Source organism: Aeromonas rivuli (genome assembly GCF_000820045.1).
Taxonomy (GTDB): Bacteria; Pseudomonadota; Gammaproteobacteria; order Enterobacterales; family Aeromonadaceae; genus Aeromonas; species Aeromonas rivuli.
Window position 1 is genome coordinate 99,393 of the sequence record NZ_CDBJ01000053.1, and the last position, 57,671, is coordinate 157,063.

48 protein-coding genes, 1 tRNA gene, 2 pseudogenes and 1 riboswitch (1 of these 52 only partly in view) are annotated in these 57,671 nt (G+C 60.7%); of the genes and pseudogenes, 24 read left to right on the top strand and 27 right to left on the bottom strand.

The features are described 5' to 3' along the window. Positions 1-7: 7 nt before the first annotated feature. From BN1130_RS11545 to BN1130_RS21330, 5 genes and pseudogenes are all read left to right on the top strand, one after another. Positions 8-2,452 carry an ABC transporter permease gene (locus BN1130_RS11545; RefSeq protein ID WP_042042167.1) on the top strand — a complete coding sequence of 815 codons (2,445 nt, stop codon included), beginning with the start codon at positions 8-10 and terminating at the stop codon, positions 2,450-2,452. A 278-nt stretch (positions 2,453-2,730) separates the two neighbouring features. Then, positions 2,731-3,816 (top strand): lipocalin-like domain-containing protein, encoded by a 1,086-nt coding sequence (locus BN1130_RS11550; RefSeq protein WP_370736612.1) that lies wholly within the window; start codon positions 2,731-2,733, stop codon positions 3,814-3,816. Positions 3,817-3,930: 114 nt separating this feature from the next. Further along, complete coding sequence (locus BN1130_RS11555; protein WP_042042169.1) at positions 3,931-4,371, top strand: SRPBCC family protein; 441 nt, start codon at positions 3,931-3,933, stop codon at positions 4,369-4,371. A 42-nt stretch (positions 4,372-4,413) separates the two neighbouring features. After that, positions 4,414-4,731: pseudogene (locus BN1130_RS11560) on the top strand (lipocalin family protein); the annotation flags it as partial. 282 nt (positions 4,732-5,013) lie between these two features. Then, complete coding sequence (locus BN1130_RS21330; RefSeq protein WP_052448221.1) at positions 5,014-5,910, top strand: hypothetical protein; 897 nt, start codon at positions 5,014-5,016, stop codon at positions 5,908-5,910. A 183-nt stretch (positions 5,911-6,093) separates the two neighbouring features. Here BN1130_RS21330 and BN1130_RS11570 read toward each other — a convergent pair whose 3' ends face one another. Continuing rightward, positions 6,094-6,882: an alpha/beta fold hydrolase gene (locus BN1130_RS11570; protein ID WP_042042172.1), complete on the bottom strand. Its 789-nt coding sequence runs from the start codon at positions 6,880-6,882 to the stop codon at positions 6,094-6,096. A 108-nt stretch (positions 6,883-6,990) separates the two neighbouring features. Between BN1130_RS11570 and BN1130_RS11575 the strand changes: the two genes are divergently transcribed. The 3 genes from BN1130_RS11575 (at position 6,991) to BN1130_RS11585 (ending at position 8,252) form a co-directional block, all read left to right on the top strand. After that, positions 6,991-7,347: an MmcQ/YjbR family DNA-binding protein gene (locus tag BN1130_RS11575; RefSeq protein WP_042042173.1), complete on the top strand. Its 357-nt coding sequence runs from the start codon at positions 6,991-6,993 to the stop codon at positions 7,345-7,347. Beyond that, entirely contained in the window at positions 7,344-7,853 is a 510-nt protein-coding gene (locus tag BN1130_RS11580) for a GNAT family N-acetyltransferase (protein WP_042042175.1), read from the top strand. The genes BN1130_RS11575 and BN1130_RS11580 overlap by 4 nt, the downstream gene beginning before the upstream one ends. Before the next feature lie 63 nt (positions 7,854-7,916). Beyond that, the gene (locus tag BN1130_RS11585) at positions 7,917-8,252 is read left to right on the top strand and encodes a DUF3802 family protein (protein ID WP_042042176.1); all 336 of its coding nucleotides are present in this window, start codon (positions 7,917-7,919) and stop codon (positions 8,250-8,252) included. A 312-nt stretch (positions 8,253-8,564) separates the two neighbouring features. Here BN1130_RS11585 and msrA read toward each other — a convergent pair whose 3' ends face one another. Next, a complete protein-coding gene (gene msrA / locus BN1130_RS11590; RefSeq protein WP_042042177.1) occupies positions 8,565-9,197 on the bottom strand; it encodes a peptide-methionine (S)-S-oxide reductase MsrA in 633 nt (210 codons plus the stop codon). 286 nt (positions 9,198-9,483) lie between these two features. Here msrA and argA point away from each other — a divergent pair, with 286 nt between their 5' ends. Beyond that, positions 9,484-10,812: an amino-acid N-acetyltransferase gene (argA, locus tag BN1130_RS11595; RefSeq protein WP_042042178.1), complete on the top strand. Its 1,329-nt coding sequence runs from the start codon at positions 9,484-9,486 to the stop codon at positions 10,810-10,812. 109 nt (positions 10,813-10,921) lie between these two features. Then, a riboswitch (Lysine riboswitch) is annotated at positions 10,922-11,147 on the top strand. Between the two features lie 88 nt (positions 11,148-11,235). Next, entirely contained in the window at positions 11,236-12,588 is a 1,353-nt protein-coding gene (gene lysC, locus BN1130_RS11600) for a lysine-sensitive aspartokinase 3 (protein WP_042042180.1), read from the top strand. Positions 12,589-12,677: 89 nt separating this feature from the next. On the opposite strand, the gene BN1130_RS11605 is transcribed toward lysC, so the two are convergent. Continuing rightward, entirely contained in the window at positions 12,678-13,754 is a 1,077-nt protein-coding gene (locus tag BN1130_RS11605; protein ID WP_042042183.1) for a protein kinase family protein, read from the bottom strand. A 253-nt stretch (positions 13,755-14,007) separates the two neighbouring features. Here BN1130_RS11605 and BN1130_RS11610 point away from each other — a divergent pair, with 253 nt between their 5' ends. Continuing rightward, entirely contained in the window at positions 14,008-16,269 is a 2,262-nt protein-coding gene (locus BN1130_RS11610; RefSeq protein ID WP_042042185.1) for an LTA synthase family protein, read from the top strand. A 127-nt stretch (positions 16,270-16,396) separates the two neighbouring features. Here BN1130_RS11610 and BN1130_RS11615 read toward each other — a convergent pair whose 3' ends face one another. After that, a complete protein-coding gene (locus BN1130_RS11615; protein ID WP_042042186.1) occupies positions 16,397-17,407 on the bottom strand; it encodes a S66 family peptidase in 1,011 nt (336 codons plus the stop codon). Further along, entirely contained in the window at positions 17,407-17,724 is a 318-nt protein-coding gene (locus BN1130_RS11620; protein WP_042042187.1) for a heavy metal-binding domain-containing protein, read from the bottom strand. The genes BN1130_RS11615 and BN1130_RS11620 overlap by 1 nt, the downstream gene beginning before the upstream one ends. Positions 17,725-17,983: 259 nt before the next feature. On the opposite strand from BN1130_RS11620, the gene BN1130_RS23045 reads away from it, so the two are divergent. Next, the gene (locus BN1130_RS23045) at positions 17,984-18,112 is read left to right on the top strand and encodes a hypothetical protein (protein WP_269745811.1); all 129 of its coding nucleotides are present in this window, start codon (positions 17,984-17,986) and stop codon (positions 18,110-18,112) included. 1 nt (position 18,113) lies between these two features. On the opposite strand, the gene BN1130_RS11625 is transcribed toward BN1130_RS23045, so the two are convergent. Together BN1130_RS11625 and ycfP are read right to left on the bottom strand one after the other, a co-directional pair. Then, complete coding sequence (locus BN1130_RS11625; protein ID WP_042042188.1) at positions 18,114-19,406, bottom strand: NAD(P)/FAD-dependent oxidoreductase; 1,293 nt, start codon at positions 19,404-19,406, stop codon at positions 18,114-18,116. Positions 19,407-19,483: 77 nt separating this feature from the next. Next, positions 19,484-20,023: an alpha/beta hydrolase YcfP gene (gene ycfP / locus BN1130_RS11630; protein WP_042042189.1), complete on the bottom strand. Its 540-nt coding sequence runs from the start codon at positions 20,021-20,023 to the stop codon at positions 19,484-19,486. A gap of 177 nt (positions 20,024-20,200) precedes the next feature. On the opposite strand from ycfP, the gene BN1130_RS21335 reads away from it, so the two are divergent. Next, complete coding sequence (locus BN1130_RS21335) at positions 20,201-21,358, top strand: GGDEF domain-containing protein (RefSeq protein WP_052448222.1); 1,158 nt, start codon at positions 20,201-20,203, stop codon at positions 21,356-21,358. 16 nt (positions 21,359-21,374) lie between these two features. Here the strand turns inward: BN1130_RS21335 and BN1130_RS11640 are convergent, their stop codons facing one another. The 3 genes from BN1130_RS11640 to BN1130_RS11650 form a co-directional block, all read right to left on the bottom strand. Further along, the gene (locus tag BN1130_RS11640; protein WP_042042190.1) at positions 21,375-23,231 is read right to left on the bottom strand and encodes a M3 family oligoendopeptidase; all 1,857 of its coding nucleotides are present in this window, start codon (positions 23,229-23,231) and stop codon (positions 21,375-21,377) included. A gap of 122 nt (positions 23,232-23,353) precedes the next feature. Then, positions 23,354-25,132, bottom strand: coding sequence for a M3 family oligoendopeptidase (locus tag BN1130_RS11645; protein ID WP_042042191.1), 1,779 nt, complete (start codon positions 25,130-25,132; stop codon positions 23,354-23,356). Positions 25,133-25,389: 257 nt separating this feature from the next. Continuing rightward, complete coding sequence (locus tag BN1130_RS11650; RefSeq protein ID WP_042042192.1) at positions 25,390-26,322, bottom strand: DUF808 domain-containing protein; 933 nt, start codon at positions 26,320-26,322, stop codon at positions 25,390-25,392. Between the two features lie 241 nt (positions 26,323-26,563). On the opposite strand from BN1130_RS11650, the gene BN1130_RS11655 reads away from it, so the two are divergent. After that, the gene (locus BN1130_RS11655; RefSeq protein WP_042042193.1) at positions 26,564-27,154 is read left to right on the top strand and encodes a DUF924 family protein; all 591 of its coding nucleotides are present in this window, start codon (positions 26,564-26,566) and stop codon (positions 27,152-27,154) included. Between the two features lie 72 nt (positions 27,155-27,226). Here the strand turns inward: BN1130_RS11655 and secF are convergent, their stop codons facing one another. The 9 genes from secF to hinT form a co-directional block, all read right to left on the bottom strand. Then, positions 27,227-28,138 carry a protein translocase subunit SecF gene (gene secF / locus BN1130_RS11660; RefSeq protein WP_042042194.1) on the bottom strand — a complete coding sequence of 304 codons (912 nt, stop codon included), beginning with the start codon at positions 28,136-28,138 and terminating at the stop codon, positions 27,227-27,229. A 2-nt stretch (positions 28,139-28,140) separates the two neighbouring features. Beyond that, entirely contained in the window at positions 28,141-29,952 is a 1,812-nt protein-coding gene (secD, locus tag BN1130_RS11665; protein ID WP_198135267.1) for a protein translocase subunit SecD, read from the bottom strand. Positions 29,953-30,092: 140 nt separating this feature from the next. After that, positions 30,093-30,491 (bottom strand): hypothetical protein, encoded by a 399-nt coding sequence (locus BN1130_RS11670; protein WP_052448223.1) that lies wholly within the window; start codon positions 30,489-30,491, stop codon positions 30,093-30,095. 165 nt (positions 30,492-30,656) lie between these two features. After that, on the bottom strand, positions 30,657-31,514 hold the full coding sequence (locus BN1130_RS11675) for a DUF6279 family lipoprotein (protein ID WP_157013990.1): 858 nt from the start codon (positions 31,512-31,514) through the stop codon (positions 30,657-30,659). A gap of 9 nt (positions 31,515-31,523) precedes the next feature. Next, complete coding sequence (locus tag BN1130_RS11680) at positions 31,524-32,369, bottom strand: phosphotransferase (RefSeq protein WP_042042198.1); 846 nt, start codon at positions 32,367-32,369, stop codon at positions 31,524-31,526. Next, positions 32,359-32,955: a penicillin-binding protein activator LpoB gene (gene lpoB / locus BN1130_RS11685; protein WP_042042199.1), complete on the bottom strand. Its 597-nt coding sequence runs from the start codon at positions 32,953-32,955 to the stop codon at positions 32,359-32,361. The genes BN1130_RS11680 and lpoB overlap by 11 nt, the downstream gene beginning before the upstream one ends. A 93-nt stretch (positions 32,956-33,048) precedes the next feature. Then, a complete protein-coding gene (locus tag BN1130_RS11690; RefSeq protein WP_042042200.1) occupies positions 33,049-33,450 on the bottom strand; it encodes a YcfL family putative periplasmic lipoprotein in 402 nt (133 codons plus the stop codon). 51 nt (positions 33,451-33,501) lie between these two features. Then, entirely contained in the window at positions 33,502-34,899 is a 1,398-nt protein-coding gene (locus BN1130_RS11695) for a COG3014 family protein (RefSeq protein WP_042042201.1), read from the bottom strand. 2 nt (positions 34,900-34,901) lie between these two features. Continuing rightward, positions 34,902-35,252: a purine nucleoside phosphoramidase gene (gene hinT, locus BN1130_RS11700; RefSeq protein ID WP_042042202.1), complete on the bottom strand. Its 351-nt coding sequence runs from the start codon at positions 35,250-35,252 to the stop codon at positions 34,902-34,904. 261 nt (positions 35,253-35,513) lie between these two features. Here hinT and BN1130_RS11705 point away from each other — a divergent pair, with 261 nt between their 5' ends. Continuing rightward, positions 35,514-37,514: a methyl-accepting chemotaxis protein gene (locus BN1130_RS11705; protein ID WP_232301973.1), complete on the top strand. Its 2,001-nt coding sequence runs from the start codon at positions 35,514-35,516 to the stop codon at positions 37,512-37,514. A 68-nt stretch (positions 37,515-37,582) separates the two neighbouring features. On the opposite strand, the gene BN1130_RS11710 is transcribed toward BN1130_RS11705, so the two are convergent. Then, on the bottom strand, positions 37,583-38,458 hold the full coding sequence (locus BN1130_RS11710) for a 6-carboxytetrahydropterin synthase (RefSeq protein WP_042042204.1): 876 nt from the start codon (positions 38,456-38,458) through the stop codon (positions 37,583-37,585). Positions 38,459-38,536: 78 nt separating this feature from the next. Here BN1130_RS11710 and BN1130_RS11715 point away from each other — a divergent pair, with 78 nt between their 5' ends. From BN1130_RS11715 to alr, 5 genes are all read left to right on the top strand, one after another. Further along, positions 38,537-39,880, top strand: a complete 1,344-nt coding sequence (locus BN1130_RS11715; protein ID WP_042042205.1) for a dihydroorotase — start codon at positions 38,537-38,539, stop codon at positions 39,878-39,880. A 236-nt stretch (positions 39,881-40,116) separates the two neighbouring features. Then, positions 40,117-40,193, top strand: a tRNA-Pro gene (locus BN1130_RS11720). Positions 40,194-40,375: 182 nt separating this feature from the next. Beyond that, positions 40,376-40,849, top strand: coding sequence for a CC0125/CC1285 family lipoprotein (locus BN1130_RS11725; protein ID WP_042042206.1), 474 nt, complete (start codon positions 40,376-40,378; stop codon positions 40,847-40,849). Between the two features lie 187 nt (positions 40,850-41,036). Then, complete coding sequence (locus tag BN1130_RS11730) at positions 41,037-42,308, top strand: dicarboxylate/amino acid:cation symporter (protein ID WP_042042207.1); 1,272 nt, start codon at positions 41,037-41,039, stop codon at positions 42,306-42,308. 309 nt (positions 42,309-42,617) lie between these two features. Continuing rightward, positions 42,618-43,844: an alanine racemase gene (gene alr / locus BN1130_RS11735; protein WP_042042208.1), complete on the top strand. Its 1,227-nt coding sequence runs from the start codon at positions 42,618-42,620 to the stop codon at positions 43,842-43,844. A gap of 131 nt (positions 43,845-43,975) precedes the next feature. On the opposite strand, the gene BN1130_RS11740 is transcribed toward alr, so the two are convergent. From BN1130_RS11740 to BN1130_RS11770, 7 genes are all read right to left on the bottom strand, one after another. Beyond that, entirely contained in the window at positions 43,976-44,929 is a 954-nt protein-coding gene (locus BN1130_RS11740) for a TerC family protein (RefSeq protein WP_042042209.1), read from the bottom strand. Between the two features lie 344 nt (positions 44,930-45,273). After that, positions 45,274-46,269, bottom strand: coding sequence for a murein tripeptide/oligopeptide ABC transporter ATP binding protein OppF (gene oppF, locus BN1130_RS11745; RefSeq protein ID WP_042042210.1), 996 nt, complete (start codon positions 46,267-46,269; stop codon positions 45,274-45,276). Next, positions 46,270-47,250: an ABC transporter ATP-binding protein gene (locus tag BN1130_RS11750; protein ID WP_042042211.1), complete on the bottom strand. Its 981-nt coding sequence runs from the start codon at positions 47,248-47,250 to the stop codon at positions 46,270-46,272. It abuts the gene before it with no gap. A 92-nt stretch (positions 47,251-47,342) separates the two neighbouring features. Beyond that, on the bottom strand, positions 47,343-48,254 hold the full coding sequence (oppC, locus tag BN1130_RS11755) for an oligopeptide ABC transporter permease OppC (RefSeq protein ID WP_042042212.1): 912 nt from the start codon (positions 48,252-48,254) through the stop codon (positions 47,343-47,345). Between the two features lie 14 nt (positions 48,255-48,268). Continuing rightward, positions 48,269-49,189, bottom strand: coding sequence for an oligopeptide ABC transporter permease OppB (gene oppB / locus BN1130_RS11760; RefSeq protein WP_042042214.1), 921 nt, complete (start codon positions 49,187-49,189; stop codon positions 48,269-48,271). A gap of 99 nt (positions 49,190-49,288) precedes the next feature. Beyond that, positions 49,289-50,908 carry an ABC transporter substrate-binding protein gene (locus BN1130_RS11765; RefSeq protein ID WP_042042300.1) on the bottom strand — a complete coding sequence of 540 codons (1,620 nt, stop codon included), beginning with the start codon at positions 50,906-50,908 and terminating at the stop codon, positions 49,289-49,291. A gap of 281 nt (positions 50,909-51,189) precedes the next feature. Continuing rightward, positions 51,190-51,825, bottom strand: coding sequence for a YchE family NAAT transporter (locus BN1130_RS11770; protein WP_005906182.1), 636 nt, complete (start codon positions 51,823-51,825; stop codon positions 51,190-51,192). A gap of 339 nt (positions 51,826-52,164) precedes the next feature. On the opposite strand from BN1130_RS11770, the pseudogene BN1130_RS11775 reads away from it, so the two are divergent. The 4 genes and pseudogenes from BN1130_RS11775 to BN1130_RS11790 form a co-directional block, all read left to right on the top strand. Further along, a pseudogene (locus BN1130_RS11775) lies at positions 52,165-52,722 on the top strand (2OG-Fe dioxygenase family protein). A 294-nt stretch (positions 52,723-53,016) separates the two neighbouring features. Beyond that, positions 53,017-55,692, top strand: coding sequence for a bifunctional acetaldehyde-CoA/alcohol dehydrogenase (gene adhE / locus BN1130_RS11780; RefSeq protein WP_042042215.1), 2,676 nt, complete (start codon positions 53,017-53,019; stop codon positions 55,690-55,692). A gap of 110 nt (positions 55,693-55,802) precedes the next feature. Continuing rightward, positions 55,803-57,041: an HD-GYP domain-containing protein gene (locus BN1130_RS11785; protein ID WP_042042216.1), complete on the top strand. Its 1,239-nt coding sequence runs from the start codon at positions 55,803-55,805 to the stop codon at positions 57,039-57,041. Positions 57,042-57,395: 354 nt separating this feature from the next. Beyond that, positions 57,396-57,671: the 5' end (the start) of a sensor histidine kinase gene (locus tag BN1130_RS11790; protein WP_042042217.1), read on the top strand. The gene runs 1,395 nt beyond the window's last position; 276 of the gene's 1,671 nt are visible here — the first part of the coding sequence; its start codon is at positions 57,396-57,398; the stop codon falls past the right edge of the window.

Sequence of the window (57,671 nt, forward strand, 5' to 3'; positions counted from 1 at the left end):
AGATACCATGCTGATCTTTCGCTCCTTGCTGAGGCTTTACCGCCGTCATCCCTGGCTGTTGCTGATGAGCCTGTGCGGGCTGCTGCTCGGCAGCGCCCTGGTGGTGGCCATCGACCTGCTCAACCAGAGTGCACGCAGCAACTTCCTCGCCGCCCGCAGCCAGCTCGCGGGGGAGGCCAACTACCGGCTATCGTCTCCGCCCGGCGCCCTGCTCGATGAGGCCCTCTACGTCAAACTGGTGCGCAGTCTGCCCGGACTCGAGGCCATGCCCCAGACCCGCGACTGGCTCAAGGATGAGCAGGGACGCAGCCTGCAACTGCTCGGCATGGACTTGTTCAACCCGGGCCCCTTGCGATCCCTCTTCTCCCAGGATGCGGCTCAAGCACTGCCCGGCCTCTCGCTGCGCCCAGGGGAGAAGGCCCTGGCGCAAAACGGCGTCTGGCTGGCCAACAGTGAGGCCGAGCGATTGGGCTGGCGAGTCGGCGAGACGCGCACTTTTCACCGCTTCAACCAGGGGGCGGCGCCACTGCGCCTCACCCTGGCCGGTACCTTTTCACCCGGCGCCCTGCCCATGGAGCAGCTGATCATCACCGACATCGGCATCGCCCAGGAGCTGACCGGCAAGCGCGGGCGACTCGACGCCATCTTGTTCAAATTGACGGCCCCCCAGGTCGCCGCCGTGCAGGGGTTGTTGCCCGCCCCGCTCTGGCTGGTGCCCATCAGCCCGGTCCTGGACGCCAGTCAGCTCGGCGATGCCCTTGGCCTCAATCTCAGCGCCCTCTCCCTGCTCGCCATGGCGGTGGGGCTCTTCCTGGTGTTCAACGCCATGAGCTTCGTGCAGAGCGTGCGCCGCCCGCAACTGGCCCAGTTGCTGATGCTGGGGGCGACGCCCTATCGGCTGCTGCGCCTGCTCGCCCTGGAGCTGTTGCTCATCGCCTCGGTCGGCACCGGCCTTGGCATATTGCTGGGCATGGTGCTGGCCGAGGCGTTGATGGGCCAGGTCTCCCAGAGCCTGGCCAGCCTCTATGGCCCCAACCCCATCGAGCTGCTGCGCCTCTCGCCCTGGGTGCCCCTCAAGGCCGCCGCTATCGGTATGGGGGGCGCCCTGCTCGCCGCCCTCCCCGGCTGGTGGCAGCTGCTGCGCCAACCGCCGCTGACCCTGCTAGACAGCCCCCCGCAACCCCCTGGCCGCACCCGCTGGCGCCGCACGACGGCCTCTGGGTTATTGCTGCTGTGCGGGCTCTGCGCCGTCTGGCCAGCAACCGGTCTTATCGGCGCACTGTTGATGGCGGCGGCCTGGTTGCTGGCCATGGCGCTTTGGCTGCCCGAGGGACTGCGCTGGCTGCTTGGGCTCCTCAGCCGCTTCGCCAACCAGGGCTCCCACTCCTGGCCCCTCTCCCTGCGTCTGGCCTTGGCCGAGACCCGCTATCACCTGAACCGCACCGCCATCGCCCTGATGGCCCTGCAACTGGCCATCGCCGCTGCTATCGGCATCGGGGTCATGGTGTCGAGCTTTCGCACCAGCGTGGAGCTCTGGCTCGGCCAGCGGTTGGTGGCGGACCTCTATGTCAGCCCCCCCGCCCGCGGCCCCGGTGAGCGGGGCTGGTTTGCCGCAGATGAACTGGCCGCCATTCAAGCCCTGCCCGAGCTGACACAGCTATCCCGGCGCAGCACCACCTTGGCTCGCGTCGGCGAGCACGCGATAGAGTGGGTACAGATGGACCTGATCTCTCCCATGCGTCGCGCCTATCCTCTGCTGGCCGGACACTGGCCCACGGGGAACGATCAGGTGCTGGCCAGCGAGCCCTTCGCCAACCACTTTGCCGCGACGGTCGGGGAGAGGCTGTCCGTTGAGACATCAAGCGGGCCCAGAGAGGTACAGATAAGCGGCATCTATCGCGACTACAGCAGTGACAAGGGCCAGTTGCTCCATGAGTTCGAGGCGGGCGCGGCGCACTCCCTGGCGCTGTTCACTGCCACCCCTGAGGCCCTGAGTCAGCGGCTGCGGGCCCTTGAGCCCAGTGCCAGCCAAGTGTTCGCCCCCGCCATTCGCACGGCCGCCCTCAAGGTGTTCGAGCAGACCTTTGCGGTGACCGAGCTGCTCAAACTGTTGATCCTCGGCATCGCCTTTATTGGCATCGCTTCGTCGCTCATGGTGCTGGGGCTGGCGCGGGCCCCGGAGTTTCGCACCCTGCAAAGCCTGGGCTTCACCGCTGCCCGCTGCCGCCGCTTGCTCATCTTGCAAGGGGCGGGCCTTGGTCTGCTCACCGCCCTGCTGGCCCTGCCGGTGGGTTATGGCCTGGCCTGGATCTTGATTGAGGTGGTCAACCCCCGCGCCTTTGGCTGGACCCTGGTGTTTGAACCCGCCCCCCTGCACGCCGCCACCGCCCTGCTGTTGGCGCCGCTCACCTCGGCTCTGGCCGCCTGGCTGGCGGCAAGGAAGGCCATATGAATCAGCCCCTACCCATCACACTCGCAAACGGCAAGGAGAACCCCATGGATCAGCCCCTCGACACTGGCCGACTCATCGCGGGTGGCAAGGAAGCCCATATGAATCAGCCCCTCGGCACTGGCCGACTCATCGCCGGTGGCAAGGAAGGCCATATGAACAAGTCCCACGCAGGCAGGCACGTCGCACTCGCAAACGGCAAGGAGAGCCAACTGTGCAAGACCCGCCATGCTCATCCGCTGGCCGGACTCGTCACACCGACCAACAAGCAGCTTTGCTCAGTGGTGGTGGCGCTCTGGCTGGCGTTATTGGCCCCAAGCCTCGCCCGGGCCGATCCGTTAAGGAATGTGCTCGGCGCACAAGAGGATGGCGCACGAAAGGTCAAACCGGGGGAGATCGTGCAACTGCCCCGGGATCACGGGGCCCACCCGGACTACAGATCCGAGTGGTGGTATCTCACCGGCAACCTCAAGGATGAACAGGGGCGTGACTATGGCCTGCAGTGGACGCTGTTTCGCCACGGCGTAGCTGGCCAGGGCATATCCGCCAACAGCGGGGGGGCCAGCGGCAATCCCTGGCTCAGCCCCCAGCTCTGGCTCGCGCAGTTCGCCATCACGGATCTCGCCCGTGGCCGCCACCGCCAGGATGAGCGCAGCAGCCGTCAGGGGCCGGGGCTGGCGGGGGCCAGCAAGGGGGAATATTGGCTCAGGGAGTGGTCACTGAAATCCCAGGCAACAACCCGAGGGGCTGATCTCTTTCCGGCAACCCTCAGGGTCGATAGCAAGATTGGTCAGCTGAAGCTGCGAGTAAACGCCCTTAAACCCATGGTGCTGCAAGGCAAGGGGGGCTACAGCGAAAAGAGCCCGGGCAACGCCTCCCTCTACTACTCCTACCCCAGACTGGCGCTGACCGGCACCCTGACCCTCGACGGGGAGGCGCGCTCCGTGACGGGGCAAGGCTGGTTCGATCACGAGTGGAGCAGCTCGGTACTGGCCGACTGGCAATCGGGCTGGGACTGGTTCTCCCTGCAACTCATTGATGGCCGCGAGCTGATGCTGTTTCGCCTGCGCACCAAGGAAGGTCGCAGCGAGCCGGAGAACCGTTACGGCATCTTGATCGAGCCCGATGGCAGCAGCCGGGTGCTCGCCCCGGAATCCATCGTCCTCACCTCGGGTAAAACCTGGCGCGGCCCCAAGGGGCAAGACTACCCCGTCGAGTGGCAGTTGAAGGCCGCCGATTTGAATCTCGTTATTAAGGCACGCCAGCCCAATCAGGCCATGACGGGTCGCTTTGACTACTGGGAGGGGGCTGTGACCGTGGAGGGGGATGCACAAGGGCTCGGCTATCTGGAGATGACGGGGTATTGATGGCCGCAGGCCAGACAAGGGGCTACCCTCTAATTCCCTCTCCTGCAGAGGAGCAATCTGGCTACCCACCACCCGCCCATCGGGATGCAATCCAAGAGATGACAGGAGCTTGATATGATGCGTGATATTCGGCATTCGTTCTGGATCGAGGCCCCCCTGGAGAAGGTCATGGCCGCCCTGATGGAGCAGCAGCAGATCCAGGGGTGGTGGACCGCTGAGGCCCGCATAGTGGCTGGCAGGGGGGTATTTGGCTGGAGTGGCTATGGTTGGTGCGTCGAACTCGATATGGAACAAGACAGAGTGAGTCACAGGGTCCTGTGGCGCTGCACCAGCTCCAATATGCAGGATACCGATGCCTGGGTAGGCACCACCATCAGCTTCTCCCTAAACCCAGAGCAGGGGGGCACCCGCCTCGCCTTCGCACAAACCGGCTATCGCGCCTCCCCCTGCTTCGAGATCTGCCAGCAGGGATGGGCCTACTTTATCGGAACCAGTCTCAAGCGCTACCTTGAGACTGGTAAGGGTCTGCCCTATCCCGATACCCCGAATACCTGAACGACCAGCCCCTGGATATGGGAAGTGGCGGCCTGAGCGCCTCGCCTGCGCACCAAAGCGGGTCGCGCCAATCCCGAAAACCAGCCCGAGAACCGCTACGGCATCTTGATCGAACGGGACGGCAGCAGCCGGGTGCTCGCTCCGGAATCCATCGTCCTCACCTCGGGCAAGACCTGGCGCGGCCCCAAGGGTCAGCCCTACCCCATCGAATGGCAGCTTAAGGCCGCCGATTTGAATCTCATTATTAAGGCCCGCCAACCTAATCAGGCCATGACGGGGCGTTTTGACTATTGGGAGGGGGCCGTGACCGTGGAGGGGGATGCGCAAGGGCTGGGTTATCTGGAGATGACGGGGTATTGAGCACCATAAAAATCTGATCGGCTTCAAAGAATCATTCAAACCCCATGCTTTTGGTGATTTTTCACTCAACAGGCTGATAGGTGATTGATACCATCTCCAGCTGGACCCTTTGTTGCCTTGTTACATATGATTTTTATCATCGACTTACAAGACCAAAAAAATCCGCGAAAGTCCGATTACGCTTCGCTAATCGAACCTACCGTGACGTGAATTATTCATATAACAACAGCCTGACGCAGTATTCTCAGACCTCCATTGTTAATATTTACCATGTGAGTACATATGATTGACTTAGATAAAATTTACTTTAAGAGCAAAGTGGTAGGTAAGTTATCTTCTCAAAACCTGATTGATTTGAAAAATATGTTACATGACATAGAACAGAGCAGAAGAAAATTACAAGAAAATGCTTATATGATAAATATAAATATTAAAGATACTGAATCCAGTCTAGCATGGATAAATTGGTTCCCGGCAAAATTTCTCTTTAAGAAGAATATATCATCTAAAAAATCTGCCTTGCTCACCCTAAGAGATAAGTCAGCAGAGTTAGATAGTGAAATTAAAAAGCACCAACTGGGACTTGAAATACAAATATCAGATAAGCTTGAAAGCATATTTGGCTCACTGAGCCATCACTTCAATAACTTGATATCTATAGATAAAGCATGGGATATTACAACCTCTAGAAGGATTGACCGAGTTGTTGAAAGGACGGCAGCAGACAATGTTATAGAGAGAAAGGAAGTGAGGCTAAAGCTATCAGATAGTTCAAAAATACTCTGTGACTACCAGGCGCTTAACTTCGGAAATGCAAATGGTGACGACTTACATATCTATCCACAATTTATATTTATGGAAAGCAATAATGATATTGCCCTAATTGACATACAACACGTAACCATTGACTTCTCATATGTTAATTTCATCGAGAGTGAAAAGGTACCTTTAGATTCAAAGGTTATCGATCATGCATGGGCAAAATCTAATAAAGATGGAAGCAGAGACAAGCGTTTTACTGACAACTATCAAATCCCTATTGTTCGTTATGGTGAACTACATCTGAAATCTAAATCTGGTTTAAATGAAGTATATATGTTCAGCAAACCTGAATCCGCAAGGGAATTTAAGAATCTATTCGATGAATATAAAACAGCATTAATAAAGGATGGCGTTTGAAATTATATATCTGGCGTAGGTTAGAATAGCGGAGCGTATTCGGACGATCGTGGATGGAACGTTCGAACCTCTCCAGTCTCGAGATAATTCTCGGGTCGATTATCTTTTTGTCGATGGTCGCTATCGAACTCTGTAACAACGAGGCAATTCGCTGTTTTGCTTCACCTCGCTCAACTCAACCACCTATGCCGCGACCGTCTGGCTGGACAAAAACGCCAACGACTGCCGGTTAAAGTGCTCCGGCTGCTCCACGTTGCAGACATGGCCGCAGGCTTCGATGATCGCAAGCTGGCTGTAGGGGTCTCGGGCCACCTGCTCGCGTACCGGGGCGATAAACATATGGTCCTCCTCCCCCATCAGGTAGAGGGTCGGGATCGGCAGGGCCCGCTCCTTGAAGTAGCGCATCAGGGGGTTCACCTCGGTGGCGAGGCGGAACCAGCGTTTGAACTCCTTCTGGCAGAGTTTGCGGGCCTCGCGCACGAACAGGTTGCGGGACTCCTGATGGTGCTGGCGCGGCATGATGATGAAGGCGAACAGCCGGTAGAGCCACATGTAGGGCAGTATGTGCTGGCCGACCCGGCCGAGCTGCACCAGCACCCGGGAGCGGATGTCGAGGCGCAGTATGGCGCCGCCGAGCACCATGCTCTTGACCCGCTCGGGGCAGAGCTCGGCCAGGTGGCGAATGAGGATGGTGCCAAGGGAAATGCCGACAAAATGGGCGCGGGGAATGCGCAGGTGATCGAGCAGGCGCTGGATGTCCTCGGTCACGGCCCGAAAGCTGTAGTGCCCCTTGACCACTTGCTGCAACTGATGGGATTGGCCGTGGCCGCGCAAATCCAGCAGCAGCACGTTGAAGTGCTCCCGATAGGCGCGCAGTTGCTTGAACCAGATGTTGGAGCTGCCACCGGCGCCGTGCACGAACACCACCCAATCCCGATCGGGGCCAAGCTCAAAGGTCTTGTGGTACAACATCTTATGGGCTCCCGGGGGGTTGGGGGATATACTCGGCGGGCATATTAACAGAAGGGGCGCCCCGCTGAATATGCTGTCACTCATCATCGGACCAGCACGGAGCCCCGCATGACCCTCTCTCTTTTGCGTGAATTTCTGCTCAGCCTGCCCGGCGCCCAGGAGGATACCCCCTTCGGCCCGGAGTTCCTGGTCTATCGCATCGCCGGCAAGATGTTCGCCCTGGTCAACTGGCAGGCCGAGCCGCTGACCATCAACCTCAAGTGCGAGCCTGAGCTGGCGCTCTTGCTGCGCGAGATCCACCCCGAAGTGAAACCCGGCTGGCACATGAACAAGCAGCACTGGAACACGGTGACCCTGAGCGACAAGCTGGACAGCGAGCTCTGGCAGGGCTGGATCCTGCACTCCTATGAGCGGGTGGTGGCGGGTTTGCCCAAGGCCAAACGACCGCAGGCGGTGAAATCATGACGATATCGCAACCATCATCAGGCAGCCAAGAGCCTGATACCTTGCGCTGCGTGCCACTGTGCGCCGCCCACATCCCGCGCCTCGCAGCCCTGTTCGAGCGCACTGTGCGCGAACTTGGCCCCGAGCACTACAGCCCGGAGCAGGTCGAGCAGTGGGCCCGGGGGGGCCAGCATCCCGGCTTTGCCGACCAGTTGCAGGCTCATCTCGGTTGGGTACTGGAGCAGGGCGACACCTTGCAGGGCTTTATCACCCTGAGCCCGGATGGCCATCTCGGCCTGCTCTATGTGGCGCCGGAGCTGCGCAGACGGGGACTGGCCAGTTTGCTCATTCGCCGCCTGCTGCAAGAGGCCAGGGCCCTGGGCCTGACGTGCATCGACACCGAAGCGAGCCTGTTCAGCTACCCGCTGTTCCTGCGCCATGGCTTTGAGCTGGACGGATTGGAGCAGGTAAGCCGGGGCGGTGTCAGCTTCACCCGTCACCGCCTGCACTTGAAGTTACACGGATGAGCTTGCCAAGCTGAGCCTGGCCACTAGAATACGCCCTGATTTTTTCGATGAGGTAGAGACCCCATGGTGGTTGAGAGTGATGGCTACATAGCACTGATTGAATATCTGGTTGAACGGCTCAGTCTGTTCGAGGGCCACCAGCAGGGGCCAGGGAGCCTGACCATAGAAGATCTGGTCAGCGAGCGAGTCGCCAGCAGTCTGATGACCCTGTGCGAGCAAAACCCCCAACTCGATGCCACCTTGCGTTTCGTGATGATGCAGGAGGCCGATGCGGTGGTCGCCGATCTGGAAGAGGTGCTCTCCGCCGTCTGGCTGCAGGCCCCGACCGAGCCGCAACTTGCTTTTTTGAACGAATTTATTGACCTTATCAAGAACCTGTTCGACAGCTCCATCAACTGACCCCGACCCGCAAAGGGTGTCAAATGAAAGGGGGGGTTCTGGCTCCCTCACGCTCTCTGATCTTGGAAACTGACCCGGCAAGTGGCTCGCAATGTTTTGATTGATAAGCGGAAATGAGAAGGGCCGCCCCCTGGAGGGCGGCCCCGCTTGCTATCATGGTTGGGAGGCTCATCATGTGTCTGGCATCGCGGCCATCCTTGGCTGCTATCTAGTTAGTCTACTCCTGTGGCCGCAAGTTCCTTTTTTGTTCCACTTTATTTCAACTTTTTTGCAACCCCTGATAACAAGCTCCGAAAGGAAACGTTCCTGGCATTAACGGGCCAGACTGGGGGGCAGGCAGACGCCTATGCCACCGAGGCCGCAATAGCCTTCCGGATTTTTATGCAGATATTGCTGATGATAATCCTCGGCGTAGTAGTAGGGAGCAAACGGCACTATCTGAGTGGTGATGGTGCGTGTATCACCGCTCGCCACCATGGCCTCCTGATAGGCGGACAGGCTCGCCTCGGCCAGCGCTTTTTGCTGCTCATCGGCATAGAAGATGACGGATCTGTACTGGCTGCCCACGTCCCCGCCCTGGCGCATGCCCTGGGCCGGATCATGATGCTCCCAAAACAGTCGCAGCAGATCCTGGTAGCTTATCTGCGTCGGATCGAACACCAGTTGCACCGTCTCGGCGTGCCCGGTCTGACCGCTGCACACCTCTTTATAGGTCGGATTGGGGGTATGCCCGCCCTGATAGCCAGCCGTGCTCGAATAGATGCCTGGCTGCTGCCAGAACAGGCGCTCGACTCCCCAGAAGCAACCCATGCCAAACCAGGCCCGGGCCAGGCCCTCGGGCCAGGGACCCTGGGTCGGGTGACCGTTGACCGCGTGCACCTGACCAATCACCATGGCTTCATCGCGACCTGGCAGGGCCTGGTCGGCTGACAACATCTGTTCCATCTGTTCATCCTTAAATAGCGAGGCAGGCTCGCGCCGCTGGCACGCCGCCTGTCCCTGATATCGGCAAGAGCTGTGAAGATAAGGAGTTTGCCCGTTTGGATCAACCGCCCTCGCCTCCCGGGGGCCACTCTCCTTGGCGCCCATCCTGCCCCTGTCATCTCCCTCAGGTAGACCAGCCCTGCCTCCTCATCGGCAATAAATCGCACAAAATCAATATTTAGTCTTGATTTGTGAATTTATTTTCATATATTGGGCCCATTGCTGTTTTTTTATGGATGTATCTCGAGTGCGTGAACGTGAACCCAGCCTGGTCCATGCCTTTCGGCAGTCCACCCCCTATGTCAACGTACACAGGGGCGCCACCTTTGTGCTCATGATGGGGGGCGAGTCGGTCGCTCATCCCAACTTTGCCAATATTGTCAGTGACATCGCCCTGTTGCAGACCCTCGGGATCCGCCTCGTGCTGGTGTTCGGCGCCCGCCCCCAGAACGATGAAGCCCTGGCCCGCGCCAACATAGACGCCCAGTACCACAAGCGGATCAGAGTTACCGACGATCAGAGCTTCGCCCTCATCAAGCAGGTCAGTGGCGGTATGCAATTCGACATCACCGCCAAGCTCTCCATGGGCTTGGCCAATACCCCCATGCAGGGCGCCCGGATCAGCGTGGTGAGTGGCAACTTCGTCACCGCCCAGCCCCTGGGAGTCGATGACGGGGTCGACTACTACCACAGTGGCCGGGTGCGCCGCATCGACGTCGAGGGGATCGTTCGCCAACTCGATCAGCAGAACCTGGTGCTCATCTCCCCCATCGGCTGCTCGGTCACCGGCGAGAGCTTCAATCTCACCTCCGAAGAGGTGGCCCGCCGCATCGCGGTGGATCTCAAGGCCGACAAGCTGATCTGTTTCAGCTCAAGCCAGGGGGTCATGGACCGTCATGGTCAGGCCGTCTCCGAGCTCTTCCCCGAGCAGGCGGAGGAGTACCTGATTGAGCTGGAGCAGGCGGGTGAGGAGATGTCCGGCACGGCTCGCTACCTGAGAGCGGCCATCGCCTCTTGTCGCGGCGGTGTGCCCCGCTCTCATCTGGTCAGCTACCAGGAAGATGGCGCCATGCTGCAGGAGCTGTTCAGCCGCGAGGGGCTGGGCACCCAGATAGTGCGCGAGAGCGCCGAGCAGGCCCGCGCCGCCACCATAGAGGACATTGGCGGCATCCTGGATCTCATACGCCCGCTGGAAGAGGACGGGATCCTGGTGCGCCGCTCCCGGGAGCAGCTGGAGATGGAGATCGACAAGTTCACCATCATAGAGCGTGACGGCCTCATCATCGGCTGCGCCGCCCTCTACTGCTTCATGGAAGAGGCCATGGCCGAGATGGCCTGCGTCGCCATCCATCCCGAGTATCGCAACTCCAACCGGGGGGATCAGCTGGTCGCCAAGGTGGCTGAGCGGGCCAAGCGGCTCGGCATACGCCAGCTGTTCGTGCTGACCACCCGCTCCATCCACTGGTTCCGGGAGCGCGGTTTCGAGCCCCTGGAGGTCGAGGCCCTGCCGGTGGAGCGTCAGCGGCTCTACAACTGGCAGCGCCGCTCCAAGGTTTTGTCGAAGACTATTTTTTAAGCTGTTGATTTTGTGCTGTCTTCGATGGGAGATTGAACTTTTTTCGAAACTCGATTGACAGTGCAATCCAACGCGGGTTATTTCTAATTGCACTCCATCCCCAGCGGATGGAGCCAGAAGAGGAGCGTTGCCCAGGTAGATCGGAGCAGGACACCAGCGTCCAGTGATGCCGATTGAGGGGGAGCAGCGCCGAGATGGTGCAGGAGACTGGTCTTCTCATCGTCGGCTACGGGGGCTGAATCCCCCGGGTTGTCATCGGTAGTGTTCATCCAATACCCGCACCAGACTCTGGTCGGGTACTGGATGGGTTCTACAGGTGGAGCGCTTCTGGCCGGGATCCTTCGCTATTCCTGCCATTTTCTGCCCTCCCCTGTCTATTTCCCCCACGGATCCGGATTTTTGATATTTAGACAGGAGCATGCAATGAACCCTTTCAATGTCGCCAAGTTTGGCGGAACCAGCGTCGCCAATGCCGCCGCCATGAACAACTGTGCCAACATAGTGCTGGCCAACCCGGCAACCCGTCTGGTGGTGCTGAGCGCCAGCTCCGGCGTGACCAACCTGCTGGTCGCCCTGGCCCAGGGCGAGCTCGATGAAGGGGAGCGCGAGGCGCAGCTCGGCAAATTGGCCGATATCCAGCAGAGCATATTGCAAGACCTCGGCCAGCCGAGCGAAGCCTCTGCCATCATCCATGGCCTGCTCGGCGACATTCGCAAGATGGCGCTGCAAGCCACCCAGCACACCGATGCCGAGCTGGCCGATCGCCTCATCGCCTGTGGCGAACTCATGTCCACCCGCCTCTTTACCGAGCTATTGTGCCAGCGCGGCGTCAAGGCCCAGTGGCAGGATGCGCGCCAACTGCTGCGCACCGACAGCCGCTTTGGCAAGGCGAGCGTGGATCTGAATGCCAGCCGCGCCCTGTGCCAGCAAGCGCTGGCCCCCCTGCTCGGCGACACCCTCGTCATCACCCAGGGCTTTATCGGCGCCGACGGCGATGGCCGCACCACCACCCTGGGCCGGGGTGGCTCGGACTACAGCGCCGCCCTCTTTGCCGAGGCCCTGGACGCCGTCGCCATCGAGATCTGGACCGATGTTCCCGGTATCTACACCACGGATCCACGTCTGGTGACCCGCGCTCGCCCCATTCCCGAAATCAGTTTTTCAGAGGCGGCCGAGATGGCGACCTTCGGCGCCAAGGTGCTGCACCCCTCCACCCTGCAACCCGCCGTGCGCTGCGATATCCCGGTGTTTGTCGGCTCCAGCAAGGATCCCCAGGCCGGTGGCACCTGGATCCGCGCCAGCACCCAGAGCAGCCCGCTGTTTCGCGCCGTGGCCCTGCGCCGCCAGCAGGTGCTGGTCACCCTGCACAGCCTCAACATGTTCCACGCCTACGGCTTTCTGGCCGAGGTGTTCGGCATACTCGCCCGTCACCGCATCTCGGTGGATCTCATCACCACCTCTGAGGTGAGCGTGTCGCTGACCCTGGATCACACCGGCAGCCAGAGCAACGGTGAGCCCGTGCTCGGCGACAAGGTACTGGCCGAGCTGGGTCAGCTGTGCAAGGTGAAGGTAGAGACGGGGCTCGCGCTGGTGGCCCTCATCGGCAACCGGATGAGCGAGGCAACCGGGGTCGGCAGCCGGGTGTTCGACGCCATGCGCGATCACAACATCCGCATGATCTGTTACGGCGCCAGCGCCCATAACCTCTGCTTCCTGGTCAACGAAGGCGAGGCTAACCAGATAGTGAATCGCCTGCACCAGGAGCTGCTCGACTGAGCCAGCCGGGCTTGACGACAACAAGGGCGCCATCAGGCGCCCTTGTTGTTTGTGGCCAGCGCCTCAGATGGGCGGTGTCACGCAGTGACTCACACCCGCTCAGGGGTGAGCTGCCAGCCCTTGGCCTGCTCGCGCTGGCTCGCCAGCAGGGCGAGCAGCTCACCCTGGCTCTGGTTGATCTGGGTGCCCCCGGCAAGCAGCTCCTCATAGCAGTGGCCCAGGGCATGCTCCAGCCAGTCGAGACGCTTGAGGGTGAGCGGGGTACAGCTCTGGCCACTGAGGTCGTCTTGCACGTCCAGCCAATGGCTGCGGTACATGTCCTTGAGCCAGTTGGCCGCCAGCCCCTCCTCGCTTGCCAGGGCGGTGCGCCACTCCTGCTCGAGGCCCACCAGCCGCGCGAGCACGGGCTCGCAGGCCCCCTCCCGGCCAAGGCGAGCCAGCTCCTGCTCGGCCCAGGCCAGGGTGAGGCCGCGCCAGTAGGCAAATTGCGGCAACGGATTGGCAACCCCGAGCCAGAGTCCTGACAGGGTGCGGGTCTCGAGCCTCTCCACCACATGAAACGCCGGATCGCACAGGCCATTGGAGTTGAACTCGAAGCGGGGGTCGAAGGGCCACATGTAGCCAAAATCGAACACGCTGATCTGCTGGCCATCATCGAGCAGGTTGCCCGGGCTCGGATCCCAGTCAAACCATCCCCAGCGCGCCAGCTCCCCCTGTACCGCCAGCATCTGGGCCAGATTACGCTCATTGAGGCGCTGCACAGGGTCGCCACGCAACCAGGGGGAGAGCAGTATGCCGGCCCGGGCCGATCCAAAGCTGGTGCAGACCACATGGGGCAAGAGGGTGGGGTGTTGTTCGCGCAGGGCCTCTATCTCCCGTCTGCGCTCCAGCTCGGTGAGAAAGGCGGTCTGGCCATCGATGTTGGCCACTCGCGACTCGGGAAGGCGCCGCTTGAGGCACCAGTGATGCCCCTCGACCTTGAGGTGGAACACCTGGGCGGTGAGGCCACTGTGATACACCTCAAGCACGGCGGGGTGCCCCTCGTGCAGGCTTTGCAACTGTGCGAGGGTCAGAGGGCAATCGCGCTCACGGCCGATCTGGATCTCTTCATCACGCTGCAACATCTGCAGCAATCTCGCCTGGCGTCCAACAACCTTAGGATTCATTGCAGCCTCCCCCATCGTTATTGAGAGAGTAAACAGCTCTGTGCTTGGCCCGCCAGCCCCTTCATCTGATGATGCCGCTTTCATCACAGAAAGAGCCACCGCCAGCGGACCCCGATCACACAAGCGCCATCCAGGCTTCAGCATCAATTCATTTATCTGTCATTAAATTGACAAGCTGGAACAAGCCCAGCACCATCGGGTCAAAATTAAAACAAGCCAAGTCTGCCTCGCAACGCTCAAAGGATGAGCCCTTATGTCTCTCTCTCACCCCGGCCGCCATTCCCTACGGGTTTCTCTGCTGCCAGCCCTGACCCTGGCACTGCTGTTTATCCTGCTGCTGTTTACCCTGCTGCTGCCAAAGCTGGGCCCGGCCAACCTGCTGAGCCCGGCCACGCCGCTGATACTGGGCCCGGCCGACAACCCGGTCGCCACCCTGGTGCGCCACTCCCTGCTCTACAAGAGTGACAATCGCGGTCTCTATCTGGTGGTCCACAGCCAGTGGCAACTGAGAAAGCCGTTGCAAGCCAGCGATCGGGTACTGGTCGAGCTGCTCGGCGAGCAGGGCCAGCGTATCGATCAGCTGCGCCAGCGGGCCGACAAGAGACAAAAGTGTGGCAAGCAAGGCTGTACCCTCGACATCAACAGCACGCTCAGGGCGCCGGACGATGCGCTGTCTAACCACTATCAGCTGAGGGTCGGCCTGCTGCTGGCAGACCGGGAGGAGAGCGGCGAGTTTCGCCAGATCTTGCAGCCCCTGCCGGAGCAGGGCTTCAATCTCAGCTACCTGTTGATAAGCCTTGGGCTGGCCTTGCTGATCTGCGCCGCCATCTTGCGCATCTGCCTGCCCTTGCTGCGCCAGAACCTCTGGTGGCGCCTGCTCGGCTGCCTGCTGCTCGGCAACCTCACCTTCGTGTTGCTCCATGGCTTCGTGGTGTTCAGGGTCGGTGAGTTCCTGCTCTGGTCCGGCTTTCGACCCGAGCACTACTACCTGGCATGGGGCAGCATGGTGCTTGGCTGGGGACTGTGCGCCCTTGCCGGTTTCAATCTCTACATGGGGCTGATATTCACCCTGTTATGCGCCGTGGGTCTGCTCGCCAATTTCATGAAGATTGCCATCTATGGCGTGCCCCTTGGCGGGGACGATCTCGGCAATCTGCTGGCCCTGGCGCGGATCCTCACCGAACAGCATCCCGTGCTGCCCTGGCTGACAGGCCTGGCGCTGATCGGGCTCTGCTGGTATTTCGCCCTGTCCCGCTGGGTGCTGCGCGCCCTGGCCGCCACTGTCGCCTTCTTCGCCCTGTGCGTGTTCGCAACCCAGGCGGGCAATCTGCTGCTCGGTGCCAACATCCGCTACGTGGACAGGGCGGTCAACTATCACAGGGACATCATCCGCTCGGGCCCCGGCCTCTACCTGTTCAACCTGGTCAACGAGATGCTGCAAAGCGGCAATATCTTCCGTTATCCGTTGCAGGCCAATGATCTCACCCCGCAGCTGAGCCAGCTGCCAAACCAGACGGCGCCACGCTGGGATCTGGTGATCGTGTTGCAATACGAATCCCTCTGGCTCGACTGGAAGGCCAACATCTGTGCCCCCGCCCCCACCCTCAACCTGCCCGCCAGCGTGCAGCAGTGGCAAAAAACCATTCACTCCCCCACCACGGGAGGCATGACGGTGCTGGCGGAGTTCGAGATGAATACCGGTTTGCCGGTCGGCCTGCTCAAGCAGGGCATAGTGCCTTACTACTACTTGCGTGACCGGGTGCCTGGCCTGGCCCAGACCGCCAAGGCGAGCGGTTATCGCACCCTGTTCGCCCACCCCTATACCGAGAAATTCTGGGGGCGGGAGAAGGCCATTCCTGCCCTTGGCTATGAGGAGCGCTGGTTTATCGATCGTTTCACCAGCCTGGAGCACAAGGGACTCTATGTCTCGGACCATGCCCTCATCGATCACCTGCTAAGGCGCAGCGAACAAGACAGCCAACCGCTGTTTGCTTATGCGGTCACCATGCAGGGCCATGGCCCCTTCGATGCGGCCCGCTATCAGGCCCAGGAACTCGACAAGGCCTGCCCGGACATGGCTCCGGCCCAGCGGCAACTGCTCAATACCTACTACACGGGGGTGGTCGATGCCATGGCGTCCCTCGAATACCTGCTCAAGGTGCTCGATGGCAGTGACAAGCGCTATCTGGTGCTCGCCTTTGGCGATCATCAGCCCTTCCTGATGTCGGCCAGCGAGGGCATTCATGGCAAGCAAGCCCCCCGGGATGCCGGCTACCAGATCCCCATGATGGCCTTCACCCGGGATGATGGCAGCATCGAACTCGAACGCCAGTTTGGCGCCGTGCGCCAGCTCTATCAGATGGGCCAGGAGACCCGGGCCCTGCTGGCCGGGGATCTCACGCCGCTGGCCGACAAGCCGCTGCTCCATCCGGTATTGGGGGAAGAGAAGGGGTTCAAGGCCGCGCCCCTGGTACCGCAGATCCGCGAGAGCTTCCGCCCGGACAGCCTGCCCTGACGGCCAGCGCCGTTGCCAAGGGCCCCTCTCGCCGTGCCCCTTGGTACCGGGCCGGGCGAGATGCATCAGAAAAGAGGCCGCCCCAGGCGGCCTCTTTCTCACCTGTCCATGGGGTCATCAAGCGCGCTCAAGAGCACCAAGGCTCAAGCAGTCGCAACTGCTGGCGGTCAAGATCCAGCTCGGCCTGGATCCCCAGGGGCAGGGTCAACATGGGGTGGGTATGGGCACAATCAAACTCAGCCAATATGGGGAAGCTAGGCTCGCCAATCACCTCCAGCAGGATATCGAGGGGCCGCTTGCCGCTGCCCTGATCGTTGAAGCCCTCGTGTTTGCCAAGCAGCAGGGCGCCAATCCGGCTGAAGACGCCGCACAGCTTGAGGTGGGCGAAACTGCGCTCCACCGTCTCGGCGGATTTGAGGCTGTCTTCGAGCAACAAGATGTCCCCCTGCTCGATGGCAGGCATATAGGGGGAGCCCCAGATCCCTGCCAGGGTGTTGAGATTGCCGCCAATCAATCGACCCCGCACCCTGCCCGTGCCAAGGCTGATGAGTCGATTCTCCTGCCGCAGCTTGGCGCGGCTCTGGCTCTCCCAATCGAGCCGCTCTTCACTCCAGTGGGTTGGGGTCGGCAGGAGATAGGGCAAGGGACAAGCCTCGCCAGCGCAGATCCCAAGGAAGGCAGCCAACGTCTCATCGACCAGGGGTGGCCACTCCCCGAAGGAGGCGACCAGGGCGGGACCGTAGAAGGTAACCAGCCCCGTCTTGGCCTGAATGCCCAGCAGCAGCGCCGTCACATCCGAGTAGCCGATGATTATCTTGGGATCCCGGCGCAGCGCCTCGTAATCGAGATGGGGCAGCAGGGAGTTTGAGTTGCTGCCGCCGATCACCGACATGATTGCGCGCACCTGCGGGTCGCGAATGAGGGCATTGAGCTCGGCAGCTCTCGCCGCGATGGAGCCGGATCGCCAACTCTCCTGCTGACCCGTCAGGCTGCCCGCCTTGAGCACAAAACCCTGCCCCTCAAGATACTCTCTGGCCCGGGCGAAACGGGTCGGCGCCCAGGCGGTTGCCGCGCTGGAGGGCGAAAAGAAGCCGATGCACTCCCCGTGCTTGAGTCTGGGAGGAAAAAGGGGGCCCATCAGATCACCACGGCAGTGCCGCTAATGCTCACCATCAACATGCTGCCGTTCTGACCGACCACTTCATAATCGAGATCGATGCCGACCACGGCGTTCGCGCCCAGCGCCTGGGCGCGCTCTTTGAGCTCATCGAAGGCAATCTCCCGGGCCCGGGCCAGCTCTTTCTCATAGGCGCCGGAACGTCCGCCTATGATGTCGCGAATACCGGCAAACAAGTCCTTGAACACATTGGCGCCGAGGATGGCCTCGCCGACCACGATGCCGCGATACTCGCGAATGGCTTTACCTTCCAGGGTGGGGGTGGTTGAGAGGATCATGGGATCTCCTTGTCGTGGTGATCGCGCACCATGCGCTGAGTCCCCAGAGTAACAGGCCGGTATCAAAACGACACCCCTCACCGCTTCCCATGGGCAAATCATGAATGGGCCAGAATAGAACAAGACATTGATTTACCATGAAAATATGATTTTACATGCCTCATGGCATGCTCATTGGATTCACTCAAACTCAACGAGGTCAGCACAGGTTGTGCGAAGCGCCACGCGGATCATCAAGATTGACTCAACAAGGATATGGATGAAACCACAGCGACTGCGTCTGCCCCTCAGCCTGCTGGTGACTGCCCCCAGCAACAGACAAAAAAAGGGAGAGGCCTGGCCTCTCCCTTGCTTCATCGTGCCCACTGCCATGGGCGAGGTGCAATGACTCAGTGCAGCTTCAGGGTCGGTCTCAGCACCCGGTTGATGCGCCCCACCAGCATGATGAGGCCGGTCTTCACATAACCGTGCAGGGCGACCTGGTGCATCCGGTACAAGGAGATATACACCAGACGGGCGATGTAGCCCTCGACCATCATGGAGCCGCGCATCAGGTTGCCCATCAGGCTGCCGACGGTGGAGAAGCGGCTCAGGGAGACCAGAGAGCCGTGATCGTGGTAGAGATAAGGCTTCATCTCGCCACCTGCCAGCTTGGCCAGGATGTTCTTGTAGGCCTGGGTTGCCATCTGGTGAGCAGACTGGGCGCGAGGCGGCACGAACTTGCCATCGGGCTGCGGACAGGCCGCACAGTCGCCGATGACGAAGATGTTCTCGTCACGGGTGGTCTGCAGGGTCTGGTGCACCACCAGCTGGTTGATGCGGTTGGTCTCAAGCCCGGCGATCTCCTTCATGAAGTCCGGCGCCTTGATGCCAGCGGCCCACACCATCAGATCCGCTTCGATAAGCTCGCCATCCTTGGTGTGCAGCCCCTCGGCCGTTGCCTCGGTGATCATGGTGCCGGTGCGCACATCCACCCCCAGCTTGACCAGCTCCTGGTGGGCTGCGCCGCTGATGCGCTCTGGCAGGGCAGGCAGTATGCGCGGGCCCGCTTCGACCAGGCTCACCTTCAGGCTGTCGGTGGTGAGGTTCTTGAAGCCATAGGCATAGAGCTGCTCCACCGCGTTGTAGAGCTCGGCGGAGAGTTCGACCCCGGTGGCGCCGCCACCGACGATGGCAATCTTGACCTTGTCCCCTTCCTTGTATTCCGTCGCGAACTGCAAGAAGCGGTTCATCATCTGATCGTGGAAGCGGTGTGCCTGGGAGGGGCTGTCCAGGAAGATGCAGTGCTCCCGGATCCCCTTGGTATTGAAGTCGTTGGACACTGAACCTATTGCCATGACCAGGATGTCGTAAGGCACGTCACGCTCATGCACCACCAGCTTGCCGTCCTCATCGTGGATGGGGGCCAGTACGATGCGCTTCTCATCACGGTTGATGGCGGTCAGGCTGCCGAGCTGGAAGTCAAAACCGTGGTTCTTGGCATGGGACTGGTAGCTCAGGGCATCGATGCCCGCATCCATGGAGCCGGTGGCCACTTCATGCAACAGGGGTTTCCACAGGTGGGTGCGATTGCGATCCACCAGGGTTACCTGCGCCTTGTTCTTCTTGCCCAGCTTGCGGCCCAGGCTGGTCGCCAGCTCCAGTCCGCCAGCCCCGCCGCCGACGACAACGATATTGGTCATGGTGAATTTCCTCAGTCTCATTTAAAGCTAAGGGAGCCGGCGGCTCCCTTGAAGTTGAATTCCATGACGTGACTGCATCAGGCCTCTTTGAAGGCCTTCATCCGCTGCAGGTGATGAGAGATGTTCTTGAACTTGTGGCTCTCTGTCTCATCCCACACGATGTTGTAATAATTCTTCAATTCACGCTCAATGTCCGCATTATTACCCACTTCATCCTGGACGGAAAGGATGCACAGGCAATTTCCTGAGTTTTTATTACGAAATTCTGACACACATTTGGTGCCTATATCCTGATACTCCTCAGGCCGGTCGATGCGCCCTTCCATGTTGATTTCCGGGTGCAAATTGGGGTTGAAGATGACCTGCTTGATGCCACACAGGAAACCGATCCGCTCGCTCCAGTATCCTCCCAGGCCCACGCCGCAGATGAGGGGCTTGGGATCCGAACTCATGTCGAGCTGTTTCTTCACCTCTTTGAGCAGGTGACTCATGTCGTGACGGGGATGAACGGTGCTGTAATGAACGAAGCGCACATCATCATCGATATACTGCAACTGCAGCACTTTCTCATGATTGCCAAGGCTAGTGGCATCAAAGCCATGCAGATAGATGATCATGGTAAGACCTCAGACTCTGTGTCGGTTCTATCGAAACTACCGCAGCAGGCGGGCCCCACGCCACCAAAACATGCGGCTTTCTTGCTTTGGATCACGCCGGCCATCGTCAGCTGCGTCCGGCCTTCCCGTCACAACTTGCTACTCTTCAAACACAAAAAGACCACGGATGGGGTCGCTGTGAACGCCATTGCTCTGAGTTATCTGCTACTGGCGGCCCAGATGGGGCTGTATGGGATCCTCTGGTCCCTGACCGCCTGGCTGGTGCGCAGTGAGCGGCTCACCGGCCTGCTCGGCGCCGCCTACTCCCTGTGCTGGGCCGGTGCCTTGGCGCTGTTTGCCCTGCGGGGCACCCTGACCCCCTGGCTCACCTACACCGGCGCCGATGTCTTGGTGCTCTGCGGCTTCACCCTGTTGTGGGGCCGCGCTTACTGCTTCGACAGAGGCCGTTTCCCCTGGCGCCGCTGGTCACTGGTGACCCTGCTCGGCGCCTTGCTGCTCATCTGGGCCGGGCCTGCCCCAGAGCACATGGACCTGCGCCTGCTGCTGCTCGCCCTCTTCTCCGGGGTCAGCGGCTTCCTGATGATCTGCTACTCGGCCCGCCCCTTGCGCCAACAGCTGGGCACGCCGCTGAGCTGGCTGATCTGCCTGCTGGGGCTGGCCGCCATCCTGGCCTGGGGAGAGCGGATCATGATGGCCCAGAGCCTGCCGATCCCGGCCCAGGATTTCGTCTACCCCTCGAGTCACAACATCCTGGCCTTGCTGGTGATCTGGCTGCTCACCATTGCCCTGCAGCTGGGGCAGTTGTTCATGGTGGTGCTGCGCAACACCCGCAAGCTCAACGACCTCTCGGTACGTGATGCCCTGACCCAGCTCCTCAACCGACGCGGCTTTGAGGCCAGATGGCGCGAGCTGCCCGCGGCATCCAGGTCGCTGCTGCTCATCGATGTGGATCACTTCAAGCAGGTCAACGATCGCCACGGTCATGATGTGGGCGACAGGGTGCTGTGCCACCTCGCCCGCCAGTTCACCGATCACATGGGGCCATCCGCCACCCTGGCCCGGATCGGCGGTGAAGAGTTCGCCATCTTGTTGCCGGGGGAGGATATCGCCAATGCCCATGGCCGCGCCGAATACCTGCGCAGCCAGATAGCCGCCACGCCACTGCCCAGCGAACAGGGCGCACTCCATGTCACGGTCAGCATTGGGGTGGCCACCAGTCAGGGGGAGTGCCTCTTCGAGCTGCTCAAACAGGCCGATCTCGCCCTCTACCTCGCCAAGCGACGCGGTCGCAACTGCGTCGCCAGTCAGCAGGATCTGGCCGCGCAGATGAGTTGAACGCCGGCCTCCCAGGCTATCGCGCCCCGGACATTGACACCTCGGTGACCCCGGACAGCTCCTGACTCAAGTCGGCAAAACGGTTCACCGCCTCCTCCACCCTGTCCAGACTCTGCTGCCAGAAGGCGGTGGTGCGAATATCCAGCCCCAGATGTTCCAGCACCAGGGCCTCGGCGCTCATGCGCCCCGTGTCGCGCAGCAGGGCGCGATAGGCCTGCGCCACCCCCGCCTCCCCCCGCGCCTTGCGCGCCATCAACTGGCCATAGACCCCCAGGCTGAACAGGTAACCAAACAGATAGGGGTAGTTGTAAAAACCCAGCCCCGGGATGGCGAAGTGCCCCTTGGCGGCCCAGAACAGCGGGAAGTACTCCCCCAGACTCTGCTCGTACCAGCGCCCCCACGCCTCATCCATCAGCTCCTTGAGCCGGGCACTGCCCACATAGCCCTGGGCCCGCTCGCGCACCAGGGCTTGCTCGAAGTCGAAACGGGCCGGGATATTGAGCAAGAAGGTCGCGGCGCTGTCGGCCTCCATCCAGGCGATGGCGTCCCGATCCCCCGCCTCGGCGCGTTCAAACAGGGCGCCACGCACCAGGGTCTCGGCGAAGATGGAGGCCGTCTCCGCCAACGTCATGGGATAGGCTCGCTGGCTCATGGGCAAGTCGCGCAGCAAGCAGTTGTGCCATGCATGCCCCAGCTCATGGGCCAGGGTCACCAGGTTTCTCATGCTGCCCTCATAGGTGAGGAAGACCCGGGGCTCGACGGGATCGGCAAACTTGGTGCAGTAGGCGCCGCTCTGGCGACCAGGGCTCGGCGCCGCATCAATCCAGCCGCGCTCGGCCATCATGCGGGCAAACTCCCCCATCTCGGGATCGAAGCTGGCAAAGGCCTCGGCTATCCACTCGATGGCCTGCTCAAACGGGATGCCTGGCGCCGAAGCTGCCGGTGCGGGGGCGGCCAGATCCGCAGCGCTCATCCGGTTGATGCCGAGCCGACGCCCCATCACCCCCAGCGCGCGCTGACCCAGTTCACGCCGCGCATAGGTGGCGCTCATCATGGCCTCCAGGGTCACGGGTTCGATGCGGCTCTGATGGCAGGAGAGAGCCAGGGCATCCAGGGGGCGGCCGGCTTGGGCGCCGCGCTGGCGAGCCAGCTCCAGGCGCCAGCCATTGATGGCATTGAGGATGGCGGCCACCGTCTCCTGCTCTGCCTCCCAGGCGGCACTGATGGCCGCCTGGGCTTGCAGGCGCACGGCGCGATCGGCGCTGCCGAGCAGGTTGCTGGCCTGGGCCAGCCCCAGCTCGCGGTCATCGACGCGCAGCCGCAGTCGGCCCGCCAGCTCGTTGTAGAGGTTGCCCCAGGCGTGCAGGCCATCGCTGCCCAGACCAATGACCAGCTGCTCCGCCGCCACCGGCAGCCGTTGATCGGCCAGGCGCCGCTCGTGGCGTAGCCGAAAGGCCTCCTCCCCCAGCAGGGGGTCTCTCATCAGCGCCTCGAAGTCGGCACCGGGCAGGGTGAGCAGCAACTGCTCCATGGGCGCCAGGGTCTTGAACAAGTCGGCATTGAGGGCGCGGGCGCGAGAGGCCTGGGTTTTGGCCAGCGGGTCCCGGCTATTCTGGCTGGCGGCACTGGCCGCCAGCACGGCGATATTCCAGCCGATGTTGCGAATGCCCTGGGCGCGCTGGCGCACCTTGCGCAGGAGTGCCAGCCGCGCCGCCGGCTCCTCGCACGCCGTCTCCAGCTCGCCCATCACATCAGCCAGCTCGATGAGACGGCTGCGAGCCTGGGCCAGATCGGCCTCCAGTTCCAGGCTATCGAGGCCGGGATAGATGTGTTGATTGTCCCAGGATTGGGGATAGACGGTATCTTGGCGCATCGATTCTCTCTTTATCAGGCGGGTTGCGGGCACACATCCGCTGGTGAAGGGGCACCCAAACAGGGCTGCGCCGCCTCTTCAGCGGGCGCAGCCCACTCATAGGTTGGCAAGGGAGGCAGGGCTCAGATCAAGCGCTCGAAGCGCTCGACCCCCTCCTCCACATAGTTCAGGCTCTCATGCCAGAAGTCGGGCTCCCGGATGTCCACCCCCAGGTGTTTGGCAATGAGATCTTCGGCGCTCATCCTGCCGGTGTCGGTGAGCAGGGCGCGATAGGTCTCGGCGAAGCCGCTCCCTTCCCGCACCTTCTGGGCATAGAGACTGAGGGCAAACAGGTAGCCAAACAGATAGGGGTAGTTGTAAAAACCCACCTCGGAAATGGAAAAATGACCCTTGCTGGCCCAGAACAGATCGTCATGGCGACTGAGGCTGTCACCATACCACTGCTCCATGGCCGACTTCATCAGGCTCCTCAGCTGACTGGCCCCGACATAGCCTTCGCGGCGGGCCGCCACCAGAGACAACTCGAACTCAAAGCGTGCGGGGACATCGACCAGCAGCGAGGCGGCACTGTCGGCGTCCATCGAGGCGATGTTGCGCCGCTCACTCACCTCCTGACTGCGCTCGAACAGGGCGTCACGCACCAGGATTTCGGCAAACAGCGAGGCCGTCTCCGCCAGGGTCATGGGGTAGTCACGCTGCTCCAGCGGCAGGTCACGCAGCAACCAGCTGTGCCAGGCGTGGCCCAGCTCATGGGCCAGGGTCGTCAGATTATCCACTGTCCCCTCATAGGTGATGAAGACCCTGGGTTCGGCGGGATGGGCGTACTCCGTGCTGTAAGCCCCGCTGCGTCTGTGCTCGCTGGGTGCCGCATCTATCCAGCCGCGCTCGGCCATCATCAACACGAAGGCCCCCATCTCGGGGTCAAACTCGGCGAAGATCTCCGCAATCAGGGTGATGGCCTGCTCAAAACCGATCAGCTTGGGCTCGCTCACCGGCGCCGGTGCATAGAGATCCCAGGGACCATAATCGCGCAATCCCAATGCCAGTGCCTTGCCCTTGAGGGCGCGCTGACCCAGGGTGCGGCGCTCCCGCGTCACGCTCAAGAGGGTATCCAGGGTCTGGCGACTGATCTGACTCTGGTGACAGGAGAGATCCAGGGCATCGAGCTGGCGCTGCCCTCCCCGCTGGCGAGCGAGCTCCAGGCGCCAGCCGTTGATGGCATTGAGGATGGCGGCCACCGTATCCTGTTCCTCCTCCCAGGCGGCGCGAATACCAAACCAGGCGGCCTTGCGCCGTGCCTGCTGCGGATGACTGAGCAGGTTGCTGGCCTGGGCCAGCCCCATGCACTCCCCCGCTATCTGTGGCATCAGCTTGGCAACCAGGCTGTCGTAGAGCTCGCCCCAGGCCTGCAGGCCATCCACCGCCAGCCCCTCCAGCAGCTGTTCGCAGGCCAGACTCAACTGCTGATCTTGCAGCTCACGCTGATGACGGACCTGGTGCGCCAGCTCGAACAGTTCCGGATCCTGAAGCAGGGTCTCGACCAGCGCCGGCGCAGCCTCCAGCCAGAACAGGGTCACCGGTTTGGTAACCTGCGCCAGGCGCGACGAGAGACGAGTACTTCGGGATAACAGGGTCTTGGCCGCCTCGTCCTGGCCGTTGCGACTGAGTAGGTTATAGCCATAGACGCCGCTATTCCAGGCGAGTTCAGTCAGCCCTTTCGTCTGCGCGCGAATGGCGCGCAGCAGCGCACGCAGGGCGGCCGGCTCATGGCGGTGGGCCAGTTCAGCGATCAGGCACTCCAGGCGATGAAGGGCCGGTTCGGCGTCGGCAAACTGCTGGTCAATGGTCGGGCAGTCGGGGGCGGCGAAGATGTGCTCATCACGCCAGATCATGCGGTTCATAAGGCTCCTTGGTTGTGTCGCGTTGTCTGCATCCATGACAAACCTCTTCTGACGAGAGGCTGGTCAGCATGCTAGGAGAAGCCCGACCCCCTGACCATCCCCCATATATGCGCGCCACCCGCCCCTGATAGCCAGGGAACGCCAGCAAGCAGTGCGCCCCGACCAGCGGGGCGCACTCTGTACTGTTTGATCACGGCGTGACTGAGTATGGGGAGGCGCAAGAGAGGCAAGCGCCACCGCCTCTCTTGCAGGGGGTGTTATTTGGCGGGCTTGAGCCTGCTCACCATGCTCATCAGCGCCACCAATGCCAGACCGGCCAGCACACCGATCAGGGCATTGAGCAGGGTCGGCGTCAGGGCACCCAGTACGCTGCCCATCGTCGGCAGGGTCTGCACGCTCGCCGCCGCCCCCTCGACCAGGTGGTGCACGAAGGGCCAGCCATGGACCAGGATGCCGCCACCGACCATGAACATGGCAATGGTGCCCACCAGCGCCAGCAGGTGCATCAACTTGGGGGCCACCGCCAGCAAGCCGCGGCCCAGCCCCTGACGCAACAGGCCGCCATCCGGTTTCTTCAACAGGTGCAAGCCGATGTCATCGAGCTTGACGATGAGGGCCACCAGGCCATAGACCCCGACCGTCATTAAGAGCGCTATCCCCGCCACTACGGCAATCTGCAAGCTCAGGCTGGTACCTTGCACCGTGCCAAGGGCAATGACGATGATCTCGGCGGAGAGGATAAAGTCGGTTCGAATGGCCCCCTTTACCTTTTGCTGCTCATAGCCGACCAGGTCCTCGATGGGAGGATGAGATGCGGCGCTCCCCTGCACATCCTCACCCGCCGTCTCCTGGTGGGGCAGAAACTTGTGCACCAGCTTCTCCGCGCCCTCGAAACAGAGATAGGCGCCCCCCAGCATCAACAGCGGGGTAATGAGCCAGGGGATCAGGGCACTGATGGCAATGGCGGCGGGCACCAGGATCAGCTTGTTGCGAAACGATCCCTTGGCCACGGCCCAGACCACCGGCAGCTCACGCTCGGCGCGCACCCCGGAGACCTGTTCGGCATTGAGGGCAAGATCGTCTCCCAACACACCCGCCGTCTTCTTGGCGGCGACCTTGGTCATCAGGGCGACATCATCGAGCACGGTCGCAATATCATCGAGCAGGGTCAGCAGACTGGCTCCGGCCATATCAATTATTCCTCATGTCAGTGGCGGGGAAATCCATCGGTAGCGAGACACTCTTCTTTGTCACTCCCTTGGTGATCTGCGCCATCTCGGCCAACGAGCGGGTTCCAGGCATCATGGTGGCTTCCTTATTTCGGACTAAAGATGGCACAGTGTAACGAGAAGCCGCCGTTTCGGCAGCACCCCTTGAGTCGTTTGTCCTTTGCTGCATCCGCACTCATCCCCTCTAGCCCAAGGAGTTTCCATGCAACCCTGGCAGCCTCTGCTCGATTTCTGGTTTGGCGATGACACCGACGATGCCAGCCGTGCCAAGCGACAAGCCCCGCTCTGGTGGGGTAAAAGCCGCGACACTGACCTCCTGATCCGCCAACGCTTTGGCGCGCTGGCCGAGCAAGCAAGCGCCGGCACCCTGGCCCACTGGGCCGAGGTGCCCACCGGGCGGCTGGCGCTGATCCTGCTGCTGGACCAGTTGCCGCGCAACATTCACCGCGGCACCCCGGGCTCTTTTGCGCAGGACGCCAAGGCCCTGGCCCTCACCTTGGCCGGGTTGTCCCTGGGGGCGGACAAGGCACTCTCCCCCCTGGCGCGGGTGTTTTACTACCTGCCCCTCGAGCATGCGGAGCAGCGGGAACATCAGGCACGCAGTGTCGCCCTGTTCGACGCCCTGGCCGCCGAGCAGCCCGGCTCGACCTTCGCGGGCTACCTCGATTTTGCCCGCCGCCATCAGGTGATAGTGGACAGATTCGGTCGCTTCCCCCATCGCAATGCCATTCTGGGCCGCCCCAATACGACCGAGGAGAGCGCCTTTCTCACGCAGCCGGGCTCGGGCTTCTGACTGGCCGCCCCTCATCGCCATTGAAAAACGGGCCAAAGGCCCGTTTTTCGTACGCATTGGATTGCAGCTCGTTCAAGCCGCCTCGGGCAATGCCTCCTTCTTCTGGTAAGCCGCAGGGCTCAGCCCCAGCAGCTCCTGCACCGTGGAGGCCACCGTGATGGAGGAGAGGGTACCGGTCAAAATGCCGGCGAACAGGGTGAAGGCGAAGCCATGGAGGGCATCGCCGCCAAACAGCAGCAGGGCTCCCACGGTAAAGAGGGTGGTGCCCGAGGTGATCATGGTGCGGCTGAAGGTCGCCTTGATAGCGATATCGCTGCACTCATGCATCCCCAACCGGGTGCGGGAGCTCAAGATGTCCCTCAGCCTGTCCGAGATGACGATGCTGTCGTTGAGGGAGTAGCCGATCACCGCCATCAGGCCGGCGATCACGTTGAGGTCGAACTCGATATGGAACAGGGCAAGCAGCCCCAGGGCGACCACGGCATCATGCAGCACCGACAGCAAGATGCCGACGGCCTGACGCCATTCGAAACGAAACGCCAGATAGACGGAGATGGCGATAGAGGCCACCAGCACCGCCATCATCCCCTGCTGGAACAACTCGGCGCCCACCTGGGGGCCCACTATGGTGGTGCGCAGCAGTTCGACCGGCAGGCCAAGCTGAGTCGCCAGCCGATCGGCCAGCTCCTGGGCAGGCATGGTCAGCCCCTCGGGGGGGAGCTTGATCAGCCACTCACCGGGGACCCCGGCCGGTTGCAGGCTCACCAGGGCGCGCAGAGGCTCCCCGAGCAAGGCATTGATCTCATGGGCATCCTTGAGGGTCTGGATCTTGAACTCCAGCAAGATGCCCCCGGTGAAATCCAGTCCCAGTTGCAGGCCGTTGATGACCAGCAGCCCGAGACTGGCGAGGGTGAGCAGCACGGAGAGGCCCAGCCCCAGATAACGCCAGCGGGTCAGGCTCATGGAAAAGAAGCGATGAAACATGATTAAACCCTCTGCAGCCGTTGGCTGCTCTTGCCCCAGATGGGATTGATGATGGCGCGCGTGCCCCAGATACCGGTAATCATGCTGGAAACCAGCCCCAGGATCAGGGTGATGGAGAAGCCCTGCAGCGGGCCTGAGCCGATGGCGTAGAGCACCACGGCACTGATCAGGGTGGTGATGTTGGCGTCGAAGATGGTGCTGAAGGCCGAGCGGTAGCCAAAGTCGATGGCTCCCGCCAGGCTGGCACCTTCACGCAACCTGTCCTTGACCCGCTCGAAGATGAGCACATGGGTATCCACCGCCATGCCGACCGTGAGCACCAGACCGGCGATGCCGGGCAGGGTCAATACGGCGCCGGGCAACACCGCCAGCATGCCCACCTGCATCAACAAGTTGCCGAACAGCGCCGTGATGGCGACCCAGCCAAACTTGCGATACCAGCACAACATGAACACCATCATGCCGACCATGCCAAACACCAGGGCGCTAAAGCCCGCCTCTATGTTCTGCAACCCCAGGGTGGGGCCTATGCTGCGCTCTTCCAGGATCTTGAGGGGCGCGGTCAGGGCCCCGGCGCGCAGCAGCATGGCGAGCTCCTGTGCCTCCGGCATGCTGCCAAGCCCGGTGATGCGGAACTGGTTGCCGAGCGCCGTCTGTATGGTGGCCACGTTGATCACCTGACTGTGAGCCCGCAACTTGCCGCTGCTGCCCGTCTTGTACTCGGTGAACACGGTCGCCATGGGGCTGCCCACATGCTGGCGACTGAACTGGCTCATCTTGCTGCCCCCCAGGGCATCGAGCACTATGCCGACCTGAGGCTGCCCCATCTCTCCCATGCTGGCACGGGCATCGACGATGTGATCGCCGGTCAACACCGGTTTGCGATCCAGTCCGACGCTGCGTCCCTCCTTGTCGGTCATGACAAAGCGGCTGTCCGGCTTGGCCTGATAGAAGGCCAGGGATGCCGTGGCGCCAATCACCTCCTTGGCCTGACGGGGGTTGTGGACCCCGGGCAGCTCGATGCGGATACCATCCTGACCCTGGCGCTGCACCGAGGCTTCGACGATGCCGAGCTCATTGATGCGCTTCTTGAGGATCGACAGGTTCTGGGTGACGGCGTTATTGGCGAGCAGAGTGCGCTCTGCCTCGCTCATCTTGAGGGTCAGCACCTGGTCCGATCGGGTCAGCAGCCACTGGCCCTGACGCACACCGCCACTCTCCTTGACGAGGGTGAGCCAGGCGCCCTGCTCCGCCCCCTCTGGCAGCACTATGCGCACCTCCCCGGTCGCTACCCGGCTCACATTGCCCCCGCGCAAGTGGGCTTCCCGCAGGCCGGTGCGCAGGTTATCCACCAGATTCTTGGTCTGATTCTCCAGCACGAAGTCCAGATCGACCCCGATCAGCAGCTGCGAGCCACCCCGCAAATCCAGCCCCAGCTTGATGGGGGTGGCGCCGAGCTGGCTGATCCAGGTCGGCGCCTTGGCATGAAACTCCAGGGTCAGGGCGGCGCTGTCATGGCCCTGCTGCTCGAGCAACTGTTTGGCTCTTTGCTGATCCCCCTGATCGGCAAACACCAGCTCCAGCTTGTCCGCCGAGGCGATGGTCTGCTGCAGCACTATGCCCTCTGTGCCCAGCAGCTTGGCATCGCTGGCACTCAGGCTCGACTGGCCATGCAGGCCGAGGGAAGGCTGCTCACCGAAGAAGGTGGGCAGGGAATAGAAACCGAAGGTCAATAACATCAGCAGCAACAAGGCGTACTGCCAGGCGCTGGTGCGGTTGTGCAGCAGGCGCGGTTTTTTTCTCACACTGTTCATGGCAAGGATCCAATTCGAAACAGGCATGGCGATCGCCGCGATAGTCGCAGCAGACGCAGAAAATCAATCGAAATGGGGGCTGGCGTCCGATGGACGAGCCCGTCGGTCAGCGAGGGCAACTACCCTGACGTGACCGAAGATCAGCCGTGAACGGCGCTCTGGGAGAAGCGGTATTGCAGGTGTCGGCGGGAAAGCCAGCGGCGATGTATGCCCCTGAACTTGTCTCTGAAGCTGTGCTTCTGATAGAGCAGCGGGAGGCAGAGCAACAGGCCCCCCAGCAGTAGCAGGCTGACGGCAGCTGACCAGTCATGGATGAGCTGATAGTCGCGATCTTGCCTGTCGCCATGGTTGCGCAGGGAGTGTTCCAGCCGCTGCAGATGGCTCTGATGGGTGCCGATAAACTTGACGGCTCCCTCCTCAGGGGTGCTCGCACCATGGAAGGCGCTCTGGGAGAGGGATGTTTCCTGGGGAGCAGCCACCACATGTCCATCCACTCGAAGAGTAGAAAACAGCAGCATGAAGGCGATGAGCAGGCTCATCACTATCCATTTCACTGTATTTGGACGATGGGACGACATAAGGCTCCGAAAAAAGTGTGAGCTGGCGCCCACTGTGGGCAAGCTATCACAGGGGCTCGTCGGCAGCAAGGGCTGAACGGACCGGCCTTTGCCCTACCGACCCGAGCAACCCTGTGATAAATGGCGCTATTTACCTTGGGTCATCTGTTCGAAGTCGCTGGCATAACCCTTGAGCAGGCTGTAGAGGTGGGCACGCTGCTTGAGATCCAGGGAGCCACTCAAGTCGCTCAACCACTGGACGGTACGTTGGCGGGACTGCTCGGTATAACCGGTGAAACGGCCGTCCATCAGACCATCCCCCTCGGCCAGCAGCTTGGTGAGCCGCTGCTCGAAGTCGGGGCTGGCACGCTGCCTGAGCAGCTGATCCAGCTCGCCGACCCAGGCTCTCTGGTACTCAATCCAGGGCGGCATCATCTCGTATTGCCACTCAACCCAGCGGGCCACCAGGGGCGCCTGGGCGGGTTTGACCTCGCCTATCCAGAACACCAGTCGCTTGTTCATCTTCTCGGTCGACTCGCGCAGCACCTTCTCCTTGGGATCCTTGGCAAAATCCTGCTCCCGCTCCTGCTGTCGCGCCAGCCTGTCTTTCATGAAAGCATCGACCTGGGCATCGGTCAGGGTGCGGGCCAGCCGCACCGCCCGCGGTATGGTGTTCTCCAGGGTACGGGTCAGGCTCTGTTGGGTGGCATCCAGATGTCGGGAGACCTGAGCCGGTGTCATGGGACTCGCCACCGCCCTGGAGAGGGCGGCAAGATCCTTGGCATAGCGCGGCAACTCATGCTGACGGTGCCAGCTCATCAACCCCTTCACCTCCTGATCGAGCAGCCTCTTCTGGCTGCTGCTCAGGGAAAAATAGTCATCGAGCTGCCAGACGATGCCGACGTCGAGCCAGTAGTAGATGACCCGGGTCGAGCAACCGACCAGCAGCAGGCAGGCCAGACCCGCCAGCCAGACTCGTGTTTTCTTGCGCCAAGGGTGTGTCATCAAGATGGGTTACTCCAGTCGTTGGCGATGATGGGCTATCAGCTCGGCATAGGCCGCATCGGGAGCCTGCTCGGCCATGAGCAGGGCCCACAACAGGGCGATGTAATCGACCCAGGGCAGAAAGGCCGCCCCCTGAAAATCCAGGGGACGTGGCGCCTGGCCCAGGGCAAGCCGTTCAATTTCTTCAAGATAGCAGTCTTCAAGCGCTGCCATCTCCTCCAGACCCCAACCATGGGTGCGCACTATGCTGGCCAGTTCGAAACCGGGGTGACCCGCTGCGCCATATTCCCAATCGATGACCCAGGGTCGCTCTCCCAACAAGTTAGCCGGATTGAGATCGTGATGGCAAGGGAGCCAGCAACCGTCCGGCTCCCGGCTGGCGAGCAGAGGCGCCTCCAGCTTGTCGAGCCAGGGAGGGGGAGCCTTGAGCCCCTCGCGGTAGCCCCGGGCATGGGCGCGCACCGCCATCCTGACGGTCGGTACCGGCAGTTGATGCAGTGTTGCCAGTAACAGCGCCAGGGCGGGCAGCGCCTGACGCTGCGGGAGGGGAGCCTGCGCCCAGCTCGGCGCCTCGCACCAGTCGAGCAGCAGTATGCCGCGATCGGGGTCCCCATAATGGCAAGGCAGTGCCAGTCCGGCGGCCATGGCCCCCCGATAGAGCTGCCATTCGGTCGCCCTGTCGATGCCAAGGCGGGCCGGGTCTGGGTGACCCTGCCTCAAAAAGTAACTGCGCCCCGAGGGGAGGCGCAGTCGATAGTTGCTATTGGTCAGCCCGAGCCCCAGTGGTTCGAGCCGCCCCTCCCGCCAGGGAGCGGGCAGACTCGCCAGCAGGCGCTGTTGTTCATTACCAGCCAAAGGTCGATGTCTTCGCCTGTTTGCGGATCTCTTTCTGATCGGCCCACTCCAGCTCGCCGCTCTCCAGATCCATCAGATTCATGGTCATCTGGTAGTAGACATCCTTCACCTTGCCGTTGTCCTTGACGATGCTGCTGAGGTTGCCATAGACCATGTAGCGAGCACCGGTCTGCTTGCCAAGCCGTACCATGGCGGCGGGATCCACCATGCCACTGCTCTGCTGATATTCGAGCTGCTGCTTGACCGCCGCCACCTTGCTCATGTCGACGAAACGGAACTTGCCGGAGCGCAGCAACTTGGTGCGGATGGTGTCGCTCACGGCTTCGGTATCGATGTGCTCCGAGGTCTTGTTGCGGATGGAGTCCATGAACATCACGGGGCGACCCCCTGCCGTGATTTCACTGGTCGCCGGCGAGCTCAACATGGAATCCGCCATCTTGTCGGCGATGGCTTGCAAGTCGCTCGAGCCGTAATCCACGGTCACCGTCTCGGTGGCCGTCGGATCGCCATAGCTGACGGTGGTGCTGGAGCAGCCGCCCAGCAGCAGGGCGCCGCCCAGGATAAGCAAGGCATGATTCATCTTCATCGATTCGTTTCCTCAATCACTAAGTACATGCAAGGTGTCAGCACCCCTGGTGCCTGACACCTCAAGCCACCGCCGCGCGGCGGCAGGGGCTCATCAGTTCGACTCTTCAATCACTTCACGGACGGAGAGCCGATAACCCTTCACATCCAGGGTCGGCGCCAGGGCCGACAGTGTCCGAACCTGCTGGCCATGGAGCACGAGTGGCGTCCAGCCGCGGCCATCAGACGCGACCTCCTGGCCGCTGGCATCATACCAGTAGAACAGGTATTGCAGAGGGTTGTCGCCACGGCGCTCATTGACTATCTCCACGTTGACCTGCATCAGGCCATTTTGCTGGCGCCTGGCCAGCTCGCGCAGGTGCAGGTCAAGAGTGCTGTTATCCACTTGCATCTGGGCCGCGCCGCCACTTGGCGCCGACAAGGCAACACCGCTGGTGTTGGTGGCACAGGCCGACAGCCCCAAAGCGAGGCCGCAAGCCAGGACGATTCGTTTCATCTTCTACTCCTCACATGAATATCTCCCCCCCAGGCACCCTGCCTGGGGGGATTAGAGCATCATCACCCGGGTGACGAGATTGGCACCGAGCCGGTTGACCCACACCAGGGTGGTATGCCCGGCACGCACCTCGATGGGCAGGGTCTTGCTCCCACTGCCTGATCCTAACTGCAACTGCTGCGAGCCCGGGGGAAGCGTCGCGTCCCAACTCGATGCCTGGGCAGGCAGGGTCAGCCAGCTGCGGGTGTCGGCCCGCTCAGACAAGGTGTTGAAGATGCCGACCACAAGGTTGCCCACATCGCCCCCCTCCTTGGCGGCGCTGCGGCGCAGTTGCTCCTTGGCAACCAGACGCAGCGCCTGACGGCTCAACATGGCGGGCAGTCGCTCCTGCAGATCCTTGGCAGCCAGGGCTTCGAGCCGCACCAGGGGCGCCGTGCTGCCTGCCTGGTTGCCCACCCCGACACTGAGCGGCCCCACCTCGGCGCCGCGATTATCGTAGTAGGGGATGGCCACGGTAAAGGTGCGAAAATCCCCGCTTGAGGTAAAGAGCGGCAGTGGCAGGAAGAGTTCGCGGCGGGCCGGGATCAGCCCATCTTCGAACAGCACCACCACCCTACCCTGCCCCCGCACCAGAGGCGGAGCCTTGCGACCGAGGCGCTGCTCGGTGGCCGCCAACTCCGCAGCCGAGCCGCGCAGCCGCGCCAGACGCAGCATGGCCCCTTGCAGGGCCGGGTTATCCGGGGCTATCTCCAGGCCGCGACCATAGTCTACCCAGGCATCGTTGAGATCCCCGCTCGCCTCATAGAGCACCCCGGACAGATAGAAGGTATAGGCATTCTGGAAGCCGTTCTTGACCTGGCCGGTGAGGCGGTCGAGATCCGGCGCCCGCGACAGCGCCTGGCGCACACTGGCCTCTTGCTTCGCCTTGGCAACCTCATCACCCCGCTCGCGCAGGGCCCGCTCCTGCACCTGATTGGCGCGGCGCACTTCGACCAGGGCCCCTTCCAGATCCCCGCGCTGCAGATAATCCAGCGCCAGATAGTGGTGCAGCATGGTGCGCTCGTAATCCGGCGTCTGATAGCTGAGGGTCTGATCGTTGGTCAGCAGACTGCCGGCCTGGGCCAGCCCCTGGCTCACCCGAAAGCGGGCCTGCTCATCGTCGGCCTTGAGGGCCAGGTCCGCCGCCTCCCAGGCCTTGCGGCTTTGCGGGGCCTGATTGGCGAGCGAAGCGATACGCCCCAGCTCCAACCGGCTGAGCACATAGCCATCATCGCCGGGTTCAAGCTCACGCACTTCCCCGATGGCGTCGAGTGCCTTGCCCTGCAGCAGGGCATTGCGCACCGGCGTCATCTGCACCGAATAGGAGACGAACAGATCTTGCCAACTGGCGCAGCCGCCCAGCCCCAAAACGGCGCAGAGCAGCAAGGGGCGCAGCCCGGTCAACCGCATCCTCACAGGGTGAGCAAGGGGCCCAGGGAGTGACCGCCAACCAGATGCATATGGATGTGATACACCTCCTGCCCGCCATGGCGGTTGCAGTTCATGATGAGGCGATAGCCATCCTCGGCGATGCCCGCATCAAAGGCCAGCTTGCGCGCCACCGTGAACATGCGGCCAAGGGCCAGCTCGTGTTCGGCCTCGACGTCATTGACCGTCGGGATCAGCACATTGGGAACGATGAGGATATGCGTCGGCGCCTTGGGGAAGATGTCGCGAAAAGCGGTGACCAGATCGTCCTGATAAAGGATCTCGGCCGGGATTTCCCTGCGGATGATTTTGCTGAAAATGGTTTCATCGGCCATGGATAACTCCTTGCGTTAAAAAGAAAAATTCAAATTAAGACTCTAAAGAGCCCATTCCATCCCACTGGGCTTCGCCAAGTGTGACACAGGGCGATTTTTGCGACAGCCGTTGTCACAAAGCCTTCAGTTATTGTTAAAAATACCGATAGCGAGAACAGTAAGGATCCCCGGTGCCCACCACGAAGTCCGTAGGGTAACAAAGGGACGGGGGATTCAGGCAAGGGACTTTTGCATCACAGCGGGACAATAATGAAACTAAGTATGTCTGACCTCTCCATCTTGCAGCGGGTCTATCTCGGGTTTGCCATCCTGGTCGCCGTGATGATAGCGAGTTCTGCTTTCACCTTTCACAGCCAGCGCGCACTCGGCCAGGCCCTGCATCAGGTCACCCAGCAATCCATGCCCCTGGTGCAGGCCAGCAGCCAGACCCAGATCAGCCTGCTGAGCGCCAACAAGCGGCTCAACGACGTGCTGACCGAGCAAGATGCCAAGGCGCTACCCGAAGAGATCAACGCCCTTGAGGCCGCCCAGACCGAGGTCGAGGGTCGCCTCCAGGCCCTGAGCAGCCAGGCCGGCAATGAGCCCCAACTGCAAGCACCGCTCAACGCCCTCAAGGAGCAGGTCGCCAGCTATCAGGCGCTGACCCAGACCCTGCCCACCGAACACCAGGCCCTGCTCAGCCAGCTGCACAAGGTCAATCAGGCCAAGGGACAATTCCAGGTCACCCTGCCCCAGTTCAAGAAAAACCTGAGCGACATGATGGCGGGACAAGAGGACAGCTTTATCAAGATGCTCTCCGAGAAGCTGACCACCCAGCTCTCCACCATCGAGCTCTCCACCATGGATGCCCTCAATCAGAGCATGACGGGCCCCATCGAAGCGGCGCTCAAGCGCAACAAGATGCAGATTGGCGGCTTCAACGGCACCATCGCCGATCTGGAAAAAGAGCTGCCCAGCTTCGACAACGACGTCGGTCACAACGTGCGCGCCTTCGTGCGCGACACCACCGCCAGCGACGGCCTGCTCGGCCAGTATCAGGCCCTGATGACGCAACAAGCCGCCCTGCTGGAGAAGAGCAAGCAGGCCAGCCAGCTCATCATCGCCATCCAGGAACAGCTCGATGCCATCACGGCCCAGAGCCAGCAACTGATGAATGCCAGCATTGCCGCCTCGGAACAGGTACAGCAGCGCAGCACCCTCTCCCAGGGGGTCAGCATAGTGCTCGCCATCCTGGTCGCCATCCTGGTCGCTCTCACCCTGGGCCGGGCCATCCGCCGCCCACTCAAGGAGCTGCTGCGGGTACTGACCGACGTGACCCAGGGGGACATGACACTGCGGGTCGGCTTCAAGAGCCGCAACGAATTTGGTCAGCTCGGCAGTCAGGTCAACCTGCTGATCGCCCAGATGAGCGAGGTCCTCACCCAGCTGAGCCAGGCCTCGACCCAGCTCAATGATGCCGCCCACGGCAACCGCCACACCACGGAGTCGGTGCGTGCGGATCTGGAGACCCAGCGTCAGGAGACCGCCTCGGTCGCCGCCGCCATGACCGAGATGGAAGCCTCGGTGCGCGAGGTTGCCCAGGCGGCCAACCAGACCCTGGAGCGGGTGATGGATGTGGAGAAAGCCTCCGAAACCGGACGCCAGGTGATGGCGGGCAATATCAGCACCACCCACCAGCTGGCGGGCAAGTTGCAGCAGACCGGGGCTGTCATCGCCGAGGTCAGCACCATGAGCGGCCAGATTGGCAACATTCTCGACGTCATTCGCGGCATTGCCGATCAGACCAATCTGCTGGCGCTCAATGCCGCCATCGAGGCAGCCCGGGCCGGCGAACAGGGCCGTGGCTTCGCCGTGGTGGCCGACGAGGTGCGCAGTCTGGCGGGCCGCACCTCCCAATCCACCAGCGAGATCCAGACCATGATAGAGAACCTGCAACAAGGGGTCGCCAAGGCGGTGACCGTGATGCAGGAGTGCTCCCATGAGATGGACAGCTGCATGAGCCAGAGTTCCCAGGCCAACAACGCCATGGAGGAGGTGCAGGGGATAGTGGTGCTCATCAGCGACATGTCGAGCCAGATAGCCTCGGCCGCCGAGCAGCAGCAGGCGACCAGCGCCGACATCGCCACCAACCTCAATCGCATCTCGGATATCTCGGATCTCAACTACCAGGGCATCGCCCGGGTGGCCGAGACCAGCCAGCAACTCGATGCCCTGGCCGAGCAGCAGGAGAGCCTGGTCAAGCGGTTCCGGCTCAGTGCCTGATCGCCTCTGACGGCGCCCCCAGCAACAACAAGGCCCCTTTCGGGGCCTTGTTGTTTATCCATGGCGCATCAGGCGTAGGCGATGGCGCCCTTGCCCACCCCTTCATAGGCGACAATCTTGACGAATTTGTCCCCCACCTGCTTCTTCACTTCACGGGCAATATGGTGGGCAAGCAGCTCTATGGTGGTGTCGGTGTCGATCATCTCCACCTCGCTTCTGGCCATGGCGAGCTGGAACAGCCCCTGGGGGGCCACATACTTGAAACCGATGTGCTGCTCGCCAAGCAGTGGCGTGGCGACGGCGCTCAGGGCCAGTTCGGTCAGGGGAACTTGGTCCTCAGCGGTGCCGAGGTAGATATCGGCCCAACCCTCGGCCCAATTCTGTTCAAGCTCTTCATCACGCTCCCCTTCCACCTCTATCTCGATGGGCGAGCGATGACCGTGGGCGATGCGCTGGCAGTTGCCATCGTGTTTCTTGAGGCCATGGCTGTAGTGATAGAAGGCGCCGGCAATGGCTTCGTGGCGCAGGGTCAGCGACAGATCCCGGATATTGCCCGGCAGCTCCTTGGCCAGTACCGCCAGCAGGTAGCGGGTCACAGACTCCTTGTCGACCTGGGCACCGGGGATAAAGGCAAAGGCCTCCCCCGGACAGCGCAGGTGGATGGAGCTGCCCTGGCGCAGCAAGTCGACGCACTGCTCGCCCCCGGCCAGACTCTCGATGCGCACCAGGGCGTTGTCTGCCGGGACCAGCAGTTTGTGGTCCACTTCGCGGTCGATGATCGCCTTGATAAGCTTCTTCACCCGCCCAAAATCGAGCAGCATGCTCATCTCGTTGAGCTCGCCACCCAGCTCCACGTCCACCAGCCAGCTCTCACCCACCATGCCACGGCGTTCACACAGGTAGCTGGAGTCGATCACGGTCAAATCTCTTACAAATAACTTCATTACTCAGGCCTTGCTACAGAGTAGGGACAGATTGCGCTATTATGACCCGCGCTCACCGACAAAGGAACTGGACCCGCCATGAACACATTGCTTATCAAGAACGCAACCCTGGTCAACGAAGGGCGCATCTACGCCTCCGATGTGCTGATCGAGGGCGAGCGTATCAAGAAGATCGCCCCCCAGATCGATGCCCCGGACGCCGTGGTGATCGATGCGGCAGGCCGCCATCTGATCCCCGGCATGATTGACGATCAGGTCCATTTTCGTGAGCCGGGTCTGACCCACAAAGGCACCATAGCGAGCGAGTCCCGCGCCGCCGTGGCCGGTGGCACCACCAGCTTCATGGAGATGCCCAACGTCAATCCCCAGACAACTACTATCGACGCCCTGGAAGCCAAGTACGAGATCGCCGCCAAAGGCTCTGCCGCCAACTACAGCTTCTATCTGGGTGCCACCAACGACAACCTGGAAGAGATCAAGAAGCTCGATCCCAAGCAGTCCTGCGGCATCAAGATCTTCATGGGCGCCTCCACCGGCAACATGCTGGTCGACAACCAGGAGACCCTGGCGGCCATCTTCCGGGAGAGCCCGGTGATGATAGTGACCCACTGCGAAGACACGCCGTCTATCAAGGTGCTCGAAGACGAGGCCCGCGCCAAGTGGGGCGAGGATGTGCCGATGCGCGAGCACGGCCGCATCCGCAGCGCCGATGCCTGCTACAAATCCTCTAGCATGGCGGTGGGCCTGGCGAAAAAATACGGCGCCAAACTGCACGTGCTGCATCTGACCACGGCAAAAGAGCTGTCGCTCTTCACCGCCAGCCCGGACTTGAAGGAGCTCAAGGACAAGAACATCACCGCCGAGGTGTGTGTGCATCATCTGTTCTTCAACGAGGCGGACTACGACACCCTGGGCAGCCAGATCAAGTGCAACCCGGCGGTGAAGAGCGCGGCCGATCAGCACGCGCTGCTCGATGCGGTGCGCAACGATGTGCTCGACATCATCGCCACCGACCACGCCCCCCACACCTGGGAAGAGAAGCAGAACAGCTACTTCAAGGCGCCGTCCGGCATCCCGCTGGTGCAGCACTCCATGCAGGCCCTGCTCGAGCTCTACCACAACGGCGTCTTCAGCCTGGAAACCATAGTCCGGAAGACGTCTCATGCGGTGGCCGAGCGCTTCCAGGTGCAGGATCGCGGCTACATCCGCGAGGGTTACTTCGCCGACCTGGTGCTGCTGGATCTGGGCAAGCCCTATGTGGTCAATGACGACAACCTGCTCTATCTGTGCGGCTGGTCGCCCTTTAACGGCTACCGCTTCCAGAGCAGCATAGAGATGACCCTGGTGAATGGTCAGATTGCCTGGCAGAACGGTCAGGTCACCGACCAGGTATTGGGCAAACGGCTGACCTTTAACCGCTGACAGCGAGGGAAGCGATAGCCATTCAACGGCTGTCGCTCCCAACCCCATTGGCATGAAGATGAAAGGCCGATCACCCGGCAAAACGGTCAGTTCACCGGCTTGCTATTGGGCAAACGGCTGACCTTTAACCGTTAATTGCGTGCAAAGCAGGCGAACGCGTCAAAGTCGCTGTTTGCTGGTTGACAGGGGGGGGCCATCTCCATACACTCAGCCCCCGTCAGCCAAGCTGACGCAGTCGGCGTGTAGCGCAGCCAGGTAGCGCACTGTCATGGGGTGTCAGGGGTCGGAGGTTCGAATCCTCTCACGCCGACCATCATTCCCCGAGAAAGGCCCAATCAGCAGATTGGGCCTTTTTTTTATCCGCGATCCTTCCCCCTTTTCCCTCATCGTGGATGGCATTGACCCTCTCCCTGCTCTCCTCCAGCCAGGTGGATGATTGCCCAAAACCGATCCCTGTGTTGTGATCAGCTATCGTCTCTGCCCAGGGTTTATCTCATGCCATCTTGTCGCTCTCCTCTGCCCTCTCTCCTGCTGGTCTGCACCCTGCTCTTGGGCGGCTGCGCGACCCCCTATGACAGTGAGAAGTCAATGTGGAATGGTCAAACTGGCTTCTCCCAGACCCAGCTCGGCCCGGATCGCTGGCAGATAGAGTTCGTCGGCAACGATCTGGTGGACAGGGAGACGGCGCGCAAATACGTGCTCAAACGCGCCGGGGAACTGGCCCTCTCCAGAGGCTATGGCTGGATAGAGGTATTGAGTCTGGAGATTGCCCGGGATGCCGTGCGCGCGACCCCCCGTCGCCCTCAGTTTGGTTTCGATGAGTACGAGCCAGACACCTTCATGGAGCAGTTGCATGTCGAGCATCGCATCTCTGCCCTGCTCAACCTGCGCCTGCGTCACCAGGCCAAGGGGGATGGCAGCTTGTCAGCTGAATATCTCAATAAAATAACAATTAGCAACAGTAAATAGTAACAATTAACTAAATAACATCCTTGATACACCTAAGACCAGTATGAAAAGTGTGACTCGACGCTGGTGTTAGTGCTCGCCTTTGGGCATGCTGCAAACCGTGATCGCCCTCCTCTGGCGATCTGGCACGGCTGTCGTGGCACTCGCCACCCCATCCCGACTCCTTGCGTTGCCCGGATCTCTCCCCATGAAAATGAACAAGCTGACCCTCGCCATCCTGATCGCCATGCTGCTTGGCATCGCCACCGGTCAGGGTTATCGACTCTTTGCCCCCGGCGAAGCCCCCGCTTTTGCAGACAATGTCACCCTGCTCACCGACATCTTCCTGCGCCTCATCAAGATGATCATCGCCCCCCTGGTGTTCACCACCCTGGTGGTCGGTATCGCCAAGATGGGGGATACCCGCACCGTCGGCCGGATCGGCGCCAAGACCCTCGGCTGGTTTATGCTCGCCTCCCTGCTCTCCCTGAGCCTGGGGCTGCTCATGGTCACCCTGATGCAGCCGGGCAGCGGCCTCTCCTTGCCTCTGCCACCCGAGTCCGCCAGCAGCGGCATCAGCGCCGCCAGCCTGAGCCTGCGCGACTTTATCGCTCATGCCATCCCCAAGAGCCTGATCGAGGCCATGGCCAACAACGAGATCCTGCAAATCGTGGTGTTCTCACTGTTCTTCGGTCTGGCCGCCGCCGCACTCGGTGATGCCGCCAAGCCGGTGGTGATGCTGCTGGCAAGCAGCGCCGAGATCATGCTCAAGGTGACCGGCTATGTGATGAATTTCGCTCCCTTTGCCGTCTTTGCCGCCATCTCGGCCATGGTCGCCAAGGAGGGGCTCGGCATCCTCGCCACCTATGGCAGCTTCATGGCCCAGTTCTATCTGGCCCTGGCCTGTCTCTGGCTGCTGCTCATCGCCATGGGCAGCCTCTTCCTGCGCCAGCGCACCCCGCGCCTGCTGGCCCTGATCCGCGAACCCGTGCTGCTCGCCTTCTCGACCGCCAGCTCGGAGGCTGCCTATCCCAAGACGCTGCAACGCCTCGAGTGGTTCGGCTGTGACAAGCGTATCGCCAGCTTCGTGCTGCCCATGGGTTACTCCTTCAATCTGGATGGCTCCATGATGTACTGCACCTTTGCGGTCATGTTCATCGCCCAGGCCTATGGCATCGAGCTCTCCTTCGCCCAGCAGGTGACCATGTTGCTGCTGCTCATGGTCACCTCCAAGGGGATGGCCGGGGTGCCACGGGCCTCCCTGGTGGTGATTGCCGCCACCCTCAACCAGTTCCATATCCCGGAGGCGGGTGTCCTGCTGCTGCTCGGCATAGACCACTTCCTCGACATGGGTCGCTCCGCCACCAATGTGCTCGGCAACGCCATCGCCGCCTGCGTGATCGCCAAGACCGAGGATTGTCTGGCAGAGGAGATCCAAGCGCCCCATGCCGCCTCGAAAGAGGCTCGCCAACCCGTGTGATGAGGGGCGAGGTCCGCTCCGTCAATGGCTCAACGCCCGGCTGTGCCCCCTCCCGCCCCGAGACGGGGCACAGCTGGCATTTGTCCCCTGCCTTGCTCCCCTTCAACCTCTGATCACCTCAGGGAAAACGTGACCTAAAGACGTGCCACAAAGAGCACCATACGGTACACTCCCATCCGGGTCCAAACCCACGTTAAATATATAAAAATCAATAACAAGGCATTTATTAGCCACTGGTAGCATCCAGGTGCGGATCCCTATCTGCCCCTCGATGCCCAGCCGCCTCGCCTCAACAAAACAGGACATCCCATGAACAAGAAAACCCTGCTCGCGACCCTGATCTTCGGCCTGATGGCTGGCCACGCCGTTGCCGCCCCTTACCTGCCCCAGGCGGACGATCAACGCAATGGCCAGCAATACAGCGCCGCCAATGCCTGGCTGGAAGTGGATCTGGCCGCCTTCGATCACAACCTGCAGACCCTCAAGACTCGCCTCGGTGACAAGGGCCCGCAGATCTGCGCCATCATGAAGGCCGACGCCTATGGTCACGGCATCGATCTGCTGGTGCCCTCGGTGGTTGCCGCCGGCATCCCCTGCATCGGCATCGCCAGCAACGAAGAGGCCAGGGTGGCACGGGACAAGGGCTTCACCGGTCGTCTGATGCGAGTCCGCGCCGCGACCCCGGCCGAAGTCGAGCAGGCGGTGCCTTACAAGCTCGAAGAGCTGGTCGGCGGCCTGGAAAACGCGACCATCATCAGCGAGATAGCCCAGCGCCACCAGACCCGGATACCGGTGCACATTGGCCTCAACTCGGCAGGCATGAGCCGTAACGGTCTGGACTTGCGCGCCCAGGATGCCAAGGGTGAAGCCCTGGCCATACTCGGCCTCAAGGGGATCACCCCGGTCGGCATCATGACCCACTTCCCGGTGGAGGAGAAAGAGGACGTCAAGCTGGGTCTGGCCCAGTTCAAGCTCGATTCCCAGTGGCTGATCGAGGCGGGCAAGCTGGATCGCAGCAAGCTTACCCTGCACTGCGCCAACTCCTTCGCGACCCTGGAAGTGCCCGAAGCACATCTGGACATGGTTCGCCCGGGCGGCCTCATCTATGGCGACTCCATCCCCTCCTACACCGAATACAAGCGCGTCATGGCCTTCAAGAGCCAGGTAGCGGCAGTCAGTCACTTCCCGGCGGGCAACACGGTCGGCTACGATCGCACCTTCACCCTCAAGCGGGACTCCGTGCTGGCCAACCTGCCGATGGGCTACTCGGACGGTTATCGCCGCGCCATGAGCAACAAGGCCTCCGTGCTCATCAACGGCCAGAAGGCCCCGGTGGTGGGCAAGACCTCCATGAACACCGTCATGGTCGATGTGACCGACATCAAGGGGGTCAAACCCGGTGATGAGGTGGTGATGTTTGGCCGCCAGGGGGATCACGAGATAAAACAGGCAGATCTGGAAGAGTACAATGGCGCCCTGCTGGCGGACATGTACACCGTCTGGGGTTACAGCAACCCGCGCATCATCAAGCGTTAATCCTGCCGCCCCTGTGGCACGGCGCGCGAGCGGGCAATCAATGCCCATAGAAAAGGGCTCCCTTAGGAGCCCTTTTTATTTCATTATCCTCTGGCACCGCCGGCGTTATACCCGCGCGCCAGGGCTGCGGATCAGCTCGCCGATTTGACTTGCTTGCGCGTCAGCCAGAGGCTGAGCCCCATGCTGAGCACCAGTATGCTGGCCACCACCCCCAGGGCTACCCCGGTCGGGATCTTGAAGATGTCGAGCAGCAGCATCTTGACCCCGATAAACATCAGGATGAAGGCCAGGCCGTATTTCAGCAGGCTGAAGCGCTCGGCCACACCGGCCAGCAGGAAGTACATGGCCCGCAGCCCCATGATGGCGAAGATATTGGAGGTGAGCACGATGAAGGGATCCGTGGTCACCGCGAAGATGGCCGGGATGCTGTCCACCGCGAAGATGAGATCGCTCACCTCCACCAGCACCAGGATCAGCAGCAGCGGCGTGGCGAAACGCACCCCATCACGCCAGACGAAGAAGTGCTCCCCTTCCAGCTGCTCGGTCACCTTGAAGCGACGACGCATCCAGTTCAACAAGGGGTTGTTGGCAAGATCCGGCTCCTTGTCGGCCGCCCACAGCATCTTGGCACCGGTCAGCAGCAAGAAGGCGCCGAACAGATACAAGATCCAGTGGAATTGCTCGATGAGCCAGCTGCCCGCAAACACCATGCCAGCCCGCATCACGATGGCGCCCAATACCCCATACAGCAGCACCCTGCGCTGCAGCTCGGCCGGGATCGCAAAATAGCCAAACAGCATCAGCCAGACGAAGACGTTGTCCACCGCCAGTGCCTTCTCGATGAGGTAGCCGGAGAGGAACTCCAACCCCTTCTGGTTCGCCATCTCGCGACCCATATTCACATCAACCCAGTACCAGATGGCCAGGTTGAAGAGCAGCGCCATGCTCACCCAGACCAGGGACCAGGCGCCCGCCTCCTTGAGGGAAACCTTGTGAGACTTGCCGCCCCCCACGAAACGTAAATCAACCCAGAGCAGGGTCAACACCAGGGCGAAGAACCCCAACCACATCCACCATTCACCCATTGTGTCCTCCTTAAAAACGACAAAACCCATGACCGGAGGCATGGGTTCGCGTTTGGAGCAGATACACCTTGCCTCTCGGCAAGGTCTCACTTACAGCCTTGGCTGCCCGGGTGCCGGGTGCTTTGCGCTGCAAAGACACCGTAATGACGACAGACCGGCGAGAAGTTACTCCCCTTGTGCCGCGGATACTAGCAGGCCCTTCTGGTGCTGCCAAGTGCCTGATAAAGATATAGCTATCCGATGAGCGGATCGGCCCGCACCCAGTGTCTCCCCCCGCAACAACAGGGGGCATCCATAAAGAAGGGCGCCCAGAGGCGCCCTGTTATCTGCATGACGGCGACACGTCAGAGCGGGTCTGCCTTGAGGCAAGAGACGGCGTGGTCGAAGTTCCCCTCAAGCACAGGCCGGGTCTTGGCGCACTCGGGACCGGCCACCGGGCAGCGGGTACGGAACACGCAGCCGGACGGCGGATTCATCGGCGACGGCAAGTCCCCTTCCAGGATCTGGATCACCTTGCTGCGCTCCAGATCAGGATCCGGCACCGGCACCGCCGACATCAGCGCCTTGGTGTAGGGGTGCAGAGGATTGGCGTAGATCTCCTTGCCCTTGCCCAGCTCCACCGCATTGCCCAGATACATCACCAGCACCCGATCCGAAATGTGCTTCACCACGGACAAGTCATGGGCGATGAAGATGAGCGACAGCCCCATCTCCTTCTGGATGGACTTGAGCAGATTCACCACCTGCGCCTGGATGGAGACATCCAGCGCCGAGACCGGCTCGTCACAGATGATCATCTTGGGTTCGAGGATCAGGGCCCGGGCGATACCGATGCGTTGACACTGGCCGCCGGAGAACTCATGGGGGTAGCGGTTGACCAGGTTGGGCAACAGCCCCACCTTGGTCATCATGGCGCGCACCTTGCCCTCCACCTCGCTCCTGGAGAGCTTGGGATAGAAGGTGATAAGCGGCTCGGCGATGATATCCCCTATGGTCATGCGCGGATTCAAGGAGGCAAGCGGGTCCTGGAAGATCATCTGGATCTCCTTGCGCTTCTCACGCAGGGCCTTCTGATCGAGCTTGGTCAAGTCGTTACCCAGCCAGACCACCTTGCCGTCCGTGGCGGGCACCAGGCCAATCAGCGCCCGGGCAAAGGTGGACTTGCCGCAACCGGACTCCCCCACTACGCCCAGGGTCTCCCCTTCATACAGACGCAGGGTCACCCCATCGACCGCTTTGAGGGTCGAGGGCTTGGCCCAGGGCCAGGCCTTGTCACTCTTGATGCTGAAGTGGACTTTGAGGTCGGACACTTCCAGCAGCAGTTTCTTGTCAGTACCCATTTAGTTCACTCCCTTGACCATGGCATCCGATACCCAGTGGCACGCGCGGGCGCGGCCATCGTTGAAGGGCAGCAAGAGCGGCGACTCCTGGCCGCAGATCTCGCTGGCCCTGTGGCAGCGCTCCTGGAAGGGGCAGCCTTTGGGCAGACGCAGCAGGTTGGGCGGGTTGCCCGGAATGGTCGGCAAGATCTCCCCCTCGGTGTCGAGGCGGGGAATGGCGCGCAGCAGTCCCTCGGTATAGGGGTGGCTAGGACGGTAGAAGATGTCGTTGACCTTGCCGTACTCCATGGTGCGACCGGCATACATCACCAGCACCTTGTCGCAGATCCCCGCCACCACGCCCAAGTCGTGGGTGATCATGACGATGGAGGTGTTGAACTCTCGCTTGAGCTCGTTCATCAGGGTCATGATCTGGGCCTGCACCGTCACGTCCAGCGCCGTGGTCGGCTCATCGGCGATGAGCAGTTGCGGGCGGCAGAGCAGCGCCATGGCGATCATCACCCGCTGACGCATGCCACCGGAGAACTCATGCGGATACATGTTCATCCGCTGGCGCGACTCGGGGATCTTCACCGCATCGAGCATGCGCACCGACTCCTCGAAGGCCGCAGCCTTGCTCATCCCCTTGTGTTGTATCAGCACTTCCATCAGCTGATCCTTCACCTTCATGTAGGGATTGAGCGAGGTCATGGGATCCTGGAAGATCATCGCTATCTTCTCGGAGCGGATCTTGTTGAGCTTGTGCTCCGGCAGGTTGAGGATCTCCTCCCCCTGGAACTTGGCCGAGCCGGTGATGATGCCGTTCTTGGCGAGCAGGCCCATGATGGCGAAGGCCGTCTGAGACTTGCCTGAACCAGATTCTCCCACTATTCCCAGAGTCTCACCGGCCGAGAGGGAGAAGTTGAGATCGTTGACCGCCACCACATTGCCGTCCGGGGTCTTGAACTCGACCCGCAGATCTTTTACATCCAGTAATTTCATAAAAATTCCTTATCGAACCTCGTGGCTCTTATCAATCCTTCGGGATGCATGACCAGACCATGGGCGCCTGTTAGCACGCCCTGGCTGCACGTTTAGCGATCCTTGGGATCGAGCGCGTCACGCAGACCATCCCCGAGGAAGTTGAAGCAAAACAGGGTCACCACCATGAAACCGGCGGGGAACAAGAGTTGCCAGAGGGCCACTTCCATCGACTTGGAGCCTTCATCCAGCAGGGCACCCCAACTGGTCATGGGCTCCTGCACACCGAGGCCTAAGAAGCTCAGGAAAGATTCAAACATGATCATGCCAGGCACCAGCAAGGTCGCGTAGACCGCCACTATGCCGAGCACGTTCGGTACTATGTGCCGGGTGATGATCTTCCACTTGGAGACGCCACAGACATGGGCCGCCTCGATGAACTCCTTGCTCTTGAGGCTCAGGGTCTGGCCGCGGACGATCCGCGCCATGTCGAGCCAGCTCACCGCGCCGATGGCGATGAAGATGAGCGCCAGGTTGCGGCCGAAGAAGGTCACCAGCATGATCACGAAGAACATGAAGGGGAAGGCGTTGAGGATCTCCAGTACCCGCATCATCAGGCTGTCGACCCGACCGCCGATAAAGCCGGAGGCGGCGCCATACAGGGTGCCGATGATGACGGCCACCAGGGCGCCCATGATGCCGACCATCAGCGAGATACGCCCGCCGAGCAGGGTCCGCACGAAGAGATCCCGGCCCAGGCTGTCGGTGCCAAACCAGTGTCCCGTCTCCAGATCCGGGGCCGATTGCATTGCGCCCCAGTCCGGATCGTCGAAGGTATATTGGGACAGATGCGGGCCTATGATGACCGCCAGACCGATGATGGTCAGGATGATCAGGCTCACCAGCGCCGCTCTGTTGCGCAGGAAACGGCGACGGGCATCTTTCCACAGGGAACGCCCCTCCACCACATCCACTTTCTGTGCGAAGGCTTCGAGTACTTCACGCTTTTCACTATTTACAACCATGATGCACTCCCGGCTTAGTAACGGATCTTGGGATCGATGAAGGCATAGAGAATATCGACCACGGCGTTAAAGGTGATGGTCAAGGCGCCGACCAGAATGGTCAGACCGAGCACCATGGAGTAGTCACGGTTAAGGGCGCCGTTGACGAACAGCTGGCCAATGCCTGGCAGGCCGAAGATGGTCTCGATGACCACGGATCCGGTGATGATGCCGACGAAGGCCGGGCCCAGGTAGGAGACCACCGGCAGCATGGCCGGGCGCAGGGCGTGCTTGAGAATGATGTGGTGCAGCGGCAGCCCCTTGGCGCGGGCGGTGCGGATAAAGTTGGAGTTCATGGTCTCTATCATGCTGCCGCGCATGATGCGCGAGATGGCGGAGATGTAGTACATCATCATGCCAAACACCGGCAGCACCATGAACTGGATGCCGCCGCCCTGCCAGCCACCGGCCGGGAACCAGCCCAGATAGATACTGAAGAAGAGCACCAATAACGGTGCCAGCACGAAGCCCGGGATCACCACCCCGGCCATGGCCGACGACATCAGCAGATAATCGATGAGGGTGTTCTGTTTAAGGGCGGCAATGGTGCCGAACGTTACCCCCAGCAAGACGGCAAAGAAGAAGGCCGATGCCCCTATCTTGGCGGACACTGGCAACGCCTGGCTCACCAGATCGTTGACGCTGAAGTCTTTGTATTTGAACGAGGGGCCCAAATCACCCTGTACCAGGTTGCCCAGGTAGGTGAGGTATTGGGTGCCTATGGGTTTATCCAGACCATATTTGGCCTCGATATTCGCCAGGACTTCCGGCGGCAGGGCGCGTTCGCTGGTAAAGGGGTTACCGGGGGCGAAGCGCATCATGAAGAAGGAGACGGTGATCAAGACCAACAGGGTCGGGATCGCTTCCAATAGACGTTTAAGGATGAATTTCAACATAGACATGTCCTGTCCTGTACTGCTTCCAAAGGGTCGCGGTTTTAATTTAAAGGCCCGCCGTCTGGCGGGCCTGCTTGTTATGCGACTTTTTTACTGTACTCAGTGAGCGATGATGTACATGTCCTTGCTGTACAGGTTATCCAGCGGGTTGGCCGGGTAGCCGCCCACATAGGGTTTCACCATACGGGAGGTCACGTACTGATAGATGGGCGCAATCGGCATGTCCTTGGCCAAGATGTCTTCGGCCTGAACATAGAGCTTGTTGCGGGAGACCTCATCCACCTGGTCACGGGACTCAGCCATCAGCTTGTCGAATGTCGGGTTGGAGTACTTGCCGTCGTTGTTGCCATGGGTGGTCTGCATCAGATCCAGCATGGAGGAGGCTTCGTTGTAGTCCGCAATCCAGCCGCGACGAGCCACATCAAACTGACCCTGCTTGAGGGTTTCCAGATAAGTCTTCCACTCCTGGTTCACCAGGCTCACCTGCACCCCCAGCTTCTTCCACATGGAGGCGACGGCCACGGCCACCTTCTTGTGGTTGTCATCGGTGTTGTAGAGCAGCTCGAACTTGAGCGGGTTGCCCGGGCCGTAGCCAGCCTCTGCCAGCAGCGCCTTGGCCTTGGCATCCAGCTCAGCCTGGCTCAGCTTGGACCAGGCCGGAGCCACCGGCTTGAAGCCATCCACGAAGTCCGGCACCAGGGCATAACCTGGGGTCTCACCCTTGCCCATCACCTTCTCGGCGATCACGTTGCGATCGATGGCATAGGTGAGTGCGGTACGCACTCGCACATCGTCATAGGGTTTGCGCTTGGTGTTGAAGGTGTAGTAATAGGTGCCCACATAGCCGCTCACCTGCACCTCCGTCGGGTGCTCCTTCTTCATCTGCTTGAAGCGCTCGATGGGCATGTTGTAGGTGAGATCCACTTCGCCAGCCAGGTAGCGATTCAGTTCGGCATTGGTGGACTGGATGGGCAGATAGGTGACCTTCTCGATCACCGTCTTGGCGTTGTTCCAATAGTTGGGGTTGCGCTCGACATCGACCCGCTCGTTGACCACCCAATCCTTCAGCTTGTAGGCACCGTTGGAGACCATATTTTCCGGTTGGGTCCATTTGTCACCAAACTTCTCGATCACCGCCTTGGGCACCGGATAAGTGGTGGTGTGAGAGAGCATGCTGACGAAATAGGGAATGGCTTTTTCAAGCTGCACTTCGAAGGTATGGTCATCCGTGGCCTTGACCCCCAGGGTGTCGGCAGGCTGCTTGCCGGCGATGATGGCACTGGCGTTGACTATGGTCGGAATTTCCATGTACCAGGAGTAGGGAGAGCCCGTCTTGGGATCCACGGCGCGCTTGAAGGCATAGACGAAGTCGTGGGCGGTGACAGGGTCACCATTGGACCACTTGGCATCTTTGCGCAGGTGGAACACGAAGTGTTTGTTGTCCTTGGTTTCCCAGGACTCGGCGACGCCGGGCAGGGTCTCACCCTTGGGACCTGAGCTGACCAGACCCTCGAACAGGTCACGCTGAATATTGGATTCGACCGTTCCTTCGGTCTTGTGCGGATCCAGGGTAGCGGGTTCTGAACCGTTGCCTTTCACCAGGGATTGCTCGGGGGCGAGCTTGGTACCAGCGGGGACGTCGGCGGCCTGAGCCAGGGTGGCTCCACCGAATAGCGCAGCCAATAAAAGGGTATTAATCATTGTTTTTTTATGAGTCATTTCCATTTACTCCAACAAGAACATTCCATGCGTTTGTCATAAATGCGGGCCTGAGCACGCAGTCAGCATAATTCCCTGTCATTTCTGATAATGCAATAGATATCATCAGAGCGGGTCTGGATCCTTGGTTAAATAAACAGCTTTTAAGCAATTATCCAGCATTTAAATAGGCCGAAACGGCGCTTTTATACACAGAGCCGCTCGATTCTAGGAAATGGTTAACGAAAAAGAAACAATAAAAAGCCGGTCACGGGGACCGGCTGGCACAAAACAGACTCAGCTCACATCAGGCTGGGGAAGACTCCCTTGATGCCCGCCACCATGATCTCGATGCCAAGGGACATCATGATGAGGCCCATGATCCGGGTCACCACGTTGATGCCAGTGTTGCCCATCAACTTGAACAGCAAGGGGGCGGCGCGAAAAATCAGCCAGGAGCAGAAGGAGAAGATGGCCACCACCAGCGACATGCCAAGCAGCTGCTGCCAATGGCTCTGACTGGCATAGACGATCACCGAAGAGATGGCCCCCGGACCCGCCATCAGCGGCAGCGCCAGTGGCACCACGGCAATCGACTCGCGGGCGGCCAGCTCCCCTTTCTCCTGCTTGTTGTGTTTCACCTCTCCCAGCTTGCCCTGCAGCATGGACCAGGCGATCAGGGTGATAAGCGACCCCCCTGCGATGCGAAACGACGCCAGCGAAATGCCAAAGCCATCGAGGATCAGTTGCCCCATGTACATGGAAACCAACAGGATCACCATGACGGCAATATTGGCCGTGGTGTTGGTCCTCATCCGCTCGGCCGGTGTCTGATGATTGGTCAAGCTGACGAAGACAGGCAGGAGGCCCAGCGGGTTGATAATGGCGATAAGGCCAATGAAGAACTTCAGGTATAACGAAAAATCGATGTCAGCCACGCAAGTCATCCACAGATAAGCGCCCGTTGGGGCCAGCAGGTAAGAAATTGTGCACGAATTTACCTCATAGTTTGTGCGGCCACCAATCAAATAATCTCACGTTCCCCGCCCTCAATAGTTAGTTCCTCTAATGTGTTATCAAATTTCGACACAATCGTTTGTTAAAAAACATTGTGACGATTTAACATTTCGGTAAAATCATTTCGAGTTTTATCTCGCCATCGGATTTGGTAACAAGATTTCATCTCACAAAAAGAGGAGTTTTCAATGATAGATATGGACGTCACCCTGGATTGGCAACTCGATACCCTGCCAGCAACGCTCGTTGCCGGGCTGAGTATGTTTTTCGATCAACTCCCGGTAGATCCCTATATCGACGGTGATTTTCGTCGCCGCCGCTACGGTCGTTTCGAAAAACAGGGCCAGGGCTTTCATCGCCTCGACAACGGCGTCTTCTTCCAAGCCGCCGCCATCAACAAGTTTCTCGGCGACGTGCCCCGCACCTACCCCGATCTGCTGCCCGCCGTTGCCCAGCATGATGCCTTCCTGGCCATGCTCAGCGCCTTCGCACGCCACACGGCACTGGCTGACGGCCGCGAGATAGGCGTGCATCAGATGCGGATCTGCGCCTCCCTCGGCAGCGCAACTCCCCCCGCCCCCGAGGGCGTGCATCAAGATGGCTTCGACTTCATCGGCGTCTTCTTCTGTGGCAGCCAGGGGGTCACGGGCGGGGCCTTGCAGCTTTACCACGGATTAAAAGAATAACCCTTTTTCCAGCAAGCGTTAACAACCGGTGACTATCTGGTGCTCGATGATCGCCGCTTCTACCACAATGCCGCCCCCATCCTCCCCACAGGCCAGCAGGGCCACTGGGATGTCATAGTCCTAACTGCTTGATTTAAATGGCGTGAGATTCGTTCACGCCCCATTCATCCCCCGCCAGCTTAACTCCACAAGCCGATAACATGTTGAAAACATGTATTTTGAAATAAAATTTCTTTTGTTCTTTTGTTACACATGATCCAGATCAAGCTTTGCTGACATGAGACGGCCCTATAATCGATGGCGAAAGCAGTTCAGTAAGGCTTGTAAATACCCCATAGTGGTCAGGCTCTCCTTGACACGGTGTCTATAATTGCCGGGCATTGCCAAGGTCTTACTAAACAGTTTTCAAATCATCAGGAGATAAACATGGCAGTAACCAATTTGGCTGAACTGGATGCACTGGTTGCTCGCGTCAAAGAAGCGCAGCGTCAATTCGCCAGCTTCTCGCAAGAGCAAGTTGATGCAGTGTTCCGCGCCGCCGCCCTGGCCGCCAGCAACGCCCGTATCCCCCTGGCCCAGATGGCCGTGGCAGAGTCCGGTATGGGTATCATCGAAGACAAGGTTATCAAGAACCACTTCGCCTCCGAATACATCTATAACGCGTATAAAGATGAGAAGACCTGCGGCATCCTGAGTCAGGATGACGAGATGGGCACCATGATCATCGCCGAGCCGGTAGGCATCATCTGCGGCATAGTGCCGACCACCAACCCGACCGCTACCGCGATCTTCAAAGCCCTTATCTCCCTGAAGACTCGCAACGCCATCATCTTCTCCCCGCACCCCCGCGCCAAGAACTCCACCAATACCGCCGCCAAGCTGGTACTGGATGCCGCCATTGCCGCCGGTGCCCCGAAAGACATCATCGGCTGGATTGACCAACCTTCCGTCGAGCTGTCCAACGCGCTGATGAAGCACAACGACATCAACCTGATCCTGGCCACCGGTGGCCCGGGCATGGTGAAAGCGGCTTACTCCTCAGGCAAGCCTGCCATCGGTGTCGGTGCGGGCAACGTGCCTATCGTCATCGACGAAACCGCCGATGTTAAGCGCGCCGTCGCCTCCATCCTGATGTCCAAGACCTTCGACAACGGTGTGGTCTGCGCCTCCGAGCAAGCGGTCATCGTGGTTGACTCCATCTACAACCAGGTGAAAGAGCGTTTCTCCAGCCACGATGGCTACATCCTCTCCAAGGATGAAGCGGACAAGGTACGTAAAGTACTGCTGATCAACGGCGCGCTGAACGCCGACATCGTCGGCCAGCCGGCCACCAAGATCGCGGCCATGGCTGGCGTGACTGTGCCAGCCACCACCAAGATCCTGATCGGTGAAGGTCTGGAACTGTGCGCCGAGGATGAGTTCGCTCACGAGAAGCTCTCCCCGACACTGGGTATGTTCCGTGCCAAGAACTTCGAAGACGCCGTTGATATGGCCTGTGACATGGTCAACATCGGTGGTATCGGCCACACCTCCGGCCTCTACACCGACCAGGATCGCAACGCCGACCGCATCAGATACTTTGGCGACAAGATGAAGACCGCCCGTATCCTGATCAACACCCCCTCCACCCAGGGTGGTATCGGTGACCTGTACAACTTCGCTCTTGCTCCTTCCCTGACCCTGGGTTGCGGCTCCTGGAGTGGTAACTCCATCTCCGAGAACGTCGGTCCCAAGCACCTGATCAACAAGAAGACAGTCGCAAAACGGGCAGAAAATATGCTGTGGCACAAACTTCCGAAATCCATCTATTTCCGTCGTGGCTCCCTGCCGATCGCCCTCGGTGATCTGGAAGGCAAGAAGCGTGCAATGGTGGTCACCGACCGTTTCCTGTTCAACAACGGCTATGCCGACGACGTGGTTCGTCTGCTCAAGAAGCTGAACATGGAAGTGGAAGTCTTCTACGAAGTAGAAGCCGACCCGACCCTGTCCATCGTCCGCAAGGGCGCCGAGATGGCCAACTCCTTCAAGCCGGACGTTATCCTGGCGCTGGGTGGTGGTTCACCGATGGATGCGGCCAAGATCATGTGGGTCATGTACGAGCACCCGGACACTGCGTTCGAAGATCTCGCCATGCGCTTCATGGACATCCGCAAGCGTATCTACAAGTTCCCGAAAATGGGCGTGAAGGCCGAACTGGTCTGTATCACCACCACGTCCGGTACCGGCTCTGAAGTCACCCCGTTTGCGGTAGTCACCGACGACGCCACCGGCATGAAGTACCCGCTGGCCGACTACGAGCTGACCCCGAACATGGCCATCGTCGATGCCAACCTGGTCATGAATATGCCCAAGTCCCTGTGCGCCTTTGGTGGTGTGGATGCGGTCACTCACGCCATGGAAGCCTACGTTTCCGTACTGGCCAACGAGTACTCCGATGGCCAGGCGCTGCAAGCGCTGAAGCTGCTCAAAGAGTACCTGCCGTCCAGCTACCAGAACGGTGCCAACGACCCGGTTGCCCGCGAGAAAGTACACAACGCGGCCACCATCGCCGGTATCGCGTTCGCCAACGCCTTCCTGGGTGTCTGCCACTCCATGGCGCACAAGCTGGGCGCCGAGTTCCACATCCCGCACGGTCTGGCCAACGCCCTGCTGATCAGCAACGTGATCCGCTACAACGCCAACGACAACCCGACCAAGCAGACTGCGTTCTCCCAGTACGATCGTCCGCAGGCTCGTCGTCGTTACGCCGAAATCGCCGATCACCTGGGTCTGACCAACAGCAGTGACCGCACCGCGGCCAAGATAGAGAAACTGCTGGCCTGGCTGGACGAGCTGAAAGCGACCTTAGGGATCCCGGCCTCCATCCGTGAAGCCGGCGTGAACGAAGCCGACTTCCTGGCCAAGGTTGACCAGCTGGCCCTGGAAGCATTCGATGACCAGTGCACCGGCGCCAACCCGCGCTACCCGCTGATCACCGAGCTCAAAGCCATACTGATGGATACCTACTACGGTCGTCCTTTCAGCGAGGAAGTCCGGGTTGCTGCCAAGGTGGAAGCCAAAGTCGACGTCAAGGTTGATAGCAAGAAGAAAGCCAAAGCCTGATAAGTCAGAGCGATAACAAGAGCCCGCGCACATGCGCGGGCTTTTTTATTTGTCTATCTGCTTAATTTTGCTAGCTTGTTGGTAGGCTTTTTGGCGAACAGGTGTTGCGTATGGCACTGATGCAGGCATCTATCGAGCAGTTGCGGATAGGCCACTATGTCCACCTGCCCGTGGGCTGGCAACAACACCCCTTCCTGTTCAACGCTTTCAAGATCAAAGATCAGCAGCAGCTCGATATCATACGCCACCTGGATCTCGCCCTGCTCACCGTCGACACCGACAAGAGTGACCTGCCGCTGGCCCCCTTGCTGCAAGGTGACGACCCCGTCGAATTACCCCCTGCCGGGCACTCCCCTGCCCCGAGTCACGCCACTGAGACGGCACTCTTCGATGACAAAGCCTGGCGCCGATCTCTGCGCAGTGCCGACAAGGCATTTGGCCAATCCATGTTGGATTTGCGTGAAGCACTCGGAGCCCTCAATTTGAAACCCGATGAGGGGCTGGCCAATGTCGCCCAGCTGGTGCGCAATGTGGCCGCCCGCCTGCGTGAACATCAGGGCCCCCTCGGCCTGCATCTGATCCGCAGTGTCCACAGCGACATCCTGCTACAACACAGCCTCAACATTGCCTTTATTGCCATGTTGATGGCCCGCGAGCTGGAGATGGACCCCCTGGCGATCGAGGAGGTGGGATTGGCGGGTCTGGTACATGATATCGGCGAGCTGAGAGTGCCCAGCCAGATCAGCCAGAAACGGGGCGAACTGACGCGTTCTGAACAAAATTACCTGAATATGCACCCTCAATACGGGCTGGAAATGCTCAATCAGTGGCAGGCATTCGAACCCAGGATCCGTCAGGTTGCCCATCTTCATCATGAACGGCTCGATGGCAGTGGTTTCCCCCTCGGCATCAAGGGCGGCGAGATCCCGCCACTGGCGCGCCTCATCGGTCTGGTGGATTATTTTGATGAACTGCTTCACCCCAGGGGGACGAGTCAGCCAGTCGCCCCCAATCAGGCCATCAGCCAGCTCTACAAGCTCTCTCAGAAGAAATTCGAGCAACCCTTGGTCAAGCTGCTTATCAAACTGCTCGGCGTCTATCCCCCCGGATCTCTGGTGCAGCTGTCGGATGGTGTCCTGGCCCTGGTTGTCAGCACTGAGCCTACCCAACCCTTGAAGCCCAAGATCCTGCCCTATGCCAAGGGGCAGCGCAGCGAGGGGGTTCCCCTCATCGATCTGCGCGAAGATGAGCGCACTATCATCGCCTCGCTCAAACCGGAGGAACTGGACGATGCCCAGCGCCACTTCTTCAATCCGGGCCGACGCTTTTGTTACTACTTTGCATTTTGAGTTATCCCCAGAAGCTGGGGATAACTCATTGGACAAACTTGAATAATCGACTGAAAACCCACAAAACGGTTGTCGACTGAGGATGGATAAAAAACGCCCAGTCTCACGACTGGGCGGAGCATGCCACCTCCATGTGGCACATCCTGCGGATGCATTCATGCTCCCCTCCTGAATATCAATTGTTTTTCATTTACACAAATATCAATTTAACGTGCTGATTTTATATAGTTTTTATTTTATGTTCTGGCAAAATGCCGCCCCAGGCGCCAACAGAGTCGCCACAGAACAAGATCCCGATCACAGTTGCGGGGGGATGGTCATCCACTGCCCCCCTAGCAATGAGGAACGTTTTTTATGCAATTGGTCCTCTCACTGCTGCAGCAGATGAGCGTCTTCCTGGTCATCGCCTACCTCTTTTCCAAGACGCCACTGTTTCGGCCGCTGACGCATTTCTCGGTGCGCCTGCCCCACAAGGTGCTCATTTATGTGCTCTTTTCCGGTTTCTGCATCCTGGGCACCTATGTGGGCCTGGACATCGATGATGCCATCGCCAACACCCGCGCCGTGGGGGCCGTGCTCGGCGGTCTGCTCGGCGGCCCCCTGGTTGGCCTGCTGGTCGGACTGACCGGC

What these genes read in the sequence shown, in the direction of transcription:
- BN1130_RS11785 (WP_042042216.1), top strand. Translation starts at nt 55,803, where the DNA reads ATGGCACTGATGCAGGCATCTATCGAGCAGTTGCGGATAGGCCACTAT.
- BN1130_RS11690 (WP_042042200.1), bottom strand. Translation starts at nt 33,450, where the DNA reads ATGAAACGAATCGTCCTGGCTTGCGGCCTCGCTTTGGGGCTGTCGGCC.
- BN1130_RS11610 (WP_042042185.1), top strand. Translation starts at nt 14,008, where the DNA reads ATGTCTCTCTCTCACCCCGGCCGCCATTCCCTACGGGTTTCTCTGCTG.
- BN1130_RS11605 (WP_042042183.1), bottom strand. Translation starts at nt 13,754, where the DNA reads ATGAATCCTAAGGTTGTTGGACGCCAGGCGAGATTGCTGCAGATGTTG.
- hinT (WP_042042202.1), bottom strand. Translation starts at nt 35,252, where the DNA reads ATGGCCGATGAAACCATTTTCAGCAAAATCATCCGCAGGGAAATCCCG.
- BN1130_RS11750 (WP_042042211.1), bottom strand. Translation starts at nt 47,250, where the DNA reads ATGAAATTACTGGATGTAAAAGATCTGCGGGTCGAGTTCAAGACCCCG.
- BN1130_RS11585 (WP_042042176.1), top strand. Translation starts at nt 7,917, where the DNA reads ATGGTGGTTGAGAGTGATGGCTACATAGCACTGATTGAATATCTGGTT.
- BN1130_RS11645 (WP_042042191.1), bottom strand. Translation starts at nt 25,132, where the DNA reads ATGAACCGCATGATCTGGCGTGATGAGCACATCTTCGCCGCCCCCGAC.
- ycfP (WP_042042189.1), bottom strand. Translation starts at nt 20,023, where the DNA reads ATGATCATCTATCTGCATGGCTTTGATGCCACTAGCCTTGGCAATCAT.
- BN1130_RS11620 (WP_042042187.1), bottom strand. Translation starts at nt 17,724, where the DNA reads ATGATCCTCTCAACCACCCCCACCCTGGAAGGTAAAGCCATTCGCGAG.
- BN1130_RS11575 (WP_042042173.1), top strand. Translation starts at nt 6,991, where the DNA reads ATGACCCTCTCTCTTTTGCGTGAATTTCTGCTCAGCCTGCCCGGCGCC.
- adhE (WP_042042215.1), top strand. Translation starts at nt 53,017, where the DNA reads ATGGCAGTAACCAATTTGGCTGAACTGGATGCACTGGTTGCTCGCGTC.
- oppB (WP_042042214.1), bottom strand. Translation starts at nt 49,189, where the DNA reads ATGTTGAAATTCATCCTTAAACGTCTATTGGAAGCGATCCCGACCCTG.
- alr (WP_042042208.1), top strand. Translation starts at nt 42,618, where the DNA reads ATGAACAAGAAAACCCTGCTCGCGACCCTGATCTTCGGCCTGATGGCT.
- msrA (WP_042042177.1), bottom strand. Translation starts at nt 9,197, where the DNA reads ATGGAACAGATGTTGTCAGCCGACCAGGCCCTGCCAGGTCGCGATGAA.
- BN1130_RS11695 (WP_042042201.1), bottom strand. Translation starts at nt 34,899, where the DNA reads ATGCGGTTGACCGGGCTGCGCCCCTTGCTGCTCTGCGCCGTTTTGGGG.
- BN1130_RS11640 (WP_042042190.1), bottom strand. Translation starts at nt 23,231, where the DNA reads ATGCGCCAAGATACCGTCTATCCCCAATCCTGGGACAATCAACACATC.
- BN1130_RS11715 (WP_042042205.1), top strand. Translation starts at nt 38,537, where the DNA reads ATGAACACATTGCTTATCAAGAACGCAACCCTGGTCAACGAAGGGCGC.
- BN1130_RS11580 (WP_042042175.1), top strand. Translation starts at nt 7,344, where the DNA reads ATGACGATATCGCAACCATCATCAGGCAGCCAAGAGCCTGATACCTTG.
- BN1130_RS11670 (WP_052448223.1), bottom strand. Translation starts at nt 30,491, where the DNA reads ATGAGCCTGCTCATCGCCTTCATGCTGCTGTTTTCTACTCTTCGAGTG.
- BN1130_RS11615 (WP_042042186.1), bottom strand. Translation starts at nt 17,407, where the DNA reads ATGGGCCCCCTTTTTCCTCCCAGACTCAAGCACGGGGAGTGCATCGGC.
- BN1130_RS11625 (WP_042042188.1), bottom strand. Translation starts at nt 19,406, where the DNA reads ATGACCAATATCGTTGTCGTCGGCGGCGGGGCTGGCGGACTGGAGCTG.
- oppF (WP_042042210.1), bottom strand. Translation starts at nt 46,269, where the DNA reads ATGGGTACTGACAAGAAACTGCTGCTGGAAGTGTCCGACCTCAAAGTC.
- BN1130_RS11705 (WP_232301973.1), top strand. Translation starts at nt 35,514, where the DNA reads ATGTCTGACCTCTCCATCTTGCAGCGGGTCTATCTCGGGTTTGCCATC.
- BN1130_RS11545 (WP_042042167.1), top strand. Translation starts at nt 8, where the DNA reads ATGCTGATCTTTCGCTCCTTGCTGAGGCTTTACCGCCGTCATCCCTGG.
- BN1130_RS11655 (WP_042042193.1), top strand. Translation starts at nt 26,564, where the DNA reads ATGCAACCCTGGCAGCCTCTGCTCGATTTCTGGTTTGGCGATGACACC.
- BN1130_RS11570 (WP_042042172.1), bottom strand. Translation starts at nt 6,882, where the DNA reads ATGTTGTACCACAAGACCTTTGAGCTTGGCCCCGATCGGGATTGGGTG.
- BN1130_RS23045 (WP_269745811.1), top strand. Translation starts at nt 17,984, where the DNA reads ATGAAACCACAGCGACTGCGTCTGCCCCTCAGCCTGCTGGTGACTGCC.
- BN1130_RS11710 (WP_042042204.1), bottom strand. Translation starts at nt 38,458, where the DNA reads ATGAAGTTATTTGTAAGAGATTTGACCGTGATCGACTCCAGCTACCTG.
- lpoB (WP_042042199.1), bottom strand. Translation starts at nt 32,955, where the DNA reads ATGAAGATGAATCATGCCTTGCTTATCCTGGGCGGCGCCCTGCTGCTG.
- BN1130_RS11725 (WP_042042206.1), top strand. Translation starts at nt 40,376, where the DNA reads ATGCCATCTTGTCGCTCTCCTCTGCCCTCTCTCCTGCTGGTCTGCACC.
- lysC (WP_042042180.1), top strand. Translation starts at nt 11,236, where the DNA reads ATGAACCCTTTCAATGTCGCCAAGTTTGGCGGAACCAGCGTCGCCAAT.
- BN1130_RS11740 (WP_042042209.1), bottom strand. Translation starts at nt 44,929, where the DNA reads ATGGGTGAATGGTGGATGTGGTTGGGGTTCTTCGCCCTGGTGTTGACC.
- BN1130_RS11650 (WP_042042192.1), bottom strand. Translation starts at nt 26,322, where the DNA reads ATGGCCGGAGCCAGTCTGCTGACCCTGCTCGATGATATTGCGACCGTG.
- oppC (WP_042042212.1), bottom strand. Translation starts at nt 48,254, where the DNA reads ATGGTTGTAAATAGTGAAAAGCGTGAAGTACTCGAAGCCTTCGCACAG.
- BN1130_RS21330 (WP_052448221.1), top strand. Translation starts at nt 5,014, where the DNA reads ATGATTGACTTAGATAAAATTTACTTTAAGAGCAAAGTGGTAGGTAAG.
- BN1130_RS11730 (WP_042042207.1), top strand. Translation starts at nt 41,037, where the DNA reads ATGAAAATGAACAAGCTGACCCTCGCCATCCTGATCGCCATGCTGCTT.
- secD (WP_198135267.1), bottom strand. Translation starts at nt 29,952, where the DNA reads ATGAACAGTGTGAGAAAAAAACCGCGCCTGCTGCACAACCGCACCAGC.
- BN1130_RS11765 (WP_042042300.1), bottom strand. Translation starts at nt 50,908, where the DNA reads ATGACTCATAAAAAAACAATGATTAATACCCTTTTATTGGCTGCGCTA.
- BN1130_RS11555 (WP_042042169.1), top strand. Translation starts at nt 3,931, where the DNA reads ATGATGCGTGATATTCGGCATTCGTTCTGGATCGAGGCCCCCCTGGAG.
- secF (WP_042042194.1), bottom strand. Translation starts at nt 28,138, where the DNA reads ATGTTTCATCGCTTCTTTTCCATGAGCCTGACCCGCTGGCGTTATCTG.
- BN1130_RS11675 (WP_157013990.1), bottom strand. Translation starts at nt 31,514, where the DNA reads ATGACACACCCTTGGCGCAAGAAAACACGAGTCTGGCTGGCGGGTCTG.